General features: G+C 73.1%; 56 protein-coding genes and 1 riboswitch (2 of these 57 running past the window's edge). Of the genes, 23 read left to right on the forward strand and 33 right to left on the reverse strand.

What is annotated here, in order from left to right; all coding sequences use genetic code 11:
- Positions 1-1096: the 5' portion of a glycosyltransferase family 29 protein gene (locus tag VKA29_RS29275; protein WP_324789011.1), read on the reverse strand. 374 nt of this gene lie to the left of the window's left edge; 1096 of the gene's 1470 nt are visible here — the first part of the coding sequence; its start codon is at positions 1094-1096; its stop codon lies off the left edge, out of view.
- Positions 1097-1307: 211 nt separating this feature from the next.
- Between VKA29_RS29275 and VKA29_RS29280 the strand changes: the two genes are divergently transcribed.
- On the forward strand, positions 1308-2426 hold the full coding sequence (locus VKA29_RS29280; protein WP_420718589.1) for an acyltransferase family protein: 1119 nt from the start codon (positions 1308-1310) through the stop codon (positions 2424-2426).
- Between the two features lie 159 nt (positions 2427-2585).
- On the opposite strand, the gene leuE is transcribed toward VKA29_RS29280, so the two are convergent.
- From leuE to VKA29_RS29295, 3 genes are all read right to left on the reverse strand, one after another.
- Positions 2586-3236, reverse strand: a complete 651-nt coding sequence (gene leuE, locus VKA29_RS29285; RefSeq protein ID WP_324789012.1) for a leucine efflux protein LeuE — start codon at positions 3234-3236, stop codon at positions 2586-2588.
- A gap of 43 nt (positions 3237-3279) precedes the next feature.
- Positions 3280-3855: a Uma2 family endonuclease gene (locus tag VKA29_RS29290; RefSeq protein ID WP_324789013.1), complete on the reverse strand. Its 576-nt coding sequence runs from the start codon at positions 3853-3855 to the stop codon at positions 3280-3282.
- Between the two features lie 92 nt (positions 3856-3947).
- A complete protein-coding gene (locus tag VKA29_RS29295; protein WP_324789014.1) occupies positions 3948-5528 on the reverse strand; it encodes an acyl-CoA mutase large subunit family protein in 1581 nt (526 codons plus the stop codon).
- A gap of 184 nt (positions 5529-5712) precedes the next feature.
- On the opposite strand from VKA29_RS29295, the gene VKA29_RS29300 reads away from it, so the two are divergent.
- Positions 5713-6588 carry a L,D-transpeptidase family protein gene (locus tag VKA29_RS29300; RefSeq protein WP_420718590.1) on the forward strand — a complete coding sequence of 292 codons (876 nt, stop codon included), beginning with the start codon at positions 5713-5715 and terminating at the stop codon, positions 6586-6588.
- 225 nt (positions 6589-6813) lie between these two features.
- On the opposite strand, the gene VKA29_RS29305 is transcribed toward VKA29_RS29300, so the two are convergent.
- The 5 genes from VKA29_RS29305 to VKA29_RS29325 all read right to left on the reverse strand — a co-directional run bounded on the left by VKA29_RS29305 (position 6814) and on the right by VKA29_RS29325 (position 11116).
- Complete coding sequence (locus VKA29_RS29305; protein ID WP_324789016.1) at positions 6814-7893, reverse strand: hypothetical protein; 1080 nt, start codon at positions 7891-7893, stop codon at positions 6814-6816.
- A complete protein-coding gene (locus tag VKA29_RS29310; protein WP_324789017.1) occupies positions 7893-8555 on the reverse strand; it encodes an RNA polymerase sigma factor in 663 nt (220 codons plus the stop codon). The genes VKA29_RS29305 and VKA29_RS29310 overlap by 1 nt, the downstream gene beginning before the upstream one ends.
- Before the next feature lie 390 nt (positions 8556-8945).
- Positions 8946-9821 (reverse strand): hypothetical protein, encoded by an 876-nt coding sequence (locus tag VKA29_RS29315; protein WP_324789018.1) that lies wholly within the window; start codon positions 9819-9821, stop codon positions 8946-8948.
- Positions 9822-9908: 87 nt separating this feature from the next.
- Positions 9909-10526 (reverse strand): RNA polymerase sigma factor, encoded by a 618-nt coding sequence (locus tag VKA29_RS29320; protein ID WP_324789019.1) that lies wholly within the window; start codon positions 10524-10526, stop codon positions 9909-9911.
- A gap of 158 nt (positions 10527-10684) precedes the next feature.
- The gene (locus VKA29_RS29325) at positions 10685-11116 is read right to left on the reverse strand and encodes a hypothetical protein (protein ID WP_324789020.1); all 432 of its coding nucleotides are present in this window, start codon (positions 11114-11116) and stop codon (positions 10685-10687) included.
- 316 nt (positions 11117-11432) lie between these two features.
- On the opposite strand from VKA29_RS29325, the gene VKA29_RS29330 reads away from it, so the two are divergent.
- Positions 11433-13658, forward strand: a complete 2226-nt coding sequence (locus VKA29_RS29330) for a peptidoglycan recognition protein (RefSeq protein WP_324789021.1) — start codon at positions 11433-11435, stop codon at positions 13656-13658.
- Between the two features lie 76 nt (positions 13659-13734).
- On the opposite strand, the gene VKA29_RS29335 is transcribed toward VKA29_RS29330, so the two are convergent.
- Positions 13735-14139: a hypothetical protein gene (locus tag VKA29_RS29335; RefSeq protein ID WP_324789022.1), complete on the reverse strand. Its 405-nt coding sequence runs from the start codon at positions 14137-14139 to the stop codon at positions 13735-13737.
- A gap of 107 nt (positions 14140-14246) precedes the next feature.
- On the opposite strand from VKA29_RS29335, the gene VKA29_RS29340 reads away from it, so the two are divergent.
- Complete coding sequence (locus tag VKA29_RS29340) at positions 14247-14735, forward strand: DUF1877 family protein (protein WP_324789023.1); 489 nt, start codon at positions 14247-14249, stop codon at positions 14733-14735.
- 16 nt (positions 14736-14751) lie between these two features.
- Here the strand turns inward: VKA29_RS29340 and VKA29_RS29345 are convergent, their stop codons facing one another.
- The 3 genes from VKA29_RS29345 to VKA29_RS29355 all read right to left on the reverse strand — a co-directional run bounded on the left by VKA29_RS29345 (position 14752) and on the right by VKA29_RS29355 (position 17984).
- On the reverse strand, positions 14752-15363 hold the full coding sequence (locus tag VKA29_RS29345) for a hypothetical protein (RefSeq protein WP_324789024.1): 612 nt from the start codon (positions 15361-15363) through the stop codon (positions 14752-14754).
- A gap of 106 nt (positions 15364-15469) precedes the next feature.
- Complete coding sequence (locus tag VKA29_RS29350) at positions 15470-15973, reverse strand: hypothetical protein (RefSeq protein ID WP_324789025.1); 504 nt, start codon at positions 15971-15973, stop codon at positions 15470-15472.
- A gap of 403 nt (positions 15974-16376) precedes the next feature.
- The gene (locus VKA29_RS29355; RefSeq protein WP_324789026.1) at positions 16377-17984 is read right to left on the reverse strand and encodes a glycoside hydrolase family 20 protein; all 1608 of its coding nucleotides are present in this window, start codon (positions 17982-17984) and stop codon (positions 16377-16379) included.
- 205 nt (positions 17985-18189) lie between these two features.
- On the opposite strand from VKA29_RS29355, the gene VKA29_RS29360 reads away from it, so the two are divergent.
- From VKA29_RS29360 to VKA29_RS29380, 5 genes are all read left to right on the forward strand, one after another.
- Positions 18190-18741 carry a 2-oxo-4-hydroxy-4-carboxy-5-ureidoimidazoline decarboxylase gene (locus VKA29_RS29360; protein ID WP_324789027.1) on the forward strand — a complete coding sequence of 184 codons (552 nt, stop codon included), beginning with the start codon at positions 18190-18192 and terminating at the stop codon, positions 18739-18741.
- Between the two features lie 253 nt (positions 18742-18994).
- Positions 18995-19375: a succinate dehydrogenase, cytochrome b556 subunit gene (gene sdhC, locus VKA29_RS29365; protein ID WP_324789028.1), complete on the forward strand. Its 381-nt coding sequence runs from the start codon at positions 18995-18997 to the stop codon at positions 19373-19375.
- 5 nt (positions 19376-19380) lie between these two features.
- The gene (locus VKA29_RS29370) at positions 19381-19863 is read left to right on the forward strand and encodes a succinate dehydrogenase hydrophobic membrane anchor subunit (RefSeq protein ID WP_324789029.1); all 483 of its coding nucleotides are present in this window, start codon (positions 19381-19383) and stop codon (positions 19861-19863) included.
- Between the two features lie 19 nt (positions 19864-19882).
- Positions 19883-21637 carry a succinate dehydrogenase flavoprotein subunit gene (gene sdhA / locus VKA29_RS29375; RefSeq protein ID WP_324789030.1) on the forward strand — a complete coding sequence of 585 codons (1755 nt, stop codon included), beginning with the start codon at positions 19883-19885 and terminating at the stop codon, positions 21635-21637.
- Positions 21637-22398 carry a succinate dehydrogenase iron-sulfur subunit gene (locus tag VKA29_RS29380; protein ID WP_324789031.1) on the forward strand — a complete coding sequence of 254 codons (762 nt, stop codon included), beginning with the start codon at positions 21637-21639 and terminating at the stop codon, positions 22396-22398. The genes sdhA and VKA29_RS29380 overlap by 1 nt, the downstream gene beginning before the upstream one ends.
- 267 nt (positions 22399-22665) lie before the next feature.
- Here the strand turns inward: VKA29_RS29380 and VKA29_RS29385 are convergent, their stop codons facing one another.
- The 3 genes from VKA29_RS29385 to VKA29_RS29395 form a co-directional block, all read right to left on the reverse strand.
- Complete coding sequence (locus VKA29_RS29385; protein WP_324789032.1) at positions 22666-22929, reverse strand: TM2 domain-containing protein; 264 nt, start codon at positions 22927-22929, stop codon at positions 22666-22668.
- A gap of 214 nt (positions 22930-23143) precedes the next feature.
- Positions 23144-23551 (reverse strand): DUF2752 domain-containing protein, encoded by a 408-nt coding sequence (locus VKA29_RS29390; protein ID WP_324789033.1) that lies wholly within the window; start codon positions 23549-23551, stop codon positions 23144-23146.
- Complete coding sequence (locus tag VKA29_RS29395) at positions 23544-23990, reverse strand: TM2 domain-containing protein (protein ID WP_324789034.1); 447 nt, start codon at positions 23988-23990, stop codon at positions 23544-23546. The genes VKA29_RS29390 and VKA29_RS29395 overlap by 8 nt, the downstream gene beginning before the upstream one ends.
- Before the next feature lie 116 nt (positions 23991-24106).
- Here VKA29_RS29395 and VKA29_RS29400 point away from each other — a divergent pair, with 116 nt between their 5' ends.
- Both VKA29_RS29400 and VKA29_RS29405 read left to right on the forward strand, forming a co-directional pair.
- On the forward strand, positions 24107-24856 hold the full coding sequence (locus VKA29_RS29400; RefSeq protein ID WP_324789035.1) for a TetR/AcrR family transcriptional regulator: 750 nt from the start codon (positions 24107-24109) through the stop codon (positions 24854-24856).
- 90 nt (positions 24857-24946) lie between these two features.
- Complete coding sequence (locus VKA29_RS29405) at positions 24947-25564, forward strand: Uma2 family endonuclease (protein WP_324789036.1); 618 nt, start codon at positions 24947-24949, stop codon at positions 25562-25564.
- Here VKA29_RS29405 and VKA29_RS29410 read toward each other — a convergent pair.
- The gene (locus VKA29_RS29410; protein ID WP_324789249.1) at positions 25557-27965 is read right to left on the reverse strand and encodes an MMPL family transporter; all 2409 of its coding nucleotides are present in this window, start codon (positions 27963-27965) and stop codon (positions 25557-25559) included. The two genes, VKA29_RS29405 and VKA29_RS29410, sit on opposite strands and share 8 nt — an antisense overlap.
- A gap of 165 nt (positions 27966-28130) precedes the next feature.
- Between VKA29_RS29410 and VKA29_RS29415 the strand changes: the two genes are divergently transcribed.
- Both VKA29_RS29415 and VKA29_RS29420 read left to right on the forward strand, forming a co-directional pair.
- Complete coding sequence (locus tag VKA29_RS29415; RefSeq protein ID WP_324789037.1) at positions 28131-28856, forward strand: response regulator transcription factor; 726 nt, start codon at positions 28131-28133, stop codon at positions 28854-28856.
- On the forward strand, positions 28853-30307 hold the full coding sequence (locus VKA29_RS29420; protein WP_324789039.1) for a HAMP domain-containing sensor histidine kinase: 1455 nt from the start codon (positions 28853-28855) through the stop codon (positions 30305-30307). Before VKA29_RS29415 ends, VKA29_RS29420 begins: the two co-directional genes overlap by 4 nt.
- Positions 30308-30442: 135 nt before the next feature.
- Here VKA29_RS29420 and VKA29_RS29425 read toward each other — a convergent pair whose 3' ends face one another.
- A complete protein-coding gene (locus tag VKA29_RS29425; RefSeq protein ID WP_324789250.1) occupies positions 30443-31165 on the reverse strand; it encodes an IclR family transcriptional regulator in 723 nt (240 codons plus the stop codon).
- Between the two features lie 131 nt (positions 31166-31296).
- Here VKA29_RS29425 and mhpD point away from each other — a divergent pair, with 131 nt between their 5' ends.
- The 3 genes from mhpD to dmpG are packed head-to-tail and all read left to right on the forward strand — an operon-like array spanning position 31297 to position 34186.
- The gene (gene mhpD / locus VKA29_RS29430; RefSeq protein WP_324789040.1) at positions 31297-32160 is read left to right on the forward strand and encodes a 2-keto-4-pentenoate hydratase; all 864 of its coding nucleotides are present in this window, start codon (positions 31297-31299) and stop codon (positions 32158-32160) included.
- A complete protein-coding gene (locus tag VKA29_RS29435; protein ID WP_324789041.1) occupies positions 32157-33128 on the forward strand; it encodes an acetaldehyde dehydrogenase (acetylating) in 972 nt (323 codons plus the stop codon). The genes mhpD and VKA29_RS29435 overlap by 4 nt, the downstream gene beginning before the upstream one ends.
- Positions 33125-34186 (forward strand): 4-hydroxy-2-oxovalerate aldolase, encoded by a 1062-nt coding sequence (dmpG, locus tag VKA29_RS29440; RefSeq protein ID WP_324789042.1) that lies wholly within the window; start codon positions 33125-33127, stop codon positions 34184-34186. The genes VKA29_RS29435 and dmpG overlap by 4 nt, the downstream gene beginning before the upstream one ends.
- An 866-nt stretch (positions 34187-35052) precedes the next feature.
- On the opposite strand, the gene VKA29_RS29445 is transcribed toward dmpG, so the two are convergent.
- Together VKA29_RS29445 and VKA29_RS29450 are read right to left on the reverse strand one after the other, a co-directional pair.
- On the reverse strand, positions 35053-36303 hold the full coding sequence (locus VKA29_RS29445; protein WP_324789251.1) for a metallophosphoesterase: 1251 nt from the start codon (positions 36301-36303) through the stop codon (positions 35053-35055).
- 111 nt (positions 36304-36414) lie between these two features.
- Positions 36415-36654, reverse strand: a complete 240-nt coding sequence (locus VKA29_RS29450; protein ID WP_324789043.1) for an SCO4848 family membrane protein — start codon at positions 36652-36654, stop codon at positions 36415-36417.
- An 82-nt stretch (positions 36655-36736) separates the two neighbouring features.
- Here VKA29_RS29450 and VKA29_RS29455 point away from each other — a divergent pair, with 82 nt between their 5' ends.
- The gene (locus VKA29_RS29455; RefSeq protein WP_324789044.1) at positions 36737-38014 is read left to right on the forward strand and encodes a D-alanyl-D-alanine carboxypeptidase; all 1278 of its coding nucleotides are present in this window, start codon (positions 36737-36739) and stop codon (positions 38012-38014) included.
- Here VKA29_RS29455 and VKA29_RS29460 read toward each other — a convergent pair.
- Genes VKA29_RS29460 through VKA29_RS29475 form a run of 4 tightly spaced genes read right to left on the reverse strand, consistent with a single transcriptional unit; the run spans position 37962 to position 40840 of the window.
- On the reverse strand, positions 37962-38924 hold the full coding sequence (locus VKA29_RS29460; protein WP_324789045.1) for a YihY/virulence factor BrkB family protein: 963 nt from the start codon (positions 38922-38924) through the stop codon (positions 37962-37964). The genes VKA29_RS29455 and VKA29_RS29460 overlap by 53 nt on opposite strands.
- A complete protein-coding gene (locus VKA29_RS29465) occupies positions 38912-39379 on the reverse strand; it encodes a GtrA family protein (RefSeq protein ID WP_324789046.1) in 468 nt (155 codons plus the stop codon). Before VKA29_RS29465 ends, VKA29_RS29460 begins: the two co-directional genes overlap by 13 nt.
- Positions 39376-40356, reverse strand: coding sequence for a decaprenyl-phosphate phosphoribosyltransferase (locus VKA29_RS29470; RefSeq protein WP_324789047.1), 981 nt, complete (start codon positions 40354-40356; stop codon positions 39376-39378). The genes VKA29_RS29465 and VKA29_RS29470 overlap by 4 nt, the downstream gene beginning before the upstream one ends.
- Positions 40349-40840: a phosphatase PAP2 family protein gene (locus VKA29_RS29475; RefSeq protein ID WP_324789252.1), complete on the reverse strand. Its 492-nt coding sequence runs from the start codon at positions 40838-40840 to the stop codon at positions 40349-40351. Before VKA29_RS29475 ends, VKA29_RS29470 begins: the two co-directional genes overlap by 8 nt.
- 322 nt (positions 40841-41162) lie before the next feature.
- Here VKA29_RS29475 and VKA29_RS29480 point away from each other — a divergent pair, with 322 nt between their 5' ends.
- Positions 41163-42512 (forward strand): FAD-binding oxidoreductase, encoded by a 1350-nt coding sequence (locus tag VKA29_RS29480; protein ID WP_324789048.1) that lies wholly within the window; start codon positions 41163-41165, stop codon positions 42510-42512.
- Between the two features lie 11 nt (positions 42513-42523).
- Positions 42524-43279, forward strand: coding sequence for a decaprenylphospho-beta-D-erythro-pentofuranosid-2-ulose 2-reductase (locus VKA29_RS29485; RefSeq protein WP_324789049.1), 756 nt, complete (start codon positions 42524-42526; stop codon positions 43277-43279).
- Between the two features lie 51 nt (positions 43280-43330).
- On the opposite strand, the gene VKA29_RS29490 is transcribed toward VKA29_RS29485, so the two are convergent.
- From VKA29_RS29490 to VKA29_RS29500, 3 genes are all read right to left on the reverse strand, one after another.
- A complete protein-coding gene (locus VKA29_RS29490; protein WP_324789050.1) occupies positions 43331-43909 on the reverse strand; it encodes a 2'-5' RNA ligase family protein in 579 nt (192 codons plus the stop codon).
- Positions 43910-44049: 140 nt separating this feature from the next.
- Positions 44050-45063, reverse strand: coding sequence for a tryptophan--tRNA ligase (gene trpS / locus VKA29_RS29495; RefSeq protein WP_324789051.1), 1014 nt, complete (start codon positions 45061-45063; stop codon positions 44050-44052).
- A 231-nt stretch (positions 45064-45294) separates the two neighbouring features.
- On the reverse strand, positions 45295-46749 hold the full coding sequence (locus tag VKA29_RS29500) for a glycine hydroxymethyltransferase (protein WP_324789052.1): 1455 nt from the start codon (positions 46747-46749) through the stop codon (positions 45295-45297).
- A gap of 31 nt (positions 46750-46780) precedes the next feature.
- Positions 46781-46892, reverse strand: a riboswitch (ZMP/ZTP riboswitch).
- Between the two features lie 56 nt (positions 46893-46948).
- Between VKA29_RS29500 and rocD the strand changes: the two genes are divergently transcribed.
- Positions 46949-48190, forward strand: coding sequence for an ornithine--oxo-acid transaminase (gene rocD / locus VKA29_RS29505; protein WP_420718599.1), 1242 nt, complete (start codon positions 46949-46951; stop codon positions 48188-48190).
- A 25-nt stretch (positions 48191-48215) separates the two neighbouring features.
- Here rocD and VKA29_RS29510 read toward each other — a convergent pair whose 3' ends face one another.
- From VKA29_RS29510 to VKA29_RS29520, 3 genes are all read right to left on the reverse strand, one after another.
- Positions 48216-49400: a glutathionylspermidine synthase family protein gene (locus tag VKA29_RS29510; RefSeq protein WP_324789054.1), complete on the reverse strand. Its 1185-nt coding sequence runs from the start codon at positions 49398-49400 to the stop codon at positions 48216-48218.
- 6 nt (positions 49401-49406) lie between these two features.
- The gene (locus VKA29_RS29515; protein WP_324789055.1) at positions 49407-49754 is read right to left on the reverse strand and encodes a hypothetical protein; all 348 of its coding nucleotides are present in this window, start codon (positions 49752-49754) and stop codon (positions 49407-49409) included.
- 112 nt (positions 49755-49866) lie between these two features.
- Complete coding sequence (locus tag VKA29_RS29520) at positions 49867-51282, reverse strand: PLP-dependent aminotransferase family protein (RefSeq protein WP_324789056.1); 1416 nt, start codon at positions 51280-51282, stop codon at positions 49867-49869.
- A 46-nt stretch (positions 51283-51328) separates the two neighbouring features.
- On the opposite strand from VKA29_RS29520, the gene VKA29_RS29525 reads away from it, so the two are divergent.
- Genes VKA29_RS29525 through VKA29_RS29535 form a run of 3 tightly spaced genes read left to right on the forward strand, consistent with a single transcriptional unit; the run spans position 51329 to position 53033 of the window.
- Positions 51329-51856: a carboxymuconolactone decarboxylase family protein gene (locus VKA29_RS29525; protein ID WP_324789057.1), complete on the forward strand. Its 528-nt coding sequence runs from the start codon at positions 51329-51331 to the stop codon at positions 51854-51856.
- Positions 51853-52314 carry a carboxymuconolactone decarboxylase family protein gene (locus VKA29_RS29530; RefSeq protein WP_324789058.1) on the forward strand — a complete coding sequence of 154 codons (462 nt, stop codon included), beginning with the start codon at positions 51853-51855 and terminating at the stop codon, positions 52312-52314. The genes VKA29_RS29525 and VKA29_RS29530 overlap by 4 nt, the downstream gene beginning before the upstream one ends.
- The gene (locus VKA29_RS29535) at positions 52311-53033 is read left to right on the forward strand and encodes an isocitrate lyase/phosphoenolpyruvate mutase family protein (RefSeq protein ID WP_324789059.1); all 723 of its coding nucleotides are present in this window, start codon (positions 52311-52313) and stop codon (positions 53031-53033) included. Before VKA29_RS29530 ends, VKA29_RS29535 begins: the two co-directional genes overlap by 4 nt.
- A 192-nt stretch (positions 53034-53225) precedes the next feature.
- Here VKA29_RS29535 and VKA29_RS29540 read toward each other — a convergent pair whose 3' ends face one another.
- The 3 genes in view from VKA29_RS29540 to VKA29_RS29550 are tightly spaced (at most 10 nt apart) and all read right to left on the reverse strand, a layout consistent with a single transcriptional unit that may run on beyond the window.
- Positions 53226-54449: a hypothetical protein gene (locus tag VKA29_RS29540; RefSeq protein ID WP_324789060.1), complete on the reverse strand. Its 1224-nt coding sequence runs from the start codon at positions 54447-54449 to the stop codon at positions 53226-53228.
- A gap of 10 nt (positions 54450-54459) precedes the next feature.
- Positions 54460-54819, reverse strand: a complete 360-nt coding sequence (locus tag VKA29_RS29545; protein WP_324789061.1) for a hypothetical protein — start codon at positions 54817-54819, stop codon at positions 54460-54462.
- On the reverse strand, positions 54809-55321 hold the final stretch of the coding sequence (locus VKA29_RS29550; protein ID WP_324789062.1) for a hypothetical protein. Its footprint extends 1269 nt past the window's final position; 513 of the gene's 1782 nt are visible here — the last part of the coding sequence; its start codon lies off the right edge, out of view; the stop codon is at positions 54809-54811. Before VKA29_RS29550 ends, VKA29_RS29545 begins: the two co-directional genes overlap by 11 nt.

The following is a 55321-nucleotide window of genomic DNA, read 5'->3' on the forward strand; positions in this document are numbered from 1 at the left end:
CCTGCTGGTCCCAGTTGAAGCCGTGCTTGTGGATGGTGGCGTGGATGTCGGTGCGGCCGCCGGTGTGCTTCGGGTCGATCCTGTACGAGTTGAAGCGCACCACGAGGTCGTACGAGTCGATCTCGGCGCCCATCGAACTGGTGCCGACCCGGCCGGAGTTGGCGACGAGGCAGATGGACTTGCCGGTGATCAGGTTGCGGAACTCGCCGAGGCTGATCCACTGCACGCCGCCGACGGTCGGGTCGGCGACGGGGCCGCGCATGCGGCTGCGGCGCTGCTCGGCGTAGAGGGCGAGGGCGTCGGTGAGCGCGGGCAGGTCGACGCCGGGGACCGCGGTGCGCAGGTCGAGGTACTGGCTGAGCAGGTCCTGCCGGTCTGCGACCGGGGCCTCCTCGGCGGCCAGCGTGAGGAGCGCTCCCACCAGCCGGGGCTCGGCCTCGGCCCAGTCGCCGACGGCCTGCGCGGCCAGGCCCTCGGCCCACACCTCGGTGGCGGGGCGGCGGGTGAAGTCCGCGGCGCGCGGGACCTGGCGGCCGAGCAGCGCGAGCAGTTCGCGTTCCTTCTCGCCGGCCAGGCGCAGGCCGGCGATGCGGTTGCGGACGCCGAAGCCGTCGTCGTCGGTGAGGGAGAGGTACTTCTCGTACGCCTCCAGCGCCTCCGTCTCGTCGCCGAGGGCCTCCAGGAGGCGGGCGCGCAGCCGCCAGCCGGCGCGGGAGTTCTTGCGCTGGGCGAGCACCGTGTCGCTGATGACCAGGGCGAGGTTCAGCTCGTCGTCGTAGCCGCACTCCAGCGCCTTGTTGGCCACGGCGAGCAGGGCGTCGAGCAGTTCGTTGCCGATGCCGGAGGCGGCGGGGGCCGCGGCGCCCTTGACGGCACGCTTGAGCAGCGCGGTGGCGCCGCCGGCCGGGGCGGGCGCGGTGGTCGTGGTGGCGGTGGTGCCCCACACGACGAGCAGCTTGCGCAGTTGTTCGGCGAGTTCGACGCGGCGGCGGTCGATGCTGCCGACGAGTTTGCCGCTGTGCACGGCGCAGGCGCGCAGGCAGTCGTCCAGCTCCCCTCCGCGCACACGTGCCCGTCTGTTCTGGACCCTCGTCATGGTGCTCCTGTTGTTTGCCAAGCCAACTGCGGTTCGTTGCCGTTTACCGGCCCGTGGGCGGATGTTGAGAAAAAGTAGGAAGCCAAAACGACCTACAGATGAACTCACCGGGACGTCGGGGCCAATCGTTGGCGGGACCGCCGAGACCCGCCTGTGAGGCGGGCTAACGTGCTCGGAAGTGCCCGCGGAAGAATGCGTCGAGGAGAAGACCGTGACCAGCGTGACCGTCCGGACGGTGGCCGACGCGACCGGCCGGCCGGGACCGCCGGCTCCCCGTGTGCCGAGGCTGCGCGCCCTGGACGGGCTGCGGCTGGTCGCCGCGCTGATGGTGGCGGCCTACCACTACGGCGGCCGGGGCGGCGAGGTCACCGGGGCGTGGGGGAGTTCGGCCGGACGGCAGTTCCCCACCCTGCACACGTACTTCGCCTACGGCTGTCTCGGCGTCCAGGTCTTCTTCGTGATCAGCGGGTTCGTGATCTGCATGAGCGGCTGGGGCCGGCCCCTGAAGTCGTTCTTCGCCTCCCGCGCCGCTCGTCTGCTGCCGGCCTACTGGGCGGCGGTCCTGATCGTGACGGCGGTGTTCGCGCTGCCGGCGGTCACGTACCAGGCGCTGTCACCGAGCGACACCCTGGTCAACCTGACCATGCTCCAGCAGCCGCTGGGCGTGGACCGGGTCCTGGGCGTGTGCTGGACGCTGTGGGCGGAGATCCGTTTCTACGCGCTGTTCGCGCTGTGCGTGGTCCTGCCCGGGGCGAGCCGACGGCGCGTGATCCTCTTCTGCGCCGGCTGGACGCCGGCCGCGGCGATCGCACAGGGCGCGCACATGCCGCTGCTCGACATCGTGCTGATGCCCGAGTACGCGCCCTTCTTCGTCGGCGGCGTCGGCCTCTACCTGGTCCACCGCGACCGCCGCGACGTCTACGCCTGGGGCATCGTCGCCGTGAGCTTCGCGATCGGACAGCACCACGCGGTGCGCAGCCTGTGGAACGCGGCGGACCCGAACGCCTTCGCCCACCGCTCCTCGTTCGGCATCGTCCTCGTCGTCGCTCTCGGCTTCGTGGCGGTCGCGGTGATCGCGCTGGGTGCGCTCGACTGGGCGGACTGGCGCTGGCTGACCGTGGCCGGGGCGCTGACCTACCCCTTCTACCTGGTCCACGAACACCTCGGCTGGGTGGTGATCCGCGGCCTGCACCGCGGCCTCGGGCTGCCGTCGGCTGCGACCTTCGCCCTGACGCTCGCGTCGATGCTGCTGCTGGCCTGGCTGCTGAACCGCTGCGTCGAGAAGCCGCTGACGCCGAGACTGCGTACGGCGCTTTCCAGGGTGCGCTGACCCGGCCGACGCGCCACCGGCGACGGCCGCCGGGCCGATGCGCCACCGGGCCGATCCGCCGCCGGGCCGCCGGGCCGCGCCGGTTGAGGCTCGGGCCGCCGGGCCGCCGGTTGAGGCTCGGCAGCCGCAGACACAGGCATCACGCCGGTCGGCCGGTGATCACACGCTCGCCAGCGACAGCTTCACCGCGAAACCCAGGAACAGCGCCCCGGCCGCCGAGGTCGCCGTCGCCGCGAGCCGCTTGCGGCGACGGAAGGCGGCGGCCAGCCGGGTGCCGCCGAATATCAGCGCGCTGAGGTAGAGCACGCTCGCGAGCTGCGCGAAGACGCCGAGGACCACGAAGGAAAGCGCGGGGTAGGCGTAGCCCGGGTCGACGAACTGCACGAAGAAGGCGACGAAGAACAGGATCGCCTTGGGGTTGAAGAGGCTGATGACGAGGGCACGGCGGTAGGGCCGCTCGTCGGTGACCGGCGCGCCGGCGTCCTCGGGCACGGCCTTCTCCCGCCGCGTGCGCCACATCCCCCAGGCGGCCCGCATCATGCCGGCCGCGAGCCAGGTCAGGTATCCGGCGCCGGCGTACTTCACGATGCCGAACAGCAGGGCGTTCGCCTGCAGCAGCGAGGCGACGCCGGCGGCGGACAGCGTCATCAGCACCGCGTCCCCGCACCACACCCCGGCCGCCGCCCCGTACCCGGCCCGCACCCCGCGCCGGGCGGCCACGGACAGCACGTACAGCGAGTTGGGCCCGGGCAGCAGCACGATGAGCACGAGTCCGACCAGGTAGGTGGGCAGATCGATGACGCCGAACATGCCCGGAGTGTCGCACACGGGTACGACACCCCGCGCGGGTGTTTCAGCCGTCGAGCAGGCTGTCCACGGACAGCTCGGCCCGCACCCCGACCGACTCCGGCAGGAGCAGGTCCTGCCCGCGCTTGAACCGCTGGGGGTCGGGATACTTGCCGTCGGCCGGGTCCGTGTAGAGCAGCACCTCACCGTGCTTGCGGTCGGCGACGAGGTAGGCCGGGACGCCCGCCTGGGCGTAGCACTCGACCTTGGGGCCGAGGTCGTCGGACCAGTTCGACGACGTGATCTCGACGACCAGGCGGAAGACGTTCGGGGCGTAGTAGTTCTTCGTGACGTGGGCGCCGCGGAAGTCCTCGTCGACGATGGAGAGGTCGGGGATCGCGAAGTCCGAAGGCAGGGTGGGCAGCCACAGGCCCACGCCCTGGATCCACTCAGCCCCGCTTCCTTCGATGCCTGCGCGCTCGATCGCCCTGCACAACTTCGTCAACGACAACCCGTGCGAGCCATCCGGCGGCGGTGTCGCAGTGAGCCTCCCCTGGAGAATCTCCACGCGGTGGCCAGGCAGTGCACGGGCGAGCCGGTCGGCGGCCTCGCCCAGGGTCAGCTCCTGCTGCAGTACGGCCATGGCGTCCGCCTTTTCGGGGCCCACTCTCCACGAGAGTATCCGGGGGCGCGGTGTTCCCGCCCCCGGATACTCGTACGAAGGAACCGCGCAGCTCAGAAGGCGTCCGACGGGACGTACGTGCCCCAGATGTCGCGCAGGGCGTTGCAGACCTCGCCGACCGTGGCGCGGGCGCGCAGGGCGTCCTTCATCGGGTACAGGACGTTGTCCTCGCCCTCGGCGGCCTTCCTCAGGGCCGCCAGCGCCGAGTCCACCGCGGCCTGGTCGCGTTCGGCGCGCAGCCTGGCGAGGCGTTCGGCCTGCTGGGCCTCGATGGCGGGGTCGACGCGCAGCGGCTCGTACGGCTCCTCCTCGTCGAGCTGGAAGCGGTTGACGCCGACCACGACCCGCTCGCCGGAGTCGGTCTCCTGGGCGATGCGGTAGGCGCTGCGCTCGATCTCGTTCTTCTGGAAGCCGTGCTCGATGGCCGTCACCGCGCCACCGAGGTCCTCGACCTTCTTCATCAGTTCCAGCGCCGCCGCCTCGACGTCGTCGGTCATCTTCTCGATGACGTACGACCCGGCGAAGGGGTCCACGGTCGCCGTCACGTCCGTCTCGTAGGCGAGGACCTGCTGCGTGCGCAGGGCGAGACGCGCGGACTTGTCCGTCGGCAGCGCGATCGCCTCGTCGAAGGAGTTGGTGTGCAGCGACTGGGTGCCGCCCAGTACCGCCGCCAGACCCTGCACGGCGACGCGGACCAGGTTCACCTCCGGCTGCTGCGCCGTCAGCTGCACCCCGGCCGTCTGCGTGTGGAAGCGCAGCATCAGCGACTTGGGGTTCTTCGCGCCGAACTCGTCCCGCATCACCCGCGCCCAGATCCGGCGGGCGGCACGGAACTTCGCGACCTCCTCCAGGATCGTCGTCCGGGCCACGAAGAAGAACGACAGGCGGGGGGCGAAGTCGTCGACGTCCATGCCGGCCGCGACCGCCGTGCGGACGTACTCGATGCCGTCGGCGAGGGTGAACGCGATCTCCTGCGCCGGGGAGGCGCCGGCCTCCGCCATGTGGTAGCCGGAGATCGAGATGGTGTTCCACTTCGGGATCTCGGCCTTGCAGTACTTGAAGATGTCCGCGATCAGGCGCAGCGACGGCTTGGGCGGGAAGATGTACGTGCCCCGCGCGATGTACTCCTTCAGCACGTCGTTCTGGATCGTGCCGGTGAGCTGGTCGGCGGGGACGCCCTGCTCCTCGGCGACCAGTTGGTACAGCAGGAGCAGCAGCGCGGCGGGCGCGTTGATGGTCATCGACGTCGAGACCTTGTCCAGCGGGATCCCGCCGAACAGCACCCGCATGTCGTCGATCGAGTCGATGGCCACGCCGACCTTGCCGACCTCGCCGTGCGCGATCGGCGCGTCCGAGTCGTGTCCCATCTGGGTGGGCAGGTCGAAAGCGACGGACAGCCCCATCGTGCCGTTGGCGATCAGCTGCTTGTAGCGCGCGTTCGACTCCGTCGCCGTGCCGAAACCGGCGTACTGGCGCATCGTCCACGGACGGCCCGTGTACATCGACGGGTACACGCCGCGGGTGAACGGGTACTTCCCCGGCTCGCCCAGCTTCTGCTCCGGGTCCCAGCCCGCCAGGGCCTCCGGCCCGTACACCGGCTCGATGGGCAGTCCGGACTCCGACTCGCGCGCCATGGTGTGTTGCCTCCCGCTCAGCAGTTACTCGCCAGTTACGCCAGTTCAGACCGACCCTCCGACGGACTGTAGCGTCGGCCGTGCACCGGGTGCAGGGCCGCACCCTGGGACCTTCCTCACAGGGTGTATGCGGTCCCGGTCACAACAATGCCCCGCCGTTCGCGGCCCGTCACCTGCGGGCAGCATGAAAGGGGCACGCGAGCACATCGGTGGGACGGCTGGGGGCGTGGTGCGTACTGCGGGCACGGTGAGAGCGATCGCCGCGACGGCGGCCCTGGCCGCCCTGGCCGCCCTGGCCGGGGTGTCCGGCTGCACCGTGCAGGGCGCGGACGGCACGGGCCGCTCACCGGTGCGCATCCGGCTGCCGAGCGGCGCTCCCCCCGCCGCTTCTCCCGGCGGCGCTTCGGACTCCTCCCCCGCCGGCGGCGGAGCCGTCCTGTGGTCGCGCGGTGACACGGGCCCCGGCGTACGCGAACTCCAGGCCCGGCTGCGCCAGGTGGACTGGCTGTTCGACGGCCCCACGGGAACGTACGACGACCTGACGGAGCGGGCGGTCCGCGGTTTCCAGGGCAAGCGCGGGCTGCCGCGGACGGGGCGGACGGACGCCGTCACCTGGCAGCGGCTGCTGCGCATGACGCACGAGCCGGGGAAGTGGGAGCTGTACCTGATGGGCGGCCAGCCCGCCGGCCCGCCCGATCCGCGGTGCCTGACCGGGCGGGTCCTGTGCATCGACAAGACGACCCGCACCCTGCGCTGGATGATCGACGGGCGCACGGTCTCGACGATGCCGGTCCGCTTCGGCTCCCGCGGCACACCCACCCGGGAGGGCGTGTTCCAGGTGTACTGGAAGTCGCGCCACCACTGGTCGACGCTCTACGACTCGTCCATGCCGTACGCGATGTTCTTCAGCGGCGGACAGGCCGTGCACTTCTCGTACGACTTCGCGGCCCGCGGCTACGCCGGCGCCTCGCACGGCTGCGTCAACGTCCGGGACGAGGTGGCGATCGCCGGCCTGTACGCGCAGGTGCGGTACGGCGACAAGGTCGTCGTGTTCCGGTGACGCCCCGGCGGGAGGCTGGGGGCGCGGACGGGACCGGGGGAACGTGTCCCGCCCGCGCCGATGCGCACGAGCCGTGGGTACGGGGGGAACCCCGGCTCTGTGCAGAAAGCCGATGACCAGTCGGCTCACCCCTTACTGCGCCGGCGCGGCCGAAAACGTCACACCCCCGCGCGAGGGATTCTTCCCCCTCCCGCCGAAAGGCCGGGTCACCGGGCGGGTGCGAGGTCAGAGGGCGCTGTACGTGGGGCTCGGCGACGGCGCGGGCGGGGTGGACGCCGGGGTGTCCTTCCCGCCGGGGGCCAGCCGGGGGGCGCCGTCGCCCTGGTCGTCGTCGCCCTGGTCGTCGCCCTGACCGCCCTGACCGTTGCCGTTGCCGTTGCCCTTGCCGTTCCCGGCGCCGTTCCCGTTGCCGTTGCCGTTGCCGTTGTTCTTGCCGCTGTTGCCGTTGCCGTTGCCCGCGCCCTTCTCCGTGCCGTCGGCGTCGCGGTCGCCTCCCTCGGTGCCGGAGCCGCTGCCGGAGCGGCTGCCGGAGCCGGAGCCGGAGCCGGAGAGGATGCCCCGGCAGTACTTCCACACGCGGGCCGCGCCGGAGCCGCCCGCCGCCTGCTCCAGGGCCCTTCTGCGGCCGGAGCCAAGTTCCCTGCCGTCGCGCACGGCACGGCAGGCCGACAGGGCGCCGCCCCGCCGGCCGCCCCCGCCGGAGCCGGCCTCGTCCGAGGCCCCGGCGCCCGGGGCGCCGTGCGGGTCCGCCGGTCCGGTGGCGCCGGCGGAGGCGCCGGGCGTGGGCTCACCGTGCGGTAAGCCGGTGGACGACGGCGACCCGAGCGGGCCGTCCGGCGTCCCGGCGACCGGGACCGAGGCGCCCGGACGGGGTGCGGTGCCGCCGAAGGGCCCGGGCAGGACGCCGCTCGTGGCCGCCACCGCGACTCCGCCGACCACGACGGCGGTCAGCGCGGCGGACAGCCCGAGCCGGACCGGGCGGTTCCAGCGGCGGCGCCTGCCGATTCCGCTCGGGCGGCCGATGCGGACCAGACCGGCGTCCGAGGAGGAGCCGTCGGCGTCGTCGCCGACGGCGGAAGAGCCGGCCGAGGCGTCGGCCCGGGCCGCGCGGAAGGCGGCCAGCGCGGCGCTCTCGCCCGGGAGCCCGGCACCTTCCGCGGCGGGTTCCACGCTCAGCGACCCGAGCGCCTTGGCGAGGCGTTCTGCCTGGTCACGGGTGGCGGCGTCGACATTTTCGAGGGATTGCCCGGTCAGCAGGAGCTCCGCTGTCTCGCGGTCCAGCCACCTGTACTGCTCGTCGGCCATCACATGTCCTTCTGCGTCCGCGCGCGCACCTGCGTCACAGTCGCGGACGTCACGGCGCGGCCGCTCGGTTCTCGCTGGGCGGGCAGCGCGTCGAGCACGCCCGCAGATTCCGGATCGGCGCCGATGAGTTCGGCGAGGCGCTTGAGGCCGCGGTGCGCCGCGGTGCGCACGGCGCCCGGACGCTTGCCCAGCGTCTCCGCGGCCGTCTTCGCGTCGAGGCCCACGACCACGCGCAGCACGACGGCCTCGGCCTGGTCCTGCGGCAGCCGGGCGATGAGGGAGAGGGTGCGGTCGGTGGCCAGCGCCTCGATGGCCTCACCCGCGGTGTCGGACTCGGCGGCCCGGCCGGTCAGCTCCGTCTCGTCGCCGCCGATGGCGGGACGGCGGCCGCGCATGCGGATGTGGTCCAGCGCGCGGTTGCGGGCGATGCGGGCGGCCCAGCCGCGGAAGCGGTCCGCGTCCCCCTCGAAGCGTCCCAGGTCGCGGGCGATCTGCAGCCATGCCTCGGAGGCGACGTCCTCGGCGTCCGGATCGCCGACCAGTGTCCGTACGTATCCGAGCAGCCGTGGGTGCACCGCCCGGTACACGGTCCGGAACGCGGTCTCGTTCCCGTCCTGTGCCGCAAGCACCGCGGCGGTCAGCTCCGCGTCGTCCCCCAGCACCCGTGTTCCTCAGTCGATGGTCGGCCGATGGTGGCGGCGATCCCCCTCCGCGCCCGGCGCGAAAGGCACGTTACGACCTGAAACCGCTCCTCGTCCACGTCCGGACGAGCTGCAACGGTCTTGTGATGCGGCGGGGTGTGACAGAAAACGCACCCGGGGCGCTGTAGGGAGTACGGGCCGCCGCGCGGCCCGTAGCGCGCGACGGCCGGGGCCTCTCCTGTGGGGGGTGGCGGCCCCGGCCGTTGTCGTGCGGCCCTCCCGCCAGGCCACCCGGCGGTCGGCCCGAGCCCCTCGAACCCTTCGCCGCCGAGCCGTTCGGGACTCCTCGGACCCTCGCTCATCCGGAGCCTCACCCCGGCGCCGCGACGTCCTCAGCCGCCGCCGTTGTCCTCAGCCGCCGCTGCCGTTGTCCTTACCCGGCTTGCCGTTGCCGTCGCCCGCGTCGGACGGCGCCCCCGCGGTGGCGGCGGAACCCGCGGTGGCGGCGGAACCCGGGCTCGCGGGGACGCCCGCGGTCGCGGGGGCGCCCCCGGTCGCGGCGGCGGCGGGAGTGGTGGCGGCGCCCGGGTCGCTCGGCCTGCCGGTGTCGGCGGCCCTGCCCGGGTTGCTCGCGGCCCCGGTCGGCGTGCTTCCCGCCAGCTGCCGGGTGCAGTACCCGGCGACCTTCTCCTCGCCGCCCGCGGCCTCGATCAGCCGCTGCCAGACCGTCGCCTCCAGTGCCTTGCCCCGGCCGTCGACCGACTCGTACGCCCGGCAGCGGGCCTCGGTGTCCCGCGCGGTCGCCGGACGGTCCGCGGCGGTGGAGGCGCCCGGTGTGCGGGAGCCGGCCGCGGACGAGGGGCCGGAGGACGCCGTCGGGGCGCCGGCCGACGGACCCGGCCGCCCGGTGCCGCGGTCGTCGTGCGACGACCCGGCGGTGCCGATGGCCGCGACGGCGACACCGCTGACGGTCAGCCCGGCCAGGAACAGCGCCAGGGTGGCCTTCAGCGAGCGGCGCGCCCGCCGGTGCTCGCGCGGGCGCCAGTCGTCCCGGCGCCGGGTCCGCGTCCGGTGCTCCCCGGCCTCCCGGGCGGCCCGGAAGGCCGCCACCGCCCGCTGCTCGCCCTCCGCGTCGACGGCGTTCCCGCGTATCGCCGCGGCGAGCAGCAGCTCCAGCGCCGCGCTCTCCGCCGCGTCCCCGGCTCCGGACACGGGGCCGGACACGGGACCGCCGGGGCGCACACGCCGACGGCCGGAGGTACTGCCGTCGCCCTGCCGTTCACCCATGTCCGTATCCATCCCTGTCAGACCCGTCGCGGGTGCGGCGCTCGACGCCGCCCGCACCGCCCGCGGCGTCCGTGCCGCCGCTGCCGTTCATGTCGACTCCCCCAGCGTCCGAGGGTCCCCATTTGTCACACCCGGGACGCCGAGCCGGCGGGCGAGCCCCTTCAGCCCCCGGTGCGCGGCGGTGCGCACGGCGCCGGGGCGCTTGCCGAGGACGCGGGCCGCGGCGGGGCCGTCCAGGCCGACGACGACCCTCAGCAGCACGGCCTCGGCCTGGTCGCGGGGCAGGCTGCGGACCAGTTCCAGGGCGCGCTCGGTGGAGAGCGCCTCCAGGGCCTGCTCATGGGTGTTCTGCCGGCCGGGCAGTTCCAGCACGTCCTGTTCGAGCGCCGAGGACCGGGGCCGCACCTTCTGCCGGCGCAGATGGTCCAGCGCCCGGTGCCGGCCTATGGTCGCCGTCCAGCCGCGGAAGCCCGCGCCGTCGCCCTTGAACCGCCCGAGGTCGCGCGCGATCTCCAGCCAGGCGTCGGAGGCCACGTCCTCGGCGTCGTCGCCGACGATCCCCCGGAGATAGCCGAGCAGTCCCGGCTGGACGAGTCGGTACGCGACGGCGAAGGCGGCTTCGTCGCCCTCCTTGGCCCGCGCCACGGCTTCGCCCAGCTCCCCGTCGTGCGCCTGCGCGCGGCGGGGTTCCCCTCCCTGGCCCAACACTGTCCTCGTTCGTACGGGTGCGAAACGGGCCCGTCGGAACCCGCGTCGTGCGCACGGCCGGCCGTGCGCACGCCTCCACGGTCCTCAGCGTCCTGGGTCACACAAGTGTCACAGTTCGTCAGAAGCCCCGGGTCTGTCGAGGCGGCGGTCCGTGCTCAGGCGGCGGCTCTGCGCGTGCGGCCGTGCAGCTTCAGGTAGAACAACAGGAGGGACTCCTCCGGGCTGCCCGTCTCGAACCGGTTGCGGACCTTGCCGAGCGGGTTCCACACCCGTCCGTCGGCCATCCGCACCCCGACCGGCTGCCCGGACCAGGCGCGCTGCCGGTCGTCGAAGTCCACCCAGCGCGCGCCCGCGCGGCGCACGAGCACCTCGCCGACGTACGCGCCGAGCCCGAGGAGCGTGTCGTGGGCCCGCTCCGGGTCGGCGCCGCCCTTGCGCAGTCCGTCGATCAGGAAGTCGACGACCCGCAGGCTGCGCTCGGAGTAGTCCAGCGGCAGCCGGCCGCGGGCGGTCACGCGTGCGACGAGAGACGCCGCACACGACCGCATCTCCTGCGCGCACGGAACGCGCTCGTCCACATCGGTCATGGAACCCCCACCTGGCTCGGCTCGCGGGAGGGGCTGCACCCCTCCCCCTGAACCAGCGGATCACCCGCGGTGAACATCACTGGTTCGCCGCGTGTCGATCGACACATGGCGGATCCACAGGCCGCGCACAACCTTTCCGCCGCTCGTGCGTCCCCCCGGGCTCAGCGGCCGCGCAGTGACGTTCGCCCCGCACGCTGCGCTGTGTGTAGGTGCCACCTGTCGTGACGGGTGGGGCAGTTGAGCTTCTCGAACCGGTTTCCTTCCAGGGGTGGGACAAGTGAGTCCTCGCGGGACACGTGCGTACAGGCCGCTGAGCATGAAACGACGGGCGTGGCTGACGCTCGGCGCGGTGCTCCTGGGTGGCGGGGGCGTGGTCACCTACGCCGTCGCCAGCCCCTCCGGCGACGGCGGGGCCGCGGGGCGGGCCAAGCGGCCGGTGAGCGTCCACGACCTGCCGCTGAGGGCCACCGCGGGCGGGGAACGGGAGCTGCCGCGCACGCGGACCGAGCAGTTCTCGATGCTCGGCGTCTCCTGGGCGGACGCCGGCAAGCGGCTGCAGGGCACGGCCCAGGTGCGCACCCGCTCCCTGGAGACCGGCGAGTGGAGCGCCTGGCAGGACCTGGAGACGGACGCCGACCCGCTGGAGGACCCGCGGGCGCGGGCCCGTGCGCGCGGCGCGTCCGAGCCGCTGTGGGTGGGCCCCTCCGACGGCGTGCAGGTGCGGGTCGTCCACCGGGACGGCTCCGCCGGCTCCGCCCTGCCCAAGGGGCTGGAGGTCAGCCTCGTCGACCCCGGGGTGGTGACGGACGCCGAGGCGAAGGCCACCGAGCCGGCCGCGTACGTGGCGGCCGGGACAGCCACCGACAGCGCCGCGCCCACCGACAGCGCCGCGCCGACGGACAGCGCCGCGCCCACCGACAGTGCCGCTCCGACGGACAGCGCCGCGCCGTCCGACTCCGCGTCGCCGTCCGCGTCCGCGAGCCCGTCGAGCACCGGGCCCACCACGCCGACCGCGCCGCCGTCCACCGTGCCCGAGCCGCCGGTCGTGCCGCGCGCCGACTGGGGCGCCGACGAGTCGCTCAGCCCCGACCCGTCGGAGTACAACGCCGACGTGAAGGCCGTCTTCGTCCACCACACCGACGGCGCCAACGACTACGCGTGCTCCGAGTCGCCGGCCATCGTGCGGGGCATCTACGCGTACCACACGCAGACCAACGGCTGGAACGACATCGGCTACAACTTCCTGGTCGACAAGTGCGGCACCGTCTTCGAGGGCCGCAAGGGAGGCGTCGACCTGCCGGTGCTCGGCGCGCACACCTACGGCTGGAACCGGGAGTCCGCGGGCATCGCGGTGCTCGGCGACTACACCACCACCGGCGCCACCGGCGCGGCCCTGGCCTCGATCGCCCGCGTAGCGGCCTGGAAGCTCGGCCAGTACGGCGCCGACCCCGCCACCACCGTGCAGCTGAAGGCGGGCGCGAGCCAGACCAACTACTCCGGCACGAGCTTCACCGCGGGCAGCTCGTACACCTTCAAGCGGATCTCCGGCCACCGCGACGGCTACAACACCCAGTGCCCCGGCGGCTCGCTGTACGCTCAGCTGCCGACCGTCCGCGCCTGGGCGTCCGGCCCGGTGCAGGGCCTGAAGGTCACCTCGCTGTCCGGCGCGGGCCTGTCCGGCTCGACGTACTACACCAAGGGCGCGGTGACCGCCCACTGGTCCACCACCACGCCGGGCTCGCTGATCTCCCGGTTCGAGCTGCTGGTCGACGGCAAGGCCGTCGCCTCCGTCGCCGGCACCGCCACCTCCGCGAGCGCCACGCTCCCGCTGGGCGGCCACACCGTCGCCGTGCGCGCCGTGCACCAGTCCGGCAAGGCCACCACCTCGGCCGCGCTGAACGTCGTGACGGAGACCACCGCGCCGACGTTCACCACGGCCCCGAAGATCTCGCTGCGCACCGGCACCGTCGACACGAGCGCCGTCCCGGTCACCCTCGGCTGGAAGGCCACCGACAACGCCGCGCTGAAGTCCGTGAAGCTGCTGTCGCCGACGGCCGTCACCTACGGCCCGACGACCACTGGCTCCAAGCGCACGGCCCCGTCCGGCACCGCCACGACGTGGCAGATGCGGGCGTACGACTACGCCGGGAACTACCGGACGTCCTCGTCCTCCTACACGCCGGTGATCCTCCAGGAGACCTCCGCGGTCAAGTCCGGCAGCTGGACGGCCCGTTCCTCCACCAGCTACCTCGGCGGCAAGTCGTACTCCAGCGGTTCCACGGGCGCGAGCCTGAGCTGGACGTTCACCGGCCGCTCCGCCTCCTGGGTGGTCTCCCGGGCGTCGAGCTCCGGTCAGGCGTACGTCTACGTCGACGGCGTCAAGTCCGCGACGGTGGACCTGCAGTCGTCGACCACGCTGTACCGCCAGGCGATCTGGACGAAGACCTGGTCCGGCAGCGCCCAGCACACGGTGAAGATCGTGGTCGTCGGCACGAGCGGCCGGCCCACGATCACCACGGACGGCCTGGTGTACGTCAAGTAACCGTCCGTCCGTTCCCTCGGGCCGGGCGCCCGCCCTTCGGGGCGGGCGCCCTTCGGGGCGGGCGCCCGGCCCGTCGTCACTCCTGACCGGCGGCGCCGGTCGCGTCCCGGCACAGCAGCCGCAGCGAGCCCTGGCCGGCGAAGCAGCGCCGGGCCTCGTCGATGGGGTCCCACAGCCGCCCGTCCGGCGTGCGGATCCAGTGGTCGCCGCCGGACGCCCACCACTCGGCGCCGGTCTGCCGCACGATCACCTCACCGGCGTACGCGCCGAAGCCGCGCAGCACCTGGTCCACGGCGGCGTACGGCGGCTGCTCCCGGCGTATCTCGTCGATCATCCGGTCCACCCGCCACAGGCTCTGCGCCGAGTAGTCGAGACGCACCCGCGCCCCTTCCCGCATGGTCGCCACCGCGTCCGCCGCCCACCGGGCCGGCTTCACCGCGGCCGAGGGCCTCGTGTCCTGCTGCGTCTCCCGCTGTGTCATCGTCGTCACATCACCAAGAGCGTGGTGGTGTCACGAATCGTCACGCCGATCAGCGTCCCGGGAGTGTGACGATCGGGCGTCCGGCTGCGCTCTGGTCAGTGATGAGCATGTACTTCCACCTCCGCGCGGTGCCGCCCCCGGCCCTGCGCAACAGCGCCGCATGGATGCGCCGGCTGTTCGAGGACGACTGGGACACCGTGCGCGAACGGATCGGCCGGCACCGCGAAGAGGTGCTGGACGGCACCTACCTCGACCACGACCTGCTCTACGCCGGCGCTCCCCCGCACCACGAGCCGAGCGGCCCGCGGGCCGACGCGGTGCTGGGCGGGCGGCCGGTCCTCCAGCCCGGGACGGGCAGACCGCCGTTCCTGCTGCTGACCGCGGCCCAGGTGGCGCGGGTGGCCGCGTTCCTCCGCTCGGCGGACTTCGAGGGCCTGTGGCAGCTCGCCCGCGACACCCTGCTGCCCGCCCACGGCGGACCCGCCGCCGAGGAGGAGCTGCACGCCGTCCTCGCCGTGGCGCACCGGGACCTGACGGCGTTCTACGGGCGCACCGCCCGCCACGGCGACGCGGTGGTGAAGTGCCTGCTGCTCTGAACGCCGGGCTCAGCGCTCAGCCACGCCCCCGCGCCCGCCGGGAGACCACCGCGCGCAGCACCCGGCGGCCCTCGACCGACGCCTCCAGGGCGCCCCGGAGGCCGCCCGCACCGTGCGCGGCGAGCAGTTCCAGGACCGCGATCTGGCGGCGCAGCTCGGCGGCGACCAGCGGCGACGCGCCGTCCGTGCGGCCCTCGCGGCAGGTGTCGACCGACGACGCCCCGTCGGCCACCGGGTCGAGCAGCCGGTGGATCCGGAGGGCGGCGACGGAACAGCCGTCGGCCCACTCCCGCACCGCGGCGGCGGACAGTTCGGCGGGGGCGGCGGCCAGCATCCGGCGGGCCAGCAGCACGGCCTCGGCCTCGCCGGTGCCGTCCGGGCCGGTCGCTCCGTCGCCGGTCGCGTCCTCGCCGGTCGCGTCCTCGCCGGTCGCGTCCTCGCCGGCCAGCTTGCCGCGTGCCTGCTCCAGACCCGCGGCCCAGTCGCCGTTGCCGGCGAGGCCGGCCCACAGCGGCCGCAGGGCCTCGTCGTCACCGCCGAGCAGCGGCAGGCACCGGTCCAAACAAGCCAGTCCGCTGGCAGCCAGTCCGCGTTCGTCGGCCTGAGCGATCAGTTCCACCAGGCTCATCCACGCCTCCCTCTGCGGGCCGCTGCAGAGTCCTCCGCAGGCCTCAGCAGGCGCCTTCCTGACGGAGCCCGCGCTTCCCCTTACTGCGTGCGACGGGCCGGGAGTGTCACAGCGGCACCACGCCGAGCCGGTCCAGCAGCCGGAAGAAGAGGTTTTCGGCCAAAGGGTCGGGGTCGGCGGTCAGCACCTCGAGGAGCGGTTCCTCGGCCACCTCGTGCCCGGCCTCGGCGGCCCAGGCGACGGCCCGTACGGCGGCGTCGCCGGGCTGGAGGAAGTAGTCCTCCACGGTGAGGCCGTCCTGGCCGTCGGCGAGGTGGCCGGCCATCGCGGCGCGCGCCAGGCACGTCGTCCACGCCCCGCTCCGGGGCGCCGCCGCCTCCACCACGACGCAGTCGCTGTCCATGACGTACCCGAACAGCGCGGGCGCCCCGGTCTCCCGGGCCAGGACGTTCATGTTCCCGATCTCGCCCTCGCCGTTCGGGTACTCCCACAGCTGCCAGCCGCCGGGCGCCGTCCCGCGCCGCACCATGCCCTCGGCCCCGGCCAGCGCGTCCAGCTCCGCGAGCGGCCGCTCGCTGCGGCCCACGACGAAGTACCCCCAGTAGCCCATGTCCCGTTCCCCCACGGCGTTGTCGACTTCGGCCCGGGCCCGAATACACCACATTCGTACGGTCGTTCGCAGCCGTATCCGGCAACCCGCACCCCGGGCGGGCGGACCCAGGGCGGGCGGACCCCCGTGGGCCGACCCCGGCGGGACGACCCCGGCGGGACGCCCCCGGCGGGCCGACCCCGGCGAGCCGACCCAGGGCGGGCCGACCCCGGCGAGCGAACCCCAGCGGGCGGACGCAGGGCGGGCGGACCCCCGTGGGCCGACCCCGGGCGGGACGCCCCCGGCGGGACGCCCCCGGCGGGACGCCCCCGGCGGGACGCCCCCGGCGGGCCGACCCCGGGCGGGTCAGCCCAGGCGGGACGCCCCCGGGCGGGTCAGCCCAGGCGGGACGCCCCCGGGCGGGTCAGCCCAGGCGGTCGGCCAGCGCCTTGAACCCCGCCCAGCTCTGCTTCGGCGGTCCCGGGTTCCACAGCTTCTGCGCCGTCGCCCGCAGCGGCATCCGGATCCCGGCCGCGACCTGGGCCTCGGTCTGCGAGTTCGCGAGGTCGCACCACACCGCGAAGGACCCGCCGAGGATCTGCCCGTCGTACTTCGCCGGCACCGCCTGCGTGCCGCGCAGGACGCGCGGGGTCCACGCCTCGTAGATGCGCTGCCCGGTCGGGTAGACGAAGGTGTTCGGCTGCCCGAGGACGTAGTAGAGGAACTCGTCGTTGTAGTTGACGACCTCGCGTCCCACGCTCAGGTACTCCAGCGGCTGCCGCGCGCCGTACTCCTTGCCGGTCCAGTACGCGACCCGGAGGTCCGCCGCCGGCCGCACGGACGAACCGCGGAAGAAGCCGTCGTTCCAGGCGCGCATCGTGCGGCCGTGGGCGCGGACGGTGTCGGCGCGGTCGTTGAGCCAGCCGGTCGTCAGGTCGGCGACCTTCGCGCCGGCGCCGTACCGCCGCCGGGCGGCGGCGGCCAGCTGCGGGTAGGCGGTCTCCGGGCTGGACGCCATCAGCGCCCGGTACTCGTCGCCGCCGAGGTGCCACTGGCCGCCCGGGAAGAGGTCGGCGTACTCGTCGAGCAGGTCGTCGACGATCCGGGCCGCGGCGGGCTCGGAGATGTCGACGGCCCCGCTCGCGGCCACGCCCTGCGCGTTGCGCAGCTGCAGCTCCGGGTGCGCGGCGAGCACCGCGCCGAGGTGTCCGGGCGAGTCGATCTCGGGCACGACGGTGATGTGCCGGCTCCGGGCCAGCGCCACGATCTTCCTGACCTGCGCCTTCGTCAGGTGCTCGCGGGAGACGACCTCCGGGTGCGTCCCTGACTCGATCCGGAACCCCTGGTCGTCGGAGAAGTGCAGCCCCAGCTGGTTGAACTTCAGGTCGCCCAGCTCCCGGACCCGGGCCTCGATCCAGCCGGCCGTGAAGTGCTTGCGGGCGATGTCCAGCATGAACCCGCGCACCGGCTTGGCGGGCTCGTCCCGCACCACGCCCTCGGGTGCCGTGGAGCCGCCGCGCACCTCCTGCTTGAGCGTGCGCGTGCCGTAGAAGACGCCCGCGTCCGCCGGGGCGCTGATGGTCACCCGCCCGCCGCGCACGGTCATGGTGTACGACTCCGGGTCCGCACCGCCGCCGCGGTTCAGCTCCAGGCGCACGTCGCCCGCGCGCGCGTCGCCCTTCTCGCCCGCGTACGTGAGCCCCAGCTCGGAGGCGATCAGCCGGCCCTCGTCCGCGAGGCCCGCATGGTTCACCACCACCCGCTTCCCGCGCGCCGGGCGCCAGCCCGGCCCGTGGGCCGCGGTGTGGGAGCGGACGGCGGGAATGGTGCGCGGGGCCTGCGAGAGCGGGTACGTGCGGCTCGGGCTCGGGACCCGGCCGCCGCTGCCGGAGACAGTGGACGCGCCCGCGCTCCCGGCGCCCGACGGCTGCTCCCCCGCCGCACCCGCCGGCCCGTCGTCGTCGCCGGATGCCCAGAGACCCAGGCCCGCCGCGAGCACGACCGTCCCGGCGAACGCGCCCGCGACGATCATCCGCCTGTGCTTGACTGTCCGCGCCGGTGGGCGCCGCCTGTGCTGACTCACAGCGCCAAACCTAAGTCCCTCCGGCGGCGGCATGCGTCCACAAGGCGTTCCTAAATTGACCCGTTCGGGTGAAATTCGGGCATCCGTCGGACACGTCACGCCCCCTCTCGATAACGTTGCGCCACTCCCCTCACAGATTCCCCTGCCGAAACACGTGACGCCCACACACCTTCCCGGCCGGACCGCCATACCGGCGCTGCCCGAGCAGACCCGCATCCCGTCGTCCGCGACCGCTGCCGCGACCGCGCTGGACGACTTCAACTCCGCGTCCGCGGACGAGGCACGGCGGCTCCTCCTCGCCTGTCTCCACAGCCCGCTCTGGGCCCGCCGCCTGACCGACCACCGGCCCTACCCGGACGCCGGGTCCCTGCTGGCGGCGGCCGACGAGGCGGCGTACGACCTGGCCCCCGACGATCTGGCGGCGGCCCTGGCGGCGGAGACGCCGGCCGCCCTCCCCGACGACACCTACTCCGCGGCACACACCGCGCTGAGCGCGGCGTACGCCGCCTACGAGGCCCGGTTCGGCCACACCTTCGTCATCTGCCTGGCCGGTCTCGGCCCGGACGAGACGCTGGATCACGTGTTGGAGGGCATCCGGTCACGGTTGGCGAACGATCCGGACGACGAACGGACCGTCGCGGCGGACGAGCTGCGGCGGCTGGCCGGGCAACGGCTGGCGCAGTCCCTGTGCGGCGCGCGGCGGTGACCGGCGCACGGCCCCGCCGCGCCGGCGTGACCTGCCACAACGGCACAGCTTGCGACACGCGACAGCACAGGTCGCACCACAAGCCGTCGGCGCTCACCCATCCGCGTGCCACTTCGATCACACCGGTAGACCCGGCGTAAGCGCCCCGGGAAACGGTGGCTACGATGCTGGGGGCCGGTGGACCGTACCCGGCCGGGCCCGACCGACAGCACAAGCCGGCGCGGCCCCAATCCCCGCTCCCGGAGGGAATTCCGTGCCGGCTGGAACGCTGTACCGCGGCCGGGAAGGAATGTGGTCCTGGGTGGCTCACCGAGTCACCGGCGTCCTCATCTTCTTCTTCCTGTTCGTTCACGTGCTGGACACCGCTCTCGTCCGTGTCTCCCCCGAGGACTACGACAAGGTCGTAGCCACGTACAAGACCCCGATCGTCGCCGCGCTGGAGTACGGCCTCGTCGCCGCCATCCTCTTCCACGCGCTCAACGGCCTGCGCGTCATCGCCGTCGACTTCTGGTCGAAGGGCCCGCGCTACCAGAAGCAGATGCTCTGGTCCGTCGTCGGCATCTGGGTCGTGCTGATGCTCGGGGCGGTCTACCCCGTCCTCGGCCACGCCGCTCGTGAACTGTTCGGGAGCTGAGACTCATGGCGACCACTGAATCCACCGCTTCGGGCATCGGCCCCGTCGAGGGCGGCTCCGTCTACGGCGTCGACAACCCGGCGCCGCTCATCGAGGCGCCGCGCAAGCGCACCAAGAAGACCCCGAAGTCCACCCGGGGCAACTTCGAGCTGGCCGCGTGGCTGTTCATGCGCCTGTCGGGCGTCGTCCTCGTCGTCCTGGTCCTGGGCCACCTGCTGATCCAGCTCGTGCTGGACGGCGGCGTCTCCAAGATCGGCTTCGCCTTCGTGGCCGGCCGCTGGGCCTCCCCGTTCTGGCAGGTCTGGGACCTGCTGATGCTGTGGCTGGCGATGCTGCACGGCGCCAACGGCCTGCGCACGGTCATCAACGACTACGCGGAGCGCGCGAACACCCGGCTGTGGCTGAAGGGCCTGCTCTACACCGCCACGGTGTTCACCATCCTGCTGGGCACGCTGGTGATCTTCACCTTCGACCCGAACATCCGCTAGGCACGGGGCTGCGAGAATCATGAAGATCCACAAGTACGACACCGTCATCGTCGGCGCGGGCGGCGCCGGCATGCGCGCCGCCATCGAGGCCACCAAGCGCAGCCGCACCGCCGTGCTCACCAAGCTCTACCCGACCCGCTCCCACACGGGCGCCGCGCAGGGCGGCATGGCCGCCGCGCTCGCCAACGTGGAGGAGGACAACTGGGAGTGGCACACCTTCGACACGGTCAAGGGCGGTGACTACCTGGTCGACCAGGACGCCGCCGAGATCCTGGCGAAGGAGGCCATCGACTCCGTCCTCGACCTGGAGAAGATGGGCCTGCCGTTCAACCGGACCCCGGACGGCACCATCGACCAGCGCCGCTTCGGCGGTCACTCCCGCAACCACGGCGAGGCCCCGGTCCGCCGGTCCTGCTACGCGGCCGACCGCACCGGCCACATGATCCTCCAGACGCTGTACCAGAACTGCGTCAAGGAGGGCGTGGAGTTCTTCAACGAGTTCTACGTCCTGGACCAGCTGATCACCGAGGTCGACGGCGTCAAGCGGTCGGCCGGCGTGGTCGCGTACGAGCTGGCGACCGGCGAGATCCACGTCTTCCAGGCCAAGGCCGTGATCTACGCCTCCGGCGGCTGCGGCAAGTTCTTCAAGGTGACGTCGAACGCGCACACGCTGACCGGCGACGGCCAGGCGGCCGTGTACCGGCGGGGCATCCCGCTGGAGGACATGGAGTTCTTCCAGTTCCACCCGACCGGCATCTGGCGCATGGGCATCCTGCTGACGGAGGGCGCCCGCGGTGAGGGCGGCATCCTGCGCAACAAGGACGGCGAGCGCTTCATGGAGAAGTACGCGCCGGTCATGAAGGACCTCGCCTCCCGCGACGTCGTCTCCCGCTCCATCTACACGGAGATCCGCGAGGGCCGCGGCTGCGGTCCCGAGGGCGACCACGTCTACCTCGACCTCACCCACCTGCCGCCGGAGCAGCTGGACGCGAAGCTGCCCGACATCACCGAGTTCGCGCGGACCTACCTCGGCATCGAGCCCTACACGGACCCGATCCCGATCCAGCCGACCGCGCACTACGCGATGGGCGGCATCCCGACGAACGTCGAGGGCGAGGTCCTGGCGGACAACACCACCGTCATCCCCGGCCTGTACGCGGCCGGCGAGGTCGCCTGCGTGTCGGTGCACGGCGCCAACCGCCTGGGCACCAACAGCCTGCTGGACATCAACGTCTTCGGGCGCCGGGCCGGCATCGCGGCGGCGAACTACAGTCAGCAGGCCGACCACGTCGAACTGCCGGAGAACCCGGCCGACTTCGTCGTCTCGCAGATCGAGCGGCTGCGCGAGTCCACGGGCACCGAGCGGGTGTCGGTGATCCGCCGCGAGCTGCAGGAGACCATGGACGCCAACGTCATGGTCTTCCGCACCGAGCAGACGATCAAGACGGCGGTCGAGAAGATCGCCGAGCTGCGCGAGCGCTACAAGAACGTGGCGATCCAGGACAAGGGCAAGCGGTTCAACACGGACCTCCTCGAGGCGATCGAGCTGGGCAACCTGCTCGACCTGGCCGAGGTCATGGCGGTGTCCGCGCTGGCCCGCAAGGAGTCCCGCGGCGGTCACTACCGCGAGGACTACCCCAACCGCGACGACGTCAACTTCATGCGCCACACCATGGCGTACCGCGAGGTCGGCGCCGACGGGTCGGAAACCGTCCGTCTCGACTACAAGCCGGTCGTCCAGACCCGCTACCAGCCGATGGAGCGTAAGTACTGATGGCAACCCCTGTTCTGGACAAGGTGGAGGCGGGCGCGGCCGCGTCGCCCTACATCACGGTCACCTTCCGGATCCGCCGGTTCAACCCGGAGATCTCGGCCGAGGCCACCTGGGAAGACTTCCAGCTGGAGATCGACCCCAAGGAGCGCGTCCTCGACGGTCTGCACAAGATCAAGTGGGAGCTGGACGGCACGCTGACCTTCCGCCGTTCCTGCGCCCACGGCATCTGCGGCTCGGACGCGATGCGGATCAACGGCAAGAACCGCCTGGCGTGCAAGACGCTGATCAAGGACATCAACCCCGAGAAGCCGATCACGGTCGAGCCCATAAAAGGCCTGACGGTCCAGAAGGACCTGGTCGTGGACATGGAGCCGTTCTTCCAGGCGTACCGGGACGTGATGCCCTTCCTGATCACGAAGGACACCAACGAGCCGACGCGCGAGCGTCTGCAGTCGGCGGAGGACCGCGAGCGCTTCGACGACACCACGAAGTGCATCCTGTGCGCCGCCTGCACCTCCTCGTGCCCGGTGTTCTGGAGCGACGGCCAGTACTTCGGCCCGGCCGCCATCGTCAACGCGCACCGCTTCATCTTCGACTCGCGTGACGAGGCCGGCGAGCAGCGCCTGGAGATCCTCAACGACCGCGACGGCGTCTGGCGCTGCCGCACGATCTTCAACTGCACGGACGCCTGCCCGCGTGGCATCGAGGTCACGAAGGCGATCGCGGAGGTCAAGCGAGCGCTGATCACGCGCCGCTACTGAGCCGCGTCCGCACCGTCCCCGCCACGGCGACACGGGCCCTGCCCCCGGTGACACACCGGGGGCAGGGCCTTTTCCGACGGCACCGCCCTTCGGTGCTTCCCGGCCGTGCTTCCCGGCCGTGTTTCGCGACGGTGTTTCGCGACGGCCTGCCGCGGTGGCGTGTCGGGGTCGTGTGTCGGGGTCGCGTGTCGGGGTGGCTTCCGCGGACAGCCCGAGGGGCCGCGCCCATGCGGTGGGAGCGGCCCCTCGGGCACGGAACGACGGCGATCAGCCGCGGAGCACGCGGCCCTGCGAGTCGGTGCGGTCGTTGCTGGTGAGGAACATGATGCCGTCGATCAGCGCCCAGACGCCCAGGCCACCGCAGGTGAAGAGCTGGGCGATCGCCACGCCGGTGTTGCCGACGTAGAAGCGTCCGGCACCGAAGCCGCCCAGGACGATCTGCAGGACGCCCGCGACGATCTTGGACTTCTCGGAGTAGGGGCGGCCCTGCGGGTCGTTGCCGTAGGGCGACTGGGGAGTGGGGACGGTCATGGCACTGCTCCTGGCATGTCAGTCGAGATGAGAGAACCGGATGGGATAGGTCCGGTTTTGACCCAGGAGGGATCACGTCACGACGTCACGATGCCCCCGCGCCGTTCTTCCCCCCGTGACCAGCGAGCTTAGAGAGGCAGGAGTACCGGAGGGGAGTAGTGGCGAAAATTCGTTCTTGTTCCGTGATCAAATTCCGTCATGGCCTGGACCAGGCTCAGACCACGTTGCGCGCCACCGTCCACGCCACCGCCACCGCGAGGACCAGCAGTTGGGCCCGGCGGCTCAGGGCCGGCTGCCAGCGGCGGCCGCGCAGACCCTCCAGCATCCAGCGGGCCAGCAGGGCGAGGGCGAAGGGCGAGGCGAGCAGGAGCGCCCTGTTGTCCAGCCAGGCCGCCGCGAAGTGACCGTGCATCAGGTCGTACGCCATACGGGTCCCCCCGCAGGCGGGGCAGAGCAGACCCGTGACGAGACGGAAGGGGCAGCGGGGCAGCAGGTGGCCGGGCTGGTGCGGATCCACGCCGTAGAGGTAGGCGGCACCGGCCGCGCCCGCGACGAGCACCGCGAGCGGCGCCGTCGCCGGCGCGCGCAGCGCGGATCGCGGGGCGGACGGCGTTTCAGCCACGCAGGACCCGTCCCTGGGCGTCGGTCTGCCCCTCGCTCACCAGCAGCATGATGCCGTCGATCAGCGCCCAGATGCCGAGGCCGCCGCAGGTGAACAGCTGCGCGAGGCCCATCCCGACATTGCCCACGTAGAACCGGCCGGCCCCGAAGGTGCCCAGGGTGAGCTGGAGGACACCGGCGATGATCTTCGACTTGTCGGAGTACGGGCGCCCGTAGGGGTCGTAGCCGTACGGGGCGTTCGGGTCGAACGGGGCGGCGCCGTAGGGCGGCTGACCGTAGGCGTACCCGCCCGGCTGGCCGTACCCGGACGCGCCGGGCTGGCCGTATCCGGCAGGACCGGGTCCGTAGGGGCCCTGGGGACCCGGTCCGTAGGGACCCTGTCCGTGCGGGCCCTGGGGGCCGGAGTCCTGCGGGCCCGGTGCGGGCGGCGTTTCACTCAAGGGAACTGCTCCTGTGGCGGGCGCGTCGTCCGGGGACGCGCGAAGATGCGATGACCTACCCGATCATCATGCCCGAGCGCCGCGCGGCACAGAAGCCGTGGTTAGGCTCTCTTACCGTGCCCGCGAAGAACGAAGGCCCCGAAGCGGGTCCGACGCCGTCCACCAAGTCCGAGCAGACCCGCACGCTCATCCTCGAGACCGCGATGCGGCTGTTCCGGGAACGCGGTTACGACCGGACGACGATGCGGGCCATCGCCCAGGAGGCCGGGGTCTCGGTCGGCAACGCGTACTACTACTTCGCGGGCAAGGAGCACCTGATCCAGGGCTTCTACGACCGGATCGCGGCCGAGCACCAGGTGGCGGTGCGGGAGGTGCTTCAGCGGGAGACCGACCTGGAGGCGCGGCTCGCCGGGGTGCTGAAGGCATGGCTGGACATCGCCACGCCGTACCACGAGTTCGCGGTGCAGTTCTTCAAGAACGCCGCCGATCCCGACAGCCCGCTCAGCCCCTTCTCCCCCGAGTCGGAGCACGCGCGCGTGGAGGCGGTCTCCGTCCACCGCGAGGTGCTGGCCGGCGCGACCAGGACCAAGGTGCCGGAGGACCTGCGGGACGTCCTGCCGGAGCTGATGTGGCTCTCCCAGATGGGGCTCGTCCTGTACTGGATCTTCGACCGGACGGAGGGCCGCGAGCGCAGTTACCGGCTGGCGGAGCGGGGCGCGCGGCTGACGGCCCGCGGGGTGTCGCTGTCCCGGTTCCGGGTGCTGCGGCCGCTGGTGCGGGAGGTGCACGAGCTGTTCACGGACTTCCTGCCGGGGATGACGAAGGCGATGCCGGATCCGGCGGTCAAGGGGCGGCAGCGCGAGTGATCACTTTCGGGTGAAGCGGTTCGAAGGGGACACCGCGGGTCGTGGCTGCCTACGATGATGTTCTCGACACCAGTCCCTAGGAGGCACGCGATGTCCGCTGCATCCGTCGAGCAGCCCTTCGACGACGACGAGCCGTTCTCGCTCACGGCCCTCGCCGACGAGATCATGGAGCGCCATCCGGGCTACCGCGTCGAGATCATCGGAGGCCACCTCCTCGTGACCCCATCCCCGGATGCCCCCCACGCCCGCGCGCTGACCGGCCTCATGATCCCCTTCATCGACGCCGGACTGCACGACGACGAAACCGAGGTCCTCCAGAACGTCGGGCTCTGGCTGCCGACCGGTGCCGAGGACTACGCCATCCCCGACCTCGTGGTCGTCGACGCCGACATCGACGACCACTACATCGAGAACAACGCGTACGACCCGGTCTGCTTCCGTCTCGTCCTGGAGGTCACCTCCGGAAACTGGAAGGACGACCTGAAGACGAAGGTCGCCGCCTACGCGGAGGCCGAGGTGCCGGTCTACGTCGTCGTCGACCGCAAACACCAGCGTCTTCACGTGCTCGCGGAACCCGTCGGGGGGGCGTACCAGTACCACCGCCCGCACGCCCCCGGGGAGCTCGTCACCCTGCCCGACTCCATCGGCGCCAAGGTCACCCTCGACGTCGACCAGATCCTCAAGGCCGGGCAGAAGAAAGCTAGTTGACCGCGTCCACCTCTCCCTCGGTCAGCTCCACGTCGTACACCAGCGGTCCCTCGGTCACCACCACGTGCCGCGCCCGCGTCCCGTGCGACGACGCCGTCACCGCCAGCAGGTACGCCCCCGGGCCCGGCACCGACACGATGTAGGAGCCGTCCGCCAGGGACGTCACGCGGTCCAGCTGACGGCCGCCCTTCGACATCAGCGTCACCGAGGCCTCCTCCACCGGCTCGCCGTCCGCCGTGCGGACGAAGCCGTGGATCACCGAGGCGGGGCCCGGCTCGGCCGGCGCTTCGGCGTCCTCCTCCTTGGGCTCCACCGCCAGGTGCGGCAGCCGCTTCTCCAGCCAGCCCGGCAGCCACCAGTTGGACGTGCCCACCAGGTGCATCACGGCCGGCACCAGCGCCGTACGCAGCACGAAGGCGTCGAGCGCCACCGCTGCGGCCAGGCCCACGCCCGCCATCGCCGCGCCCGAGTTGCCGCTGAGGACGAACGCCAGGAACACGCAGACCATGATCAGTGCGGCGGAGTTGATCACACGGCTGGTCTCGGCCAGGCCGACACGGACCGCCCGCGCGTTGTCGCGGGTTTGCACCCACTCCTCGTGCATCCGGCTCACCAGGAACACCTGGTAGTCCATGGACAGGCCGAACAGCAGCGACAGCATGATGACCGGCAGGAAGGCGTTGATCGGGCCCTCCTTGCCGAGGCCGAACAGGTCCAGGCCCCAGCCCCACTGGTAGACCGCGACCAGGACACCGAAGGAGGACGCCGCGGCGATCAGGTTCATCAGCGCGGCCGTCAGCGGCACCACCAGGGAACGGAAGGCGATCAGGAGCAGCAGGAAGCCCAGGCCGATGATCGTCGCGATGAAGAGGGGCAGGCGGTCGCCGGTCACCGACGCGAAGTCCTTCGAGACGGCCGTCACACCGCCCACGTGCGCCTGTGCGCCCGACCTCGGGATCACGTCGTCGCGCAGGGTGTCGATCAGCCGGTCGGTCTCCTTCGACTGCGGTGACGTGGTCGGCATGACCTGGATCACCGTCACGCCCTTCGCGGGCGGCAGCGCGGCGACCCGGGCGACCCCGGCCGTGTCCCCGATGTCCTCGACCAGCGTGGCGGTGTCGCCGCTGACGGCGACCACCTGGAGCGGGCCGTTGAAGCCGGGCCCGAAGCCCTCGGCGAGCAGGTCGTACGCCTTCCTGGTGGTGCTGGACGCTTCGTCGTTGCCCTGGTCGGTGGCGCCGAGGCGGAGCGACAGCACGGGGACGGCGAGGACGGCCATCACGACCAGCGCGAGCACCGCGATGCCGACGGGGCGCTTCTCGACGTTCGCCGACCAGCGGGCGGCGAGTCCGCTCGCCTTCTCCGGTTCGACGGTGCCCTCGGCGGCGAGCCGGCGGCGCTGGCGGCGGCTGAGGACCCGCGGGCCGAGGAAGCCGAGCAGGGCCGGGAGCAGGGTGGTGGCCGCCAGCACGCTCAGCACCACCGTCAGCGAGGTGCCGACGACCACGCCGTCCAGGAACCGCAGGCGCGTCACCAGCATGCCCGCCAGCGCGATGCACACCGTGCCGCCCGCGAACAGCACCGCGCGGCCGGAGGTGTTGAGGGCCGTGACCGCGGCGTCCTCGGGATCCATGCCGCGCAGGATGCCGCGGCGGTGCCGGGTGACGATGAACAGGGCGTAGTCGATGCCGACGCCGAGGCCGATCAGGGAGGCGAGCAGCGGGGCGATGTCGGGGATCTCGAACGTGTGGCTGAGGAGCTGGGTGGAGAACAGGCCCGTGCCGACGCCGAACACCGCGATCGCGATCGGCAGCAGCATCGCCACCAGCGAACCGAAGGCCAGGAACAGCACCACGGCCGCCGCGACGATGCCGACCATCTCCGACAGGCCCTGCGGCGGCTCCTGCACGCGCCAGATCGCCTGGCCCCCCAACTCGACCTGGAGGCCGTCGCGCCGGGCCTCCTGCGCGGTGTCGACCACGTCCTGGACGAGTTCCTTGGGCACCTCGTTCGCACGCTTGGCGAAGGTCACCTGGGCGTAGGCGATCTTCCCGTCGCGGCTGATCTGCGCGGCGCCCCGGGGCCCGGTGTAGGGGCCGGTCACCGCGCCGACGCCGGGCATCTTCGCGATCTCGTCGAGGGCGGGCTGGATCCGGGACCGTACCGCCGGGTCCTTCACCGTGCCCTCGTCGACCTTCCACACCACCATGTCGGTGTCGCCGGCCGTGTCCGGGAACGCCTTCTGCATCAGGTCGAACGCGCTCTTGGAGTCCGTGTCCGGGAGGGAGAAGACGTTCGCGTAGTCCGTGCCCGCCGTCGAGGCCGAGAAGCCCAGCCCGAACAGCGTTCCCACCCACAGCAACAGGACCACCAGCCGGTGCCGGTAGCACCAGCGTGCCAATGCCGCCAACTTCAACAGCTCCTCAGTCGCTCGGTCCGTCCCCCAGGGTCAGGGCAACAGCATCGGCGCCGCCACGCGCGCGTGGGCGCCGGCCCGCTCGACTCTCAAGGAACTCCAAAGAGGTATCACGCCCCGCCTCCGGCGCCCCGCCCGATACTGGTGGGCATGACGACGGTTCCCGGCACGGTACTGGTGGTGGAGGACGAGCCGAGCATCGCGGACGTCCTCGCCATCGCCCTGCGCTACCACCGCTTCGAGGTGCTGACGGCGGGCAGCGTCCGCGAGGCGCTCGCGCTCGTCGAACGCGCCGGCTCCCCGGCCCGGCCGGGGACGCGCGGAGCGGCCCCGATCGACGCCGCCCTGCTCGACGTCATGCTCCCGGACGGCGACGGCCGCGCCCTGGGCCGCCGGCTGCGCGCCGAGCGGCCCGAGCTGGCGCTGGTGTTCCTCACCGCGCGCGACGCGCCCGCCGACATCGTCGGCGCGCTCGGCTTCGGCGACGACTACATCACCAAGCCGTTCAACATCGACGAGGTGGTCGCCCGGATCACCGCGGTGCTGCGACGCACCCGGCCCGCCGACGTGCTGCCGCAGCGGCCGCCGCTCCGGTACGGCGACCTGGAGCTGGACGAGACGACGTACAGCGTCCACCGCGCGGGACGCACCGTCGAGCTCACCCCCACCGAGTACGCGCTGCTGCGCTTCCTGGTGCGCAACGGGGGCCGGACCGTCTCCAAGGAGCAACTGCTGCGTCACGTCTGGCAGTACGAGCACGCCCCGACCGAGTCGACGGTCGTGGAGACCTACATCAGCTATCTGCGGCGCAAGCTGGACACCCTGGGGGCGCCGGTGATCACCACCCGGCGCGGGGTGGGATACGGACTGGCGTGAGGGTCCCGCGTCCGCGCTGCAGACGGGGCCTGCACTCGCTGCGCGCCAAGCTGACCCTGGCGAACGTGGCGCTGCTCGCGCTCGGCATCGTCGCGGCGACCGCGGTCAGCCTGATGGGCATGCGGTACTACCTGCTCGACCAGGTCGACACCGAGCTGACCAAGACCCGTGACTCGCTGGGCGGTTCGCAGCTGACGCTGCGGAAGATCGACTCCCTGAGCGTGCTGGGGTTCGTCCGCGAGCGGCTGGCGCCGGAGCACACCGACGAGCGGCCGACGCCGGACTCGATCTTCGCGGCGGTCGACGGGCACGGGGAGCCGCTGAGCGTCATGGGGTTCAGGCCGACCGGGGTGCAGCGGGCTCTCGCCGAGGCCGTCCGCGACCCGCGCGGCCTGGCACGGGGTGCCGGGCCGCGCTCGGTGACCGTGCACGGCGCCTCCTACCGCGTCACCGCCACCCCCCTCGCCGACGGCAGGTTCGTGCTGATGGCCAGCTCCACGGAGGCCCTGCACCGGGGCATCGCCAAGGCCCTGAAGCTCGATCTGGCCATCGGCAGCCTGCTGTTGATGCTGCTGGCCTGGCTGACGATGGTGTCGGTGAGCCGCCGGATGCGGCCGCTGGAGGACATGGTGGAGACGTCTTCGGCGATCGCCGAGGGCGACCTGACCCGGCGGGTCCCCTCCAGCCACCATCCGACGCAGGAGGTGGAACAGCTGCGGCTCGCCCTGAACTCGATGCTGCACCAGGTCGAGTCGGCGTACCGGACGCGCGAGGACAGCGCGGCCCAGCTGCGCCGCTTCGTCGCGGACGCCTCGCACGAGCTGCGCACCCCGCTTTCCGCGATCCGCGGCTACCTCCAGCTGTACGACAAGGGCATGCTGAGCGATCCCGTGGAGCGGCGGCGGGCCTGGGACCGGGTGCTGGCGGAGACCGACCGCATGGGGCGGCTGGTCGACGAGCTGCTCACGCTGGCCCGGCTGGACCAGCGGCCCGAACTGCGGTTCCGCAACGTCGACGTCACCCGGCTGGTGCGGGAGGCGGCCGAGGACCTGCGGGTGCAGCAGCCGGAGCGGCCCATCACGGTCGGCGCCGACGGCTCCCTGCTGGTGCGCGCCGACGAGTCGGGGCTGCGCCAGGTGCTCGGCAACCTGGTGGGCAACGTCCGCACGCACACGCCCGCCGACGTGCCGGTGCGGCTGGGGGTGGAGCGCACGGACGGGCTGGTACGGCTGTGTGTCGCGGACGAGGGCCCGGGGCTGGCGGAGGAGGACGCGGCCCGCGTCTTCGACCGGTTCTTCCGCGCCGGAGGGGGCGCGGGCAGCGGGCTGGGCATGGCGATCGTGCAGGGCGTGGTCCAGGCGCACGGCGGCGAGGTGACGGTGTCCACGGCACCGGGCGCGGGCCTGGCGGTGACGGTCACCCTGCCGGCCCAGGCGACGGCCCGGTCGTAGGGCCAGGGCCGCACGGCTCGTCACGGAGCAGGGCCTCGGACGCCGCCGCGTCATCACGGAGCAGGGCCTCGGACGCCGCCGCGTCATCACGGAACAGGGCCCCAGACGCCGCCGCGCAGGCTGCGGGACAGGGCCTCAGACGCCGCCGCGCAGGCTGCGGGACAGGCCCAGCGCCGCTGTTCTCACGGCCGGGGCCAGTTGGGCGGGGCGAAAGCGGGAGCGGGGGACGGCGACCGACAGGGCGGCCACGGCCGTGCCGCCGGCGAACACCGGTGCCGCGATGCAGCTCACGCCGAGGGCGGCCTCCTGCTCCTCGTAGGCCAGGCCGGAGACCTGGATCTTCTCCAGCGTCATGCGCAGCCGCGCCGGGTCGGTGATCGAGTACGGGGTGAGGCTCGGCAGCGGGCCGGCGAAGACCTCGTCGGCGAGTTCGGCGCCGGAGAAGGCGAGCAGGGCCTTGCCCACTCCGGTGCAGGTCAGCGGGAGGCTGCCGCCGATGCGGGAGGGCAGTTGCAGGGCCTCGTGGCCGTGGATGCGCTCCAGGTAGACCACCTCCAGGCCCTCCCGGACGCCGAGGTGGACGGTCTCGCGGGTGGCCTCGAAGAGGTCCTGCAGGAACGGCAGCGCCGCCTCCCGCAGATCACGCCGGTGCGGGACCAGCGAGCCGAGTTCGAACAGCTTCGCGCCGAGCCGGTAGTGGGCGCCCGAGCGCTCCAGCCAGCCGAGGGCGACCAGGTCCGCCGCTAGCCGGTGGACCGTCGGCTTGGGCAGGCCCGACCGTTCGGCGAGTTCCGTCAGACGGTACGGACCACCCGTCGGAGGGAAACATTCCAAGATCAGAGCAGCCTTCTCCAGCATGCTGCCGCCCATGTTTTTCCGTGACACGGAACAAAGTTTGTCCCGATGGCGCCGCGCTGTCTATACCGGTCCCCATACGAACGGGGCGCCGAGCCCCACCCGGTCCACCACTCCCCTCCTGGAGGTAGCCCGTGCCGACCGCCCCCGACAGCGTCCGGGCGGACGCCGCGCCACCGGACGTGGCCAAGGCCGCCGACGCGCTCGCCGAGGCCGCGCGTACCGGCGCCGCCTGCCCGCCCGTGCGCACCCTCTTCGCCGACGGCGACATCGACGCCGCCTACGCCGTGCAGCGGCTGAACCTGCGCCGCGGCCAGGCAGCAGGCCGCCGCGTCGTGGGCCGCAAGATCGGCCTGACCTCTCCGGCCGTGCAGGCTCAGCTCGGCGTGGACCGGCCCGACTTCGGCGCCCTGTTCGCGGACATGGCCGTGCCGGACGGCGGTGAGGTGCCCGCCGGGCGGCTGCTGCAGCCCAAGGTGGAGGCGGAGGTCGCGCTCGTGCTCGGGCGTGACCTGCCGCACCGGGAGTGCACCGTCGTCGACGTGCTGCGCGCCGTGGACTTCGCGCTGCCGGCCCTGGAGATCGTCGACAGCCGTATCCAGGACTGGGACATCTCCATCGTCGACACCGTCGCCGACAACGCCTCCTGCGGGCTGTACGTCCTCGGCGGCACCCCGGTCCCGCTGACCGCGGTCGACCTGCGCGCGCTGCGGATGACCTTGACCCGCAACGGCGAACCGGTCTCGGAGGGCACCGGCGCCGACTGCCTCGGCGGCCCCCTCAACGCGGCCGTCTGGCTGGCCTCCGCCCTGGCCGCCATGGGCGACCCGCTGCGGGCGGGCGATCTGGTGCTGACCGGGGCCCTGGGCCCGATGGTCCCCGCCGCGCCGGGTGACGTGTTCGAGACCCGCATCCCCGGCCTGGGTTCCGCCCGGGTCGGGTTCGCCGCGGCAGGAGCAGCAGACGCCGCAGCAGGAGCAGAAGGAGACAACAAGTGAGCAGCGAGACGAACGCCCGCACCAAGGTCGCCGTCATCGGATCGGGCAACATCGGCACCGACCTCTTGATCAAGGTGCTGCGGCTGTCCGACAGCCTGGAGATCGCGGCCATGGCCGGGATCGACCCCGACTCCGACGGACTGGCCCGCGCCCGCCGACTGAAGGTGGCCACCACCCACGAGGGCGTCGACGGCCTGGTGGCGATGGACGAGTTCGCCGATGTGGAGATCGTCTTCGACGCCACCTCCGCCGGCGCCCACAAGCGCCACGACGAGGTGCTGCGCCCCCTGGGCCGCACCCTCGTCGACCTCACCCCGGCCGCCATCGGCCCCTACGTGGTGCCCCCGGTCAACGGCGACGCCCACCTGGACGCGCCGAACGTCAACATGGTCACCTGCGGCGGGCAGGCCACGATCCCGATCGTGGCCGCGGTCTCCGCCGTCACCCCCGTCCACTACGGGGAGATCGTCGCCTCCATCGCCTCCCGCTCCGCGGGTCCCGGCACCCGGGCGAACATCGACGAGTTCACCGAGACCACGTCCTCCGCCGTCGAGCGGGTCGGCGGCGCCGCCCGCGGCAAGGCGATCATCGTCCTCAACCCGGCCGAGCCGCCGCTGATCATGCGCGACACCGTGCACTGCCTCGTCTCCGAGTGCGACACCGAGGCCGTCACGGCCTCCGTCGAGGAGATGGTCGGCCGCGTGCAGGCGTACGTGCCCGGCTACCGCCTCAAGCAGAAGGTGCAGTTCGACCGGGTCACGGCCGACGACCCGCTGCGCGCCCTGCTGCCCGCCGGGGCGCGCGGTGCGGGCGCCGAGGCGCTGAAGGTCTCGGTCTTCCTCGAGGTCGAGGGCGCCGCCCACTACCTCCCGGCCTACGCCGGAAATCTCGACATCATGACCTCGGCCGCGCTGCGCACCGCGGAGCGCATGGCCGCCCACCGCTCCACCGAGGGGGCCGCACGATGACCACGACCCAGCCCGACCAGACCACCGGCGCCGGCACGTCCGTCCCGCCCGCCCTGTACGTGCAGGACGTGACCCTGCGGGACGGCATGCACGCCGTGCGCCACCGCTACACCGTCGAGCAGGCGTCGACCATCGCCGCCGCGCTGGACGCGGCCGGCGTCTCCGCGATCGAGATCGCCCACGGCGACGGCCTGGCCGGCTCCAGCATCAACTACGGCGTCGGCGCCCACACCGACTGGGAGTGGATCGAGGCCGTCGTGGGCGCCGTGCGGCAGGCGGTGCCCACCACCCTGCTGCTGCCCGGCATCGGCACCCTGCACGACCTGCGGCAGGCGCACGCCCTCGGCATCCGCTCGGTGCGGGTCGCCACCCACTGCACCGAGGCCGACATCGCGGCCCAGCACATCGCCGCCGCCCGCGAGCTGGGCATGGACGTCGCCGGGTTCCTGATGATGTCCCACATGGCCGAGCCCGCCGAACTGGCCCGCCAGGCCAAGCTGATGGAGTCCTACGGCGCCAACTGCGTCTACGTCACCGACTCCGGCGGCCGGCTGACCATGGACGGCGTGCGCGACCGTTTCCGCGCCTACCGCGACGTCCTCGACCCGGCCACCGAACTCGGCATCCACGCCCACCACAACCTGGCCCTGGGCGTGGCCAACACCGTCGTCGCCGTGGAGAGCGGCGCCGTGCGCGTCGACGCCTCCCTCGCCGGGCAGGGCGCGGGCGCGGGCAACTGCCCGCTGGAGGCGTTCATCGCCGTCGCCGACCTGTCGGGCTGGAAGCACGGCTGCGACCTGTTCCCGCTGATGGACGCCGCCGACGACCTCGTACGGCCGCTGCAGGACCGGGAGGTCCGGGTGGACCGCGAGACGCTGAGCCTCGGCTACGCGGGCGTGTACTCCAGCTTCCTGCGGCACGCGGAGACCGCCGCCGCCCGGTACGGCCTGGACACCCGCTCGATCCTGGTCGAGGCGGGCCGGCGGGGCATGGTCGGCGGCCAGGAGGACATGATCACGGACATCGCCCTGGACCTGGTCGCAGCCGCACAGAACTGACCCCGACCACCAGTCACCACCGCCCCGGTCCGGGGACACCGGTCCCGGCATGGCTGCCGATCCCGACCGGACGTGCCAGCCCGACCCGGGCCGACGGTCCCGACCCGGGCCGACGGTCCCGACCCGGGCTGACGATTCCGGCGGGGCTGCCGATTCCGACCGGACCTGCCAGCCCGGCTCCCGGCCGCCGATCCCCGGCAGGCATACCGATCCCCGCTTGGGCCGGCGGTCCCCATCCGGCCTGGAGATCCCGGCCAGGACCACCGGCCGCAACAAGGCCACCCATCCCGCCGGCCGGCCAGTCCGACTCCGGCTGCCGCCCCCGACCGGACCTGCCAGGCCAGCCCGGGCCGACGGTCCCGGCCGGACCTGCCAGCCCGGCACCCGGCCGCCGATCCCCGGCAGGCATACCGATCCCGGCTAGAGCCGACGGTCCCCATCCGGCCTGGAGATCCCGGCCAGGGCCACCGGCCGCAACAAGGCCACCCATCCCGCCGGCCGGCCAGTCCGACTCCGGCTGCCGCCCCCGACCGGACCTGCCAGGCCAGCCCGGGCCGACGGTCCCGGCCGGACCTGCCAGCCCGGCTCCCGGCCGCCGATCCCCGGCAGGCATACCGGTCCCGGCTTGGGCCGACGGTCCCCATCCGGCCTGGAGATCCCGGCCAGGACCACCGGCCGCAACAAGGCCACCCATCCCGCCGGCCGGCCAGTCCGACTCCAGCTGCCGCACCCGGGCGGGCCTGCCTGGGCTGCCGCCCCCGGCTTCGGGCGCTGATCCCGGCGGGGGTCGGCCGGTCCGGCTCGGGGTGCCGGGCCGGGCCGGAGCCTGCCGGCGGCCGGGACGCGGTGGTTTCCGGTGTGCTGTCTCAGGCTCGGGTCGAGGCCAGTTGGATCACCGTGATGTCGGAGGGGGCCGCCACCCGGGTGGGCGGCCCCCAGGCGCCCGCGCCGCGGGTGACGTACAGCTGGGTGTCGCCGTAGCGCTCCAGACCGGCCACGGTCGGGTTCGCCGCGGCCGCCAGGAAGTTGCCCGGCCAGAGCTGGCCGCCGTGCGTGTGGCCGGACAGCTGCAGGTCGACGCCGTGCCGGACGGCCTCGTGGATCTGCACCGGCTGGTGGGCCAGCAGCACGCACGCGCGGGACGGGTCCCGGTCCCCGAGCGCCTTGCCGAAGTCGGGACCCTGGCCCTCCCTCTCGCCCAGGAGGTCGTTGACGCCGGCCAGGTCGAACCACGGCAGTTCGGTACGGGCGTTCTCCAGGGGGTGCAGCCCCAGCCGCCGCACCTCCTCGACCCACTGCTCGGCGCCGGAGAAGTATTCGTGGTTGCCGGTGACGAAGTAGGCGGGCGCCGTCAGCTGCCGCAGCGGGGCCGCCGCCGGGCCCAGGTCGCGCACGCTGCCGTCGACCAGGTCGCCGACGACGGCGACGAGATCGGGCCGGGTCGCGTTGACCGTGTCGACGACCTTCTGGGCGAAGCCGCGGCCCAGCACCGGCCCCAGGTGGATGTCGCTGACGACCGCGATGCGGTAACCGTGCGCCGCGCGCGGGAGCTTGGCCAGCGGGACGGTGACCCGTTTCACCCGCGGTCCGCGCAGGACGCCGTACGTGCCGTAGCCGACGGTCCCGGCGGCGGCCGTGGCGGCGGCGCCCGCGACGACGCGGGAGACGAAGAGGCGGCGGGAGGGGCCGGCCGCCTCCGCCACGGGCTCGGGTTCACCGGGTTCGAGTCCCCCGGACGCCTGCCCGGCCGGCACGGCCCCCGCGGGCACCGGCTCGGCCTGCGGCACGGCCGCCGCGGTACGCGCCCGCCGGGCGGGGAGACGGCGCAGCAGGGGTCGTACGGCCTCGCCCGCGACGACGGCCAGCAGCAGGTAGAGCGACAGCGCCAGCCACAGGAAGCCCGGCCAGGCCAGCGTGCGCTGGAGCCAGAAGGGCGCCCCGGCGCGCTCGGCGACGAGCGCGCCGACCGCCAGCAGCCAGCCGCCGGCGATCAGCGCGGCGCCCGCCCGGCGCGCGGGCCCCGGGCCGCGCGTGGTGTCGCGGAACAGCCGGCGCCACAGGTACCAGTTGCCCGTCACCAGGACGCCGAGGACGAGCAGCGCGAAGACGATGCCGATGACCACCGTGCCGTGACCCCCGTTGCCGGTCGTGTCCGTCCCCGCGGGCCGGTGCGCGCGGATCGGTTCGTGCGGGTTGCTGCGTGCGGGTTGCGGGTCGGTGCGTACGGGTTACGAGGTGCGGCGCAATGCGCGCAGTCCGCGCAACCCGATGCCCCCGATGACCGTCCCCAATACGAAGGAGACGACGGCCAGCGTCAGGTGCACCCAGAAGAACGCCGTCGGGTGGCCGTCGTCGAAGGCCTGCCCGCTGCTGTCCTTGATCAGGTTTTTGACGAAAGTGACCCAGATGACCCAGCTCCACACCCCGAAGGCGAGCAGGAACCAGGAGGCCGGGCGGCTGAGCTTCATGCGTTCAGTATCGCCGTACCGGTTCCGGTCCGGTGCGTGGGGTGGTGGGACTTCACGGCGGACGGCCGGTACCTTCTCGGTCGTGCCCGCACCCATGAAGACCGTCCGGCGTTCCCTGCTGGCCGCCTCCGCCGTCCTGTCGTCCCTCGCGCTGACCGCGCCCGCCGCCCTGGCGGCGCCCAGCCCCTCCCCGAGCCCGTCGGCCACTCCCCCGGCGAGCATGTCGAGCATGGGCGGCGCCCGGCTCGGGCGGCCCGGCACCCAGGCCGACCTGGGCAGCGACGCCCCGGTGCTGCCCAAGGGGCTGACCGCGCGCTCGTGGATCGTCGCGGACGCCGAGTCCGGCGAGGTGCTCGCCGCGCACAACGCGCACTGGCGGCTGCCCCCGGCGAGCACGATGAAGATGCTGTTCGCGGACACGGTGCTGCCGAGGTTCCCGAAGACGATGAAGCACACGGTGGTCCCCACCGACCTGGCGGGCGTCGGGGCCGGTTCCAGCATGGTCGGGATAAAGGAGGGCGAGACCTACACCGTCCGGGACCTGTGGCTCGGGGTCTTCCTGCGCTCCGGCAACGACGCCGTGCACGTGCTGGCGGCGATGAACGACGGCGTGGACAACACCGTCGAGGAGATGAACCAGCACGCCGAGGAGTTGCAGGCCCTCGACACGCACGTGGTGACGCCGGACGGCTACGACGCGCCGGGGCAGGTCTCCTCCGCCTACGACCTGACGCTGTTCGCCCGCTCCGGGCTGCAGAAGAAGGACTTCCGCGAGTACTGCTCGACCGTGCGCGCGCAGTTCCCGGGCGAGACGACGAAGAACAAGAAGGGCAAGCAGGTCCGCGGGTCCTTCGAGATCCAGAACACCAACCGGCTGCTGACCGGCGACTCGGACGTCTCCGTCTACCAGGGCATCGCCGGCGTCAAGAACGGCAACACCACGAACGCCGGCGCCACCTTCACCGGCGTCGCCGAGCGCGGCGGGAAGGTGCTGCTCGTCACCGTCATGCACCCGGAGAAGGAGGAGCACAACGAGGTCTACAAGGAGACCTCCCAGCTGTTCGACTGGGGCTTCAAGGCGGTCGGGAAGGTGCGGCCGGTCGGTGAGCTGGTGCCGCCGAGGAGCGCCGCGCAGTCCAGCGCGCAGCCGGGCGCCAACGCCACGGCAGGCCGGACGGGCGGGGCCGGCGCGGTGCCGGCGACGCCGGCCGTGCACGCCTCGGCCGGGGGCCGCTCCGGCGGCATGGGGACGGCCCTGGCGATCACCGGCGGGCTGCTGGTGCTGCTCGCGGGGGCCGCGTTCCTGGTCAACCGCCGTTGGCCGCTGCCGGATCTGGTGCGTCGCCGTCCGCGTCCGTGACCTCGGCGACCTCGGCGTCCTCGGTGTCCTCGGTGTCCTCGGTGTCCTCGGCGACCTCGGCGTCCTCGCTCCGCGTCGCCGTCCACGCGGCGCTGAACAGGACCAGCTTCGAGGTGAAGTTGATCCACAGCAGCAGGGCGACCGGCGTGCCGAAGGCGCCGTACACGCTCTTGGCCGCCACGCCCTGCAGGTAGCCGCTCATCAGCGCCTTCAGCACCTCGAAGCCGACCGCGCCGATCAGCGCGGCCACCAGCAGGCGGCGGCGCGGTGGTTCGACGCCGGGCAGCAGGGTCAGGACGTACAGCAGGAGTAGGAAGTCGGCGAGCACCGCGACGGCGAACGCGGCGGCGTACAGCAGGACACCGCCCCAGCCGCCCTCCTGGATGCCGAGCTGCCGGGTGAGCCGGCCGACCATCGCGGAGGCGACGGCGGAGGCGGCGAGCGTGACCAGGACGGCGCCGCCGAGGCCGAGGAGGATGCCCAGGTCCTTGGCCTTGCGCAGGAGGGCGTTCTCCTCCTCGTCCGGCAGTTCCCACACCGCCCGCAGGCAGTCGCGTGTCGCGCCCGCCCAGCCGATGCCGGTGAACAGCAGGAGGGCGCCCGCGATGAGTCCGATGGTGCCGGCGTTGCGGACCAGACCCTCGATGTCGAGCTGGTCGGAGATGCCGGGCACCTGCTCGGCGAGCTTGTTCTGGATCTCCTTCTGCCGGCTCGCGCTGAGCGTGGCGGCGGCGACGGCGGCGGCCACGGTGAGCAGCGGGAACAGCGCGACGAAGCTGGTGAAGGTCATCGCGGCGGCCAGCCGGGTCCACTTCACCCGGTCCAGGCGCCGGTACGACCGCCACGCGTGCGTGGTCGTCAGCCGTGCCGTCAACGGCCCGACGCCGGGGAGTGTCTTCAGCCGGTCCATGTCCCGACTCTGCCCTCGGCGGAGAAGACCAATGTTCGGGTGCCCCAGAAGCGCAGCACGGTGGCGAGCGCCATGCCGATTCCGGCGCCCGAGACGGTGTCCGCCCGCTGCGAGGTGAGGCCGAGTCCGTAGTGGCTGACGGCGAGGCAGAGCAGCTGGACGAGGGCGCCGGCGGCGTTCACCGCGAAGAAGACGGCGCACGGGCGCGGGCTGCGGGGTCGGCGGTCCCGGTAGGTGCCGAGCGCGTTGCCCGCGTACGCCACCGCGCAGCCCGCGACGAACGACAGCGCCTTGGCGGTGATCGGGCCGAGGCCCGCGGGGCCGCGCAGGCAGCTGAACACGGCGAGGTCGACGGCGTAGGCGAGGAGGCCCACGGCGGCGAACCCGGCGAGTTCGTGTCGCCACGCGCGCGTGCCCGCCGCGGGGCGGCCGCGCGGGAACGGGCGGGCGCTCACCAGTTGGCCACCGCCAGGCCGTACATCGCCAGCCACACCACGCCGATGAGGGTAAGCGCGCGGTCGCGCAGCACGACCTCCTCCGGTTCGCCGGCCGTGCCGCGGTCGGCGAAGACGGCGTACCGCAGGATCGCGAGGATGAAGGCCACCATGGACAGCTGGCGCCAGGGCAGCACGCTGGTGTGCGGGACGCCGCCCTCCTCCAGGGCCCACAGGCAGTAGCCGAGGACGGCGACGCCGGCCGCGAGCTGCCATACGAAGCGCAGGTAGCCGGTGGTGTATTCGGTGAGCAGCGCGCGTGTGGCGCCCGCCTTCCCGGCCATCTGGACGGCCTCGGAGTACCGCTTGGCCGACACCATGAACAGCGCGCCGAAGCCGGTGGTGATGAGGAACCAGCGGGAGAGCGGGATGCCGAGCGCGAGTCCGCCGACCATCGCCCGCATCAGGAATCCGGTCGTGACGACCACCAGGTCGACGACCAGGACGTGCTTGAGGCTGACGCAGTACGCCAGCTGCATGCCGAGGTAGGCCGTCAGCAGCGCCGCGACGGCCGGCGAGACCAGCAGGGCCGCGACGGCCGGCGCGAGCACGCCGAGGGCGCCGCCCACGGCGTACGCGACGGGCACCGGGACCTGTCCGGCGGCGACCGGGCGGCGGCGTTTGGTGGGGTGGGCGCGGTCGGCCGCCACGTCGCGGGCGTCGTTGATCAGGTAGACGGCCGCCGCGCAGGCGGTGAACAGCGCGAAGACGAAAGCGAGTTCAGTGGCGGCGTGCCACGAGAACAGCCGGCCGGCGGCGGCCGGAGCGGCGACGACCAGGACGTTCTTGACCCACTGCTTGGGGCGCGCGGTCCTCAGCAGTCCGCCGAGCAGGGTGCCTTTCGGGGGTGGCTCGGGCCGGCGGTGGGGCGTGCGCTGTCCGTGCAGCGCCGTGCCGCGGGTGCGCGCGCCGCCCGTGAGGGGCGCCGTCTCAGTCATGAGCGCCTCCCCGCATCCAGCGCGCTCCGACGCAGGCCGTGAGCGCCCCGAGGAGGGCGCCCGCCGCCACGTCCGAGGGGTAGTGCACGCCCACCACCAGGCGGGAGAGACACACCGCGGCGGCCAGCGGCGGGATCACGTACGCCCCGAGCGCGCCGTAGGCGACGGCGGCGGCCACCGCGGAGCTCGCGTGCGAGCTGGGGAAGGAGTGCCGGCCGGCGGTGCGCACCAGCGGTCGGACGTGCGCCGGGCGTGGGCGGCGCACCACCCTCTTCACCCCCATGCTGACGGCGTGCGCGCCCGCGGTGAGCGCCGTGCCGCGCAACCAGGCGCCGCGTCGCGCGCCGTCCACGGCGGCTCCCGTGAGGCCCGCCGCGAGCCAGACCGCGCCGTGCTCGCCGGCCCACGACAGGGCGCGCGCGGTGGCTGCCACGCGCGGGTCGCCGCCACGGGCGCGGAACGCCGAGAGCATCCGGTGGTCCATGCCGTGGGACGCGTCGGACGCGTCCGGTGCGTCCGATGCGTCCGGTGCGCCGGGTGCCTCCAGTGCGTCGGGTGCGTCCGGTGCCTCCCGTGCGTCGGGTGCGTCGCTCGTTTCGGGACCGTCGCGGCGGCCGAGGTCGCCGTGCTCGTCCAGGTGGTGAAGGCGGTCCAAGTGGTCCAGGTGGTCCATGGGAACTCACTGTTCACGCCGACCCCGCCGGAACTCCGGCAATATTGAGCGACATCCCATTAATCACCCATTTCGGGGAGAGAATCCATGTTTCTGAACTAATAGGTCACACCGGGGCGATACGGTCACCGGCATGTCTGTCGAGACCGTTCCCGTCACCGGCTGGGGCCGCACCGCGCCCACCGCGGCCCGTCTGATCCGCCCACGGACGTACGAGGAGGCCGCGGCCGCCGTCCGGGAGTGCGGGGCCCGCGGGGGCATCGCCAGAGGTCTGGGACGGGCCTACGGGGACGCGGCGCAGAACGCCGGCGGCGCCGTCCTCGACATGACGGCCCTGGACCGGATCCACGCCATCGACGCCGACGGCGGGACCTTGCTGTGCGACGCGGGCGTCTCCCTGCACCGCCTGATGGAGGTGCTGCTGCCGCTCGGCTGGTTCGTGCCGGTGACGCCCGGCACCCGGTACGTGACCGTCGGCGGCGCGATCGGCGCGGACATCCACGGCAAGAACCACCACGTGTCGGGCTCCTTCGCACGGCACGTGCTGTCCTTCGAGCTCCTCACCGCCGACGGCACGATCCGCACGGTGGGCCGCGGCACCCCGCTGTTCGACGCGACCGCCGGCGGCATGGGCCTGACCGGCGTGATCCTGACCGCGACCGTCCGCCTGCTGCCCGTGCAGACGTCCCTGATGGCGGTCGACACCGAGCGCGCGGCGGACCTCGACGACCTGATGGCCCGGCTGACCGCCACCGACCACCGCTACCGCTACTCCGTCGCGTGGATCGACCTGCTCGCGCGCGGCGCGGCGACCGGCCGCGCGGTCCTCACCCGCGGCGATCACGCGCCGCTGGACGCGCTGCCCGCACGCGCGCGCAGCGCCCCGCTCGCCTTCCGCACCCCGCGCTTCCCGGCGGCGCCCGCCTTCCTGCCGGAGGGGCTGCTCAGCCGTACGACCGTGGGCCTGTTCAACGAGCTGTGGTACCGCAAGGCGCCCCGCGCGCGCACCGGCGAACTGCAGCGGATGTCCACCTTCTTCCACCCCCTCGACGGGGTCCCCCACTGGAACCGGATCTACGGCCGCGGCGGCTTCGTGCAGTACCAGTTCGTCGTCGGCCACGGGCGGGAGGACGCCCTGCGCTCCGTCGTGCGGCGCATCTCCGAGCGCCGCTGCCCGTCCTTCCTGGCCGTCCTCAAGCGGTTCGGCGAGGCCGACCCGGGCTGGCTGTCCTTCCCGGTGCCCGGCTGGACGCTCGCTTTGGACGTCCCGGCGAACCTGCCCGGGCTGGGCGGGTTCCTCGACGAGCTGGACGAGGAGGTGGCCGCGGCCGGCGGGCGCGTCTACCTCGCCAAGGACTCCCGGCTGCGGCCCGAACTGCTCGCCGCGATGTATCCGCGCCTCGACGACTTCCGGGCCCTGCGCGCGGAGCTGGACCCGCGCGGGGTGTTCACCTCCGACCTCTCCCGCCGCCTCACCCTCTAGGAGTCGCTGTCGTGAAGGACGCCTTCGGCATCCCCCAGTCCCTGCTGGTCCTCGGCGGCACGTCCGACATCGGGCTCGCCACCGCACGCCGCATGATCGCGCGCCGCACCCGCACCGTGTGGCTGGCCGGACGCCCGTCGCCCGCGCTGGAACGGTCCGCGGACGCCCTGCGCGCGCTGGGCGCGGACGTGCGCACCGTCGCCTTCGACGCGCTCGACCCCGACTCCCACGAGAGCGTGCTCGGCAAGGTCTTCGCCGAGGGCGACATCGACATGGTGCTGCTCGCCTTCGGGATCCTCGGCGACCAGGCGCACGACGAGCGCGACCCGTCCGCCGCGGTGCGCGTGGCGCAGACCAACTACACCGGCGCGGTGTCGGCGGGCCTGATCAGCGCACGCGCCCTGCAGGCGCAGGGCCACGGTTCGCTGGTGGTGCTGTCCTCCGTCGCCGGGGAACGGGCCCGCCGCGCCAACTTCATCTACGGCTCCAGCAAGGCGGGCCTGGACGCCTTCGCGCAGGGCCTGGGCGACGCGCTGCACGGCACCGGCGTGCACGTGATGGTCGTACGTCCCGGCTTCGTACGGTCGAAGATGACCGCGGGCCGCGCCGAGGCGCCGCTCGCGACCACGCCGCAGGCGGTCGCCGCGGCCGTCGAACTGGGGCTGCGGCGGCGCTCGGAGACGGTGTGGGTGCCGGGGACCTTGCGCGTGCTGATGTCGGCACTGCGGCACGTGCCGCGGGCGGTGTTCCGGCGGCTGCCGGTATAGACGCGGCAGAACCGGCGGAGGCGACAGCCTCGGCGGACGCGGCGGACGCGGCTACCGGGTGGGCAGCGGGCCGTGCTCCACGTGCCCCGCCTGCGGGGGCACCACCGCGCCCTTGAAGGCGTACTCGCGCAGCTTGCGCCACACACCGTCCGCGCCCTGTTCGTACAGCGCGAACCCGGTGCAGGACCAGGCGGCCTCGTAGTCGGCGAGTTCCTCGAAGGCGCGGTCCATCGACGCGTCGTCGATGCCGTGCGCGACGGTGACGTGCGGGTGGTAGGGGAACTGGAGTTCCCGCGCCACGGGGCCGGAGGCGTCGCGGACCTGCTTCTGCAGCCAGGCGCACGCCTCGGCGCCCTCGGCGACCCGCACGTAGACCACCGGCGACAGGGGCCGGAAGGTGCCGGTGCCGGACAGCCGCATGGGGAAGGGCCGGCCGGCCGCGGCGACCTCGGTCAGGTGCGCCTCTATGGCGGGCAGCGCCGCGCTGTCGACCTCCGTCGGCGGCAGCAGCGTGACGTGGGTGGGGATGCCGTGCGCCGCGGCGTCGCCGAAGCCCGCGCGCAGCTGTTGGAGCAGGCTGCCGTGAGGCTCCGGGACCGCGATCGACACACCGATCGTTACGGTCCCCACGTCGTCTCCTGTCGTCGTGACGGGTTGGTGTCTGAAGCCGTCCGGTTATCGACTGTACGGCCACGGCCGGGATGCGGGCAGGCGCAACCGGAGTGATGTGCGGCGCTCTGGCACGTGCCGCGTCCGCGCGGTGGTGCGCGTCAGTGCTTGGCGGGCAGGAAGCCCACCCGGTCGTACGCCCGGGCGAGCGTCTCCGCGGCGACCGTGCGCGCCTTGTCCGCGCCCTTGGCCAGGATCGAGTCCAGCGTCTCGGGGTCGTCCAGGTACTGCTGGGTGCGCTCCCGGAACGGCGTCACGAACTCGACCATGACCTCGGCGAGGTCCGTCTTGAGCGCACCGTAGCCCTTGCCCTCGTACTTCTCCTCCAGTTCGGTGATTTCCGTCCCGGTGAGCGTCGAGTAGATGGTGAGCAGGTTGCTGACGCCGGGCTTGTTCTCGGTGTCGTAGCGCACCACGGTGTCGGTGTCGGTGACGGCGCTCTTGACCTTCTTGGCGGTGGCCCGCGGCTCGTCCAGAAGGTTGATCAGACCCTTCGGCGTGGACGCCGACTTGCTCATCTTGATCGACGGGTCCTGAAGGTCGTAGATCTTCGCCGTCTCCCTGAGGATGTACGGCTTGGGGATGGTGAAGGTGTCGCCGAAGCGGCCGTTGAAGCGCTCGGCGAGGTCGCGGGTCAGCTCGATGTGCTGGCGCTGGTCCTCACCGACCGGCACCTCGTGGGCCTGGTACAGCAGGATGTCCGCGACCTGGAGGATCGGGTACGTGAACAGTCCGACGGACGCGCGCTCGGCGCCGTGCCGGGCGGACTTGTCCTTGAACTGGGTCATGCGGGAGGCCTCGCCGAAGCCGGTGAGGCAGTTCATGACCCAGGCGAGCTGGGCGTGCTCGGGGACATGGCTCTGGACGAACAGGGTGCAGCGGTCCGGGTCGAGGCCGGCGGCCAGCAGCTGCGCGGTGGCCAGGCGCGTGTTGGCGCGCAGCTCGGCCGGGTCCTGCGGAACGGTGATCGCGTGCAGGTCGACGACCATGTAGAACGCGTCGTGGGTCTCCTGCAGGTCCACCCACTGGCGGACGGCGCCGAGGTAGTTGCCGAGGTGGAAGGAGCCTGCGGTGGGCTGGATTCCGGAGAGCACGCGGGGTCGGTCTTGGGCCATGCTCACCATTCTCTCAGGTACCGGGGGCTGATCCGGAACCGGCCGGAAACAGGTGCGATCCGGTTTCTTCCCGGGAGTGTGACGACGCGGTACGGCGACGGCGGTACGTGCGACGGCGGTACGACGACGGCGGTACGTACGACGGCGGTACGTACGACGGCGGTACGTACGACGGCGGCCCGGCATCGGCCGGACCGCCGTCGTGAGAGTGGGCGCGATCGCGCCGGGGCGTCAGCCGAGGTCGATCTCCGGGTACAGCGGGAAACCGGCCACGAGGTCGGTGGCGCGGCGGGAGATCTCGTCGGCGACCTTCGCGTCGAGGACGTGGGCGGCCTTGGACGGGGCGCCGGACTTGGTGGTGCCGGGCTCGGTCGTGGTCAGGACCCGGTCGATGAGGCCGGCGACCTCGTCCATCTCGGCGGTGCCCAGGCCGCGCGTGGTCAGGGCCGGGGTGCCGACGCGGATGCCGGAGGTGTACCAGGCGCCGTTGGGGTCGGCCGGGATGGCGTTGCGGTTGGTGACGATGCCGGAGTCGAGCAGCGCGGCCTCGGCCTGGCGGCCGGTGAGGCCGTAGGAGGTGGCGACGTCGATCAGGTTGAGGTGGTTGTCGGTGCCGCCGGTGACGAGGGTGGCGCCGCGGCGCGTCAGGCCCTCGGCGAGGGCGCGGGAGTTGTCGACGATGCGCTGGGCGTAGTCCTGGAAGGCGGGCTGCCGGGCCTCGGCGAGGGCGACCGCCTTCGCGGCCATGACGTGCGGGAGCGGGCCGCCCAGCACCATCGGGCAGCCGCGGTCGACCTGGTCCTTGAGGGAGTCGTCGCACAGCACCATGCCGCCGCGCGGGCCGCGCAGCGACTTGTGCGTGGTGGTGGTGACGATCTGGGCGTGCGGGACCGGGTCGAAGTCGCCGGTGAGGACCTTGCCGGCGACGAGGCCGGCGAAGTGGGCCATGTCGACCATGAGCGTGGCGCCGACCTCGTCGGCGATCTCGCGCATGATCCGGAAGTTCACCAGGCGCGGGTAGGCGGAGTAGCCGGCGACGATGATCAGCGGCTCGAACTCGCGGGCCTGCGCGCGCAGGGCGTCGTAGTCGATGAGGCCGGTCGCCGGGTCGGTGCCGTAGGAGCGCTGGTCGAACATCTTGCCGGAGATGTTCGGGCGGAAGCCGTGGGTGAGGTGGCCGCCTGCGTCCAGGGACATGCCGAGCATGCGCTGGTTGCCGAAGGCCCGGCGCAGCTCGGCCCAGTCGGCCTCGGAGAGGTCGTTGATCTGGCGGACGCCGGTCTTCTGAAGGAACGGGACCTCGACCCGGTCGGCGAGGACGGCCCAGAAGGCGACCAGGTTGGCGTCGATGCCGGAGTGCGGCTGGACGTAGGCGTGGCGGGCGCCGAACAGTTCGCGGGCGTGCTCGGCGGCCAGCGACTCCACCGTGTCGACGTTGCGGCAGCCGGCGTAGAAGCGGCGGCCGACGGTGCCCTCGGCGTACTTGTCGCTGAACCAGTTGCCCATCGCCAGCAGGGTGGCCGGGGAGGCGTAGTTCTCGGAGGCGATCAGCTTGAGCATCTCGCGCTGGTCGGCGACCTCCTGGCCGATGGCGTCGGCCACCCGAGGCTCCACGGCGCGGATCACGTCGAGGGCGGCGCGGAAGGCGGTGGACTCGGTGGAGAGGGACGCAGAGTTGTCTGGCATGAGGACCTCCGGACGTGGCGTTCGGCGTTCACGGTACGGCCCAGGCGCACGGCACACATGTTCTGCTCGGGCCGCTTCCCGATGGTCGGTCCCATCCTCGGACCCTGCCATGGGGGTCCAGCGCGCCAGTCACGGCCCGCTCGTCAGCCTACCGGGCGGGCCGGACGGCCCAGGCGTGGCGTCCAGCATGCGAGCGACGATGGAAGGGGATCCCCCTCGTCCTCCGGGAGCCGCCGTGACCACCGCGCGAGACCTGATCGCCGCCGCCGACGCGCACAGCGCGCACAACTACCACCCGCTGCCCGTGGTGGTCGCCACCGCCGAGGGTGCCTGGGTGACGGACGTGGCGGGGCGGCGGTATCTCGACCTGCTGGCCGGCTACTCCGCGCTCAACTTCGGTCACCGCCACCCGCGGCTGGTCCGGGCGGCGAAGGCGCAGCTGGACCGGGTGACGCTGACGTCGCGGGCGTTCCACCACGACCGGTTCGCGGCCTTCTGCGAGCGGCTCGCCGAGCTGTGCGGGATGGAGATGGTGCTGCCGATGAACACCGGCGCGGAGGCGGTGGAGACCGCGGTGAAGACGGCCCGCAAGTGGGGCTACCGGGTCAAGGGCGTGCCCGCGGAGATGGCGAAGATCGTGGTCGTGGGGAACAACTTCCACGGCCGTACGACGACGCTGATCAGCTTCTCCACCGACCCGGAGGCGCGGGCGGACTACGGGCCGTACACGCCGGGCTTCGAGATCGTGCCGTTCGGGGACCTGACCGCGATGCGGGCCGCGCTGACCGAGAACACGGTGGCCGTGCTGCTGGAGCCGGTGCAGGGCGAGGCGGGGGTGATCGTGCCGCCGGCCGGTTATCTGCCGGGGGTGCGGGAGCTGACCCGGGAGCGGAACGTGCTGTTCGTCGCCGACGAGATCCAGTCGGGGCTGGGGCGCACGGGACGGACGTTCGCCTGCGAGCACGAGGGCGTCGTACCGGACGTGTACGTGCTCGGCAAGGCGCTGGGCGGCGGGGTGGTGCCGGTGTCGGCGGTGGTGTCGTCGGCCGCGGTGCTCGGGGTGTTCCGGCCCGGGGAGCACGGGTCGACGTTCGGCGGGAACCCGCTGGCGTGCGCGGTGGCGCTGGAGGTGATCGCGATGCTGCGCACGGGCGAGTTCCAGGCGCGGGCGGCGGAGCTGGGCGGACGTCTGCTGCGCGAGCTGGGCACGCTCAAGGGCACGGGCCGGGTGACGGCGGTGCGGGGGCGCGGGCTGTGGGCGGGCGTCGACGTCGCCCCGGCCTGCGGGACCGGCCGCGAGGTGTCCGAGCGCCTCCTGCGGCGGGGAGTGCTGGTGAAGGACACCCACGGCGCGACGGTCCGGATCGCGCCGCCGCTGGTGATCGCCGAGGAGGACCTGGAGTGGGCGCTCGGCCGGGTCCGGGAGGTGCTGGGGCCGTAGGGACCCGGTGATCGCGATCAGAGGGTCAGAGGATGACGTGCGGCAGGAAGCGGGCGTACTCGTCGGTGACCGGGCCGGAGGACTCGCGGATGCCGAGGCCCGCCGCCTCGTCCTCGACGACCCACGCGCCCAGCACCACGCGGTTGCCGTCGAAGGACGGCAGCGGCGCCAGCTCCTGGTAGCAGCAGGCCTCCTCGCGGATCACCGGGTCGGCGCCGGGTTCGTGCAGCGTGATGCCGGCTCCCTCGCGGCCCAGCAGCGGCTTGGCGGCCCAGCCCGTGGTGCGGGCCGGCCCGCGCGGGCCGTCGAGGTGGGCGGCCAGCAGGTTGGGGTGGTCCGGGTACAGCTCCCACAGGATCGCCAGCAGCGCCTTGTTGCTCAGGAGCATCTTCCAGGCGGGCTCGATCCACAGGGTGGAGCCGGTGCCGCCGCCGTTGTCGAGGGTGTCCAGGACATGGCCGCCGAAGCGGTCGGTGGTGAGCCACTCCCAGGGGTAGAGCTTGAAGCAACTGCGGATGAAGCGGAGCCGGTTGTCGACGAAGCGGCCGGTCAGCGAGTCGAAGCCGATCTCCTCCATGGAGATCCAGTCGGTCTCGAGGCCGGCCTGCTCGGCGGTCTCCTTCAGGTAGGCGACCGTCATCAGGTCCTCGCCGAGCTCGTCGGCCGAGGAGTGCGCGAAGTGCAGCGGGCTGCCGGGCGGCAGCAGCGGCGCCTGCTTCCGCCAGGCGGCGACGAGGCGTTCGTGCAGCGAGTTCCACTGGTCGGCACCGGGGAAGCGGTCCCGCATCCAGAACCACTGGGGTGAGGCCGCCTCCACCAGTGAGGTGGGGGTGTCGGCGTTGTACTCCAGCAGCTTGGCGGGGCCGGTGCCGTCGTAGCGCAGGTCGAACCGGGCGTAGACGGAGGGGAGTTCGGCGCGGCGGTGCCAGGACTCGGCGACCGCCCGGGCGATCCGCGGGTCGGTGATGCCGAGGTCGGCGAAGCGTCCGGCGGTGACGATGTGGCCGGCCGCGGCGAGGCACATGCGGTGCAGTTCCTCGACGGTCTCCTCCAGGGCCTCGACCTCGGGGAGCGTGAAGGAGTAGTAGGCGCTCTCGTCCCAGTAGGGGCGCAGGGAGCCGTCGGGGTGGCGGGTCAGCGGGTAGACGAGCCCCTGCTCCTCGACCGTGCGCTGCCAGTCGGGGCGCGGGGTGATCGGGTGTCTTTCCACGGGTGTTCAGCCGCCCGAGCTGCCCTTGCCGCTGCCGAAGCCGCTGCGGTCGACGCCGCCGTGGCTGCCGCCGCTCGAACTGCCGCCGCCCTTGCCCGGCTTGGTGAAGGAGCCGCCTTCGACCCAGCCGCCCTTCTTCTTCCCGCCGTAGTACCAGACGCCGTCGGCCGGGGACTTGGTGGACTTGCAGTTCTTGTCGGCGACGACCTTGTAGCCCTTGGCGAGGGTGTAACTGTCGCGGTCGACGCAGCGCTTGTCGGGGTCGGAGGAACAGGCGGTGAGGGCCGCCGCGAGCAGTCCCATGCCGCCGAGCACGACCGTGCCCGAACGGAGTTGTCTTCGTGCGTCCGCCATGATGCGTCCCCCTGGTGTTTCCCTGATGTCCGGCGGACAGCCTAGAGACCGGCCGGCCGGGGCGCGAGGGCGGGGTCGTGCCCTGTTACGCGAGGACGGGACCGTGCCCTGTCTACGGCAGCACCCGGCACAGCGCCTCCAGCGCCCCGGTCCACCCGTGCTCCGGCGGTGTGCCGTAGCCGACGACGAGCGCGTCCAGGGGCTCCGCGACCGCGTCGGCGTGGCGGAAGCGGGACAGGCCCTGCAGGGCGAGGCCCTGCCAGGCGGCGGCCTGCACCACCGGCCGCTCGGTGCCGGGCGGGAGGCGCAGGACGGCGTGCAGGCCGGCCGCGATGCCGGTGACCCGCACGTCGGGGGCGCGGGCGGCGAGGGCCGCGACCAGGGCGTCCCGGCGGCGCCGGTAGCGCAGCCGGGCGGAGCGGACGTGACGGTCGTAGGCGCCGGAGGTGAGGAAGTCCGCCAGGGTGAGCTGGTCCAGCACGCCGCAGGTGTCGGTGGCGCCCTTCGCCGACGCCGCCTCCTCGGCGAGGCCGGGCGGCAGCGCCATCCACGCCAGCCGCAGGCCGGGGGCGAGGGACTTGCTGGCGGTGCCGAGGTAGACGACGCGGTCGGGGTCCAGACCCTGGAGGGCACCGACGGGCTGACGGTCGTAGCGGAACTCGCCGTCGTAGTCGTCCTCCAGGACCAGGCCGCCGGTGCGCCGCGCCCAGTCCAGGACGGCGGCCCGCCGGTCCCGGTGCAGGGGCACGCCCATCGGGAACTGGTGGGCGGGGGTGAGCAGGACGGCGGCGGCGTCCGTCGACGCCGTGGAATCGGTGCCCAGTTCGTCGAACGGCAGCGGTGCGGTGCGCAGTCCGGCCGCTTCGAGCACGCTCCAGCTCGGCGGCAGGCCGTACGACTCCACGGCGACCGTCCGCGCCCCGCGCGCCCGCAGCACCGTGCCGAGGATGCGCAGGGCGTGCACGAACCCGGAGCACACCAGGACCCGGTCGGGGTCGGTGCGCACGCCGCGCGCCCGGGCGAGGTAGCCGGCGAGGGCGGTGCGCAGTTCGGCGCGGCCGCGCGGGTCGCCGTAGCCGAGGGCGTGGTACGGGACCGCGTTCAGCACCCGGCGGGCGGACCTGAGCCACTCCGCGCGCGGGAACGCGGACAGATCGGGGCTGCCGGCGCGCAGGTCGAAGGCGGGGCGGTCGCGGTCACCGGTGTGCGGGCGCGGCGCCGGGCCGCCCCGCCCGCTCTCCCGCTGCCGTGCGGGCGTGGACGGCACCCCGGGGGCGACCCGGGTGCCCGAGCCCTGCCGGGCGGTCAGCCAGCCCTCGGCCACCAGGTCGGCGTACGCGCCGGCGACCGTGTTGCGGGCGATGCCCAGGTCGGCGGCGAGCGCGCGGGAGGACGGCAGGCGGGTGCCGGGGGCCAGCCGGCCGGTGCGGACGGCCTCGCGCAGGGCGTCGGTGAGGCCCTTGCGCGGCTGCGGGCCGGCCGGTTCCAGATGCAGGTCGACACCCGGAACGGCCCAAGGTTTCGCCATGGAAGTGGACCATACTCCTGGGCTGCCCGGCTCCTAGGGTCGAGGCATGACCACGAAGGAAACCACCGCCCGGTACGCCCCCGAGCACACCCCCCGCCTGCGCTGGGCGCAGCACGCGCCCGAGGTCTACAAGGCGATGGTCCGGCTGGACGCGGCCGCCCGGCAGGGCCTGGACCCGGCGCTGTACGAGCTGGTGAAGATCCGCGCCTCCCAGATCAACCACTGCGCGTTCTGCCTCGACATGCACACCAGGGACGCGCTCGCCGCGGGCGAGAGCGTGGAGCGGATCGTGCAGCTCAGCGCATGGGAGGAGTCGCGGCACTTCTACACGGAGAAGGAGCTGGCCGCGATCGGGCTGACCGAGGCGATCACCGTCCTCACTGGGGGCACCTCCCGGACGAAGTCTGGGGGAGGTTTCGTGCCGGACGAGGTGTACGACCGCGCGGCCGAGCACTTCGAGGAGGCCGAACTGGCGCAGCTGATCGCCGCGATCACGGTGATCAACGCCTGGAACCGGTTCGGGGTGACCACCCGCATGGTGCCGGGTCACTACCGGCCGGGGCAGCACAAGTGAGCCGCACGAGACTCCTGGACCGGGAGGTCGGCAAGGCGCTGTCCGCGCTCAGCGCCGCCGCGAAGAACGGCCTCGGCGACCCCGCGCTCGCCGAGCTGGTGGTGATCCGGGCCTCGCAGATCAACCACTGCGCGTTCTGCCTCGACATGCATCTGGCCATCGCCCGCAAGCACGGCGTGAGCGAGCGGCAGCTCGGTCTGCTGAGCGCCTGGGAGGAGGCCGGGGACGACGTCTTCGACGCACGCGAGCGGGCCGCGCTGGCGCTGACCGAGGCGGTGACCGTGCCGACCGGGGGCGCCTCCCAGGGAGCTTTCGTGCCGGACGAGGTGTACGAAGAGGCCGCGGGGCACTTCGACGACGTACGCCTCGCCCACCTGATCGCCCTGATCGTCGCCATCAACAACTGGAACCGGGTGATGGTCGGCCGCCGCATCGAGCCCGGGGGGTACACACCGTGAACAAGACCGACGTCTTCCGGGCCCTGCACCGCCGCCGGGATCCCGCGGACCCGCTCGTGCTGCCCGGCCCCTGGGACGCGGCGAGCGCCCGGGCGTGCGCCGGGGCGGGGTTCCCGGCGCTCGCGATCCCCAGCGCCGGGGTCGCGGCCTCGCTCGGGTACGAGGACGGGCGGACCCCGGCCGACGAGATGTTCGCGGCGGTGGCCCGGATCGTGCGGGCCGTGGACGTGCCGGTGTCGGCGGACGTCGAGGGCGGGTACGGGCTGGCGCCGAAGGAACTGGTGGAACGGCTGCTGGCGGCCGGGGCGGTCGGCTGCAACCTGGAGGACTCCGCGGACGGCGTGCTGAAGGACCCGCGGCAGCACGCCGAGTGGCTGGCCGAGGTGCGGTACGCGGCCGGCGGCGAGCTGTTCGTCAACGCCCGCGTGGACACCTTCCTGCGGGGCGAGAACGATCCCGAACGGGCCATCGAGCGGGCCGCGTCGTACGTCGCCGCGGGCGCCGACTGCGTGTATCCCATCGCCGCGCCGGTGAAGGCGCTGCCGCTGCTGCGGTCCGGGATCCAGGGCCCGGTCAACGTGCTGGCGCGGCTGGACGGCGAGGGCCCCTCGCCCGCCGAACTCGGTGAACTCGGGGCCACCCGCGTCACGTTCGGTCCGGGGCTGCAGCGCCGGGCGGCGGCTGCCGTCGGGGAGATCGCCGCTCGGCTCGCCGGCTGAGGGCGCCGCGTCCGGGCGGCCCGTCCGGGCGGCCCGTCCGGGCGGAGCGTGCGGACGGACGGGGGCGGAGCGTGCGGACGGACGGGGGCGAACCGCACGCCGAGGGCGTGACGCGCGTCATGGAGGCGAAGCCGCCTTCGTGCACGCACGGATGAGGGCTGCCGCCAGGGCGCAGGGCGGGCTGCCGCCCGGTCAGTCCAGCGCCGGGTCGGCGTCGCAGGTGGTGTACGGCGGGCAGAACCATTCCAACGCCGTGGTGAGCGCCTTCAGTTCGTCGTCGCGGCCGTCGGATTCGGGGCCGTAGGAGGCGATGGCGTAGATGTTGCCGTCCGGGGCGAAGAAACGCTCGTCCACGACGTGCCAGGTGCCGATGTCGGGCTCGCCCTTGATCCTGTCGGCCAGGTACTCCAGGCGCGAGCCCCGGAACTCGCCGTCGTCGAGGGTCTTCAGGTCCAGTTCCTCGAAACCCGCGGGCTTCCGGGTCTCGGCGGAGAGGTACAGCCGGAAGGATGCGGCCGGGGAGGACTCCTGCACCTGGTAGACCTGCAGCCGGTGCTCGCGGTCCGGGCTGCGGTAGTTGACCACGGCGATGCCGTACTGGGAGGGCACGGTGCTGCGCGTCCACCCTTCGGGGACGGCGACCCTGAAGCCCTCCTCGTCGTCGTGGGACTCGTAGCCGGCGGGAGGCGCGGTGGCCGACGGGGAGGCGGACGCCGCGGACGCGGACGCCGTGGAGGCGGGCGGTCCGGACGACGTCTGTTCGGAGGGCGCGGGACCGGCGGAGGTGCCCGCCGCGGCCCGGCCGTGGCCCGGGTCGTCGTTCTTGCCGACCACCAGGGTCAGTACGAGGCTCACGACGACGCCGACGGCGGCGGCACCGACGACCACGGACCACACGAGCCGCCGCGAGGACCGGCCGGCCGGCGCCTCCGACGACAGCTCCACGGGCGCCGGCCAGCCGAGGCCACCGCCGGCACCGGCACCGGCACCGGCACCGGCTTCACCGTACGGCCAGGCGGCGCCGCCGGTACCGGGCCCGTAGGCCGGCCAACTGCCCGCGCCGGCTGCCGGCGCCCCGGGCACAGCGCCGCCGCCGTCCACCACGGTTCCCCCGGCGCCCGGCCCGTGCCACCCGCTCGCCGGGCCGCCCCCGGGCCAGCCGCTCGCCCGCGCCTCACCGTCGCCCGTCAGGCCGGTGGCTTCGGCTGATCCGGTGGCTCCGGCGGCTCCGGTCGGCGCGCCGGTTCCCCCGGCCGTGCCCGGGCCGTCCGCGGTACCCGCGCCGTCCGCCGCCGGGCCCGGGGCGAACTCCGGCCGGGCCGGCGGCGGCGCCGTCGGCTGTGCCGCCGGAGGGCCTCCCGGAGCGGCGTCCTCCCAGCGTTGGGTGTCCTCGTTCCAGTACCGTCCCCCGCTCATGGTGTTCCTCTCACATCCCCAGCAGGCCGGCCACGGCGCCGGCCGAGGCCAGGACGCTCAACAGCGCCTGGGAGTCGGAGAGGAGGGCGCGCAGACGCTCCCGTCGGGTGGGGTCCGCCTGCCCGGTGCGGGCGAGCTGGTCCTCGGTGTCGGCGAGCGCCTCGTCCAGCGCGGCCGTCCGGGCGGTGCCGCGCACCCGCTCCAGATCGGCGCGCAGCTCGCGCACCGCCTTCAGCAGCGCCTCGGCGTCCTCGTCGCGCACCGCGCCCGGCCCGTGCCGGTGGTGGCTCTCGGCGTGCGCGTGGCTGCCGACGGCGAAAGTGCTGTGCGAGACGTCGCCGAAGTTGACGGTGGGTTCCTCACTGGCCATTGCTGTCGGCTCCCTTCTGCGGCGCGGTGCCGCCCGAGACGGTGGATGCGGTGGATGCGGTGGATGCGGTGGCGTGGCTGCCGACGGCGAAGGTGGAGTTGTCCACCCGGCCGATGTTCACGTCCCCGTTGCTGATGTTCACGATCTTCTGGGCGAACTCGCCGGTCTCGTAACCGCATTCGGCCAGCGCGGCCCGTACGCCGTTCGCCACCCGGTCCTGCAGGCTGCGCAGGTAGCGGGCGACGTCCATGTCCTGGAAGAGGGAGCCGGCCGGGGCCGAACCCAGCTCGCGCACCGACAATTCGGGCCCGTCGGGCAGGGCGCCCGCGTAGCCGCCGGTCAGCAGCCGCCACACGTAGGCCAGGCCGCGGCCGAGCTGGGCCAGCGAACGGCCGGCGGACGCGGGCACCAGGACGATCGCCCCGGCGGCCTTGCCGAGTGCGGTGTTGTTGCGGAACCGGTGTGCCGCACGGTCGGCGTCCTTGAAGTCCTGGCGGACCGG

The sequence above is a fragment of the Streptomyces sp. H51 genome (assembly GCF_035656535.1).
GTDB lineage: Bacteria > Actinomycetota > Actinomycetes > Streptomycetales > Streptomycetaceae > Streptomyces.

Bases quoted from the DNA above. Each gene is read 5' to 3' on its own strand.
- leuE (WP_324789012.1), bottom strand. From the start codon at position 3,236: ATGTTCGGCGTCATCGATCTGCCCACCTACCTGGTCGGACTCGTGCTC.
- VKA29_RS29290 (WP_324789013.1), bottom strand. From the start codon at position 3,855: ATGGCCGTACTGCAGCAGGAGCTGACCCTGGGCGAGGCCGCCGACCGG.
- VKA29_RS29295 (WP_324789014.1), bottom strand. From the start codon at position 5,528: ATGGCGCGCGAGTCGGAGTCCGGACTGCCCATCGAGCCGGTGTACGGG.
- VKA29_RS29300 (WP_420718590.1), top strand. From the start codon at position 5,713: ATGAAAGGGGCACGCGAGCACATCGGTGGGACGGCTGGGGGCGTGGTG.
- VKA29_RS29305 (WP_324789016.1), bottom strand. From the start codon at position 7,893: ATGGCCGACGAGCAGTACAGGTGGCTGGACCGCGAGACAGCGGAGCTC.
- VKA29_RS29315 (WP_324789018.1), bottom strand. From the start codon at position 9,821: ATGGGTGAACGGCAGGGCGACGGCAGTACCTCCGGCCGTCGGCGTGTG.
- VKA29_RS29325 (WP_324789020.1), bottom strand. From the start codon at position 11,116: ATGACCGATGTGGACGAGCGCGTTCCGTGCGCGCAGGAGATGCGGTCG.
- VKA29_RS29330 (WP_324789021.1), top strand. From the start codon at position 11,433: ATGAAACGACGGGCGTGGCTGACGCTCGGCGCGGTGCTCCTGGGTGGC.
- VKA29_RS29335 (WP_324789022.1), bottom strand. From the start codon at position 14,139: ATGACACAGCGGGAGACGCAGCAGGACACGAGGCCCTCGGCCGCGGTG.
- VKA29_RS29340 (WP_324789023.1), top strand. From the start codon at position 14,247: ATGTACTTCCACCTCCGCGCGGTGCCGCCCCCGGCCCTGCGCAACAGC.
- VKA29_RS29345 (WP_324789024.1), bottom strand. From the start codon at position 15,363: ATGAGCCTGGTGGAACTGATCGCTCAGGCCGACGAACGCGGACTGGCT.
- VKA29_RS29350 (WP_324789025.1), bottom strand. From the start codon at position 15,973: ATGGGCTACTGGGGGTACTTCGTCGTGGGCCGCAGCGAGCGGCCGCTC.
- VKA29_RS29355 (WP_324789026.1), bottom strand. From the start codon at position 17,984: ATGATCGTCGCGGGCGCGTTCGCCGGGACGGTCGTGCTCGCGGCGGGC.
- VKA29_RS29370 (WP_324789029.1), top strand. From the start codon at position 19,381: ATGGCGACCACTGAATCCACCGCTTCGGGCATCGGCCCCGTCGAGGGC.
- sdhA (WP_324789030.1), top strand. From the start codon at position 19,883: ATGAAGATCCACAAGTACGACACCGTCATCGTCGGCGCGGGCGGCGCC.
- VKA29_RS29380 (WP_324789031.1), top strand. From the start codon at position 21,637: ATGGCAACCCCTGTTCTGGACAAGGTGGAGGCGGGCGCGGCCGCGTCG.
- VKA29_RS29385 (WP_324789032.1), bottom strand. From the start codon at position 22,929: ATGACCGTCCCCACTCCCCAGTCGCCCTACGGCAACGACCCGCAGGGC.
- VKA29_RS29405 (WP_324789036.1), top strand. From the start codon at position 24,947: ATGTCCGCTGCATCCGTCGAGCAGCCCTTCGACGACGACGAGCCGTTC.
- VKA29_RS29415 (WP_324789037.1), top strand. From the start codon at position 28,131: ATGACGACGGTTCCCGGCACGGTACTGGTGGTGGAGGACGAGCCGAGC.
- VKA29_RS29425 (WP_324789250.1), bottom strand. From the start codon at position 31,165: ATGCTGGAGAAGGCTGCTCTGATCTTGGAATGTTTCCCTCCGACGGGT.
- dmpG (WP_324789042.1), top strand. From the start codon at position 33,125: ATGACCACGACCCAGCCCGACCAGACCACCGGCGCCGGCACGTCCGTC.
- VKA29_RS29450 (WP_324789043.1), bottom strand. From the start codon at position 36,654: ATGAAGCTCAGCCGCCCGGCCTCCTGGTTCCTGCTCGCCTTCGGGGTG.
- VKA29_RS29460 (WP_324789045.1), bottom strand. From the start codon at position 38,924: ATGGACCGGCTGAAGACACTCCCCGGCGTCGGGCCGTTGACGGCACGG.
- VKA29_RS29470 (WP_324789047.1), bottom strand. From the start codon at position 40,356: ATGACTGAGACGGCGCCCCTCACGGGCGGCGCGCGCACCCGCGGCACG.
- VKA29_RS29475 (WP_324789252.1), bottom strand. From the start codon at position 40,840: ATGGACCACCGGATGCTCTCGGCGTTCCGCGCCCGTGGCGGCGACCCG.
- VKA29_RS29480 (WP_324789048.1), top strand. From the start codon at position 41,163: ATGTCTGTCGAGACCGTTCCCGTCACCGGCTGGGGCCGCACCGCGCCC.
- trpS (WP_324789051.1), bottom strand. From the start codon at position 45,063: ATGGCCCAAGACCGACCCCGCGTGCTCTCCGGAATCCAGCCCACCGCA.
- VKA29_RS29500 (WP_324789052.1), bottom strand. From the start codon at position 46,749: ATGCCAGACAACTCTGCGTCCCTCTCCACCGAGTCCACCGCCTTCCGC.
- rocD (WP_420718599.1), top strand. From the start codon at position 46,949: ATGGAAGGGGATCCCCCTCGTCCTCCGGGAGCCGCCGTGACCACCGCG.
- VKA29_RS29515 (WP_324789055.1), bottom strand. From the start codon at position 49,754: ATGGCGGACGCACGAAGACAACTCCGTTCGGGCACGGTCGTGCTCGGC.
- VKA29_RS29520 (WP_324789056.1), bottom strand. From the start codon at position 51,282: ATGGCGAAACCTTGGGCCGTTCCGGGTGTCGACCTGCATCTGGAACCG.
- VKA29_RS29525 (WP_324789057.1), top strand. From the start codon at position 51,329: ATGACCACGAAGGAAACCACCGCCCGGTACGCCCCCGAGCACACCCCC.
- VKA29_RS29540 (WP_324789060.1), bottom strand. From the start codon at position 54,449: ATGAGCGGGGGACGGTACTGGAACGAGGACACCCAACGCTGGGAGGAC.
- VKA29_RS29545 (WP_324789061.1), bottom strand. From the start codon at position 54,819: ATGGCCAGTGAGGAACCCACCGTCAACTTCGGCGACGTCTCGCACAGC.